Source organism: Tepidanaerobacter acetatoxydans Re1 (assembly GCF_000328765.2).
Lineage (GTDB): Bacteria > Bacillota > Thermosediminibacteria > Thermosediminibacterales > Tepidanaerobacteraceae > Tepidanaerobacter > Tepidanaerobacter acetatoxydans.
This window is the reverse complement of the sequence record NC_019954.2, coordinates 252,501-310,171: the sequence shown is the minus strand read 5'-3', so window position 1 is coordinate 310,171 and position 57,671 is coordinate 252,501. Positions and strand designations below refer to the sequence as shown.

At 38.9% G+C, this 57,671-nt stretch carries 49 protein-coding genes, 2 tRNA genes, 2 rRNA genes, 4 pseudogenes and 1 other annotated feature (1 of these 58 only partly in view); of the genes and pseudogenes, 21 read left to right on the top strand and 36 right to left on the bottom strand.

The window, feature by feature from the left end:
• Window positions 1-180: 180 nt before the first annotated feature.
• From TEPIRE1_RS01440 to TEPIRE1_RS01410, 7 genes are all read right to left on the bottom strand, one after another.
• Window positions 181-873: a DUF1638 domain-containing protein gene (locus TEPIRE1_RS01440; protein ID WP_013777415.1), complete on the bottom strand. Its 693-nt coding sequence runs from the start codon at window positions 871-873 to the stop codon at window positions 181-183.
• Between the two features lie 224 nt (window positions 874-1,097).
• Window positions 1,098-3,182: an S-layer homology domain-containing protein gene (locus TEPIRE1_RS01435; protein ID WP_013777414.1), complete on the bottom strand. Its 2,085-nt coding sequence runs from the start codon at window positions 3,180-3,182 to the stop codon at window positions 1,098-1,100.
• A 240-nt stretch (window positions 3,183-3,422) separates the two neighbouring features.
• Window positions 3,423-4,631, bottom strand: coding sequence for a TolC family protein (locus tag TEPIRE1_RS01430; protein ID WP_013777413.1), 1,209 nt, complete (start codon window positions 4,629-4,631; stop codon window positions 3,423-3,425).
• 194 nt (window positions 4,632-4,825) lie between these two features.
• The gene (locus tag TEPIRE1_RS01425; RefSeq protein ID WP_013777412.1) at window positions 4,826-7,981 is read right to left on the bottom strand and encodes an efflux RND transporter permease subunit; all 3,156 of its coding nucleotides are present in this window, start codon (window positions 7,979-7,981) and stop codon (window positions 4,826-4,828) included.
• Window positions 7,978-9,240: an efflux RND transporter periplasmic adaptor subunit gene (locus TEPIRE1_RS01420; protein WP_013777411.1), complete on the bottom strand. Its 1,263-nt coding sequence runs from the start codon at window positions 9,238-9,240 to the stop codon at window positions 7,978-7,980. Before TEPIRE1_RS01420 ends, TEPIRE1_RS01425 begins: the two co-directional genes overlap by 4 nt.
• 96 nt (window positions 9,241-9,336) lie before the next feature.
• Window positions 9,337-9,945 (bottom strand): TetR/AcrR family transcriptional regulator, encoded by a 609-nt coding sequence (locus tag TEPIRE1_RS01415; protein WP_013777410.1) that lies wholly within the window; start codon window positions 9,943-9,945, stop codon window positions 9,337-9,339.
• Between the two features lie 196 nt (window positions 9,946-10,141).
• Window positions 10,142-11,428, bottom strand: coding sequence for a VTT domain-containing protein (locus tag TEPIRE1_RS01410; protein ID WP_015294852.1), 1,287 nt, complete (start codon window positions 11,426-11,428; stop codon window positions 10,142-10,144).
• A gap of 389 nt (window positions 11,429-11,817) precedes the next feature.
• On the opposite strand from TEPIRE1_RS01410, the gene TEPIRE1_RS01405 reads away from it, so the two are divergent.
• Complete coding sequence (locus tag TEPIRE1_RS01405) at window positions 11,818-12,657, top strand: MerR family transcriptional regulator (protein ID WP_013777408.1); 840 nt, start codon at window positions 11,818-11,820, stop codon at window positions 12,655-12,657.
• A 136-nt stretch (window positions 12,658-12,793) separates the two neighbouring features.
• Window positions 12,794-13,834 (top strand): NAD(P)H-dependent amine dehydrogenase family protein, encoded by a 1,041-nt coding sequence (locus TEPIRE1_RS01400; protein ID WP_013777407.1) that lies wholly within the window; start codon window positions 12,794-12,796, stop codon window positions 13,832-13,834.
• Window positions 13,835-14,011: 177 nt separating this feature from the next.
• Here TEPIRE1_RS01400 and TEPIRE1_RS01395 read toward each other — a convergent pair whose 3' ends face one another.
• The 4 genes and pseudogenes from TEPIRE1_RS01395 to TEPIRE1_RS14025 form a co-directional block, all read right to left on the bottom strand.
• A complete protein-coding gene (locus TEPIRE1_RS01395) occupies window positions 14,012-14,530 on the bottom strand; it encodes a ferritin family protein (protein ID WP_231848305.1) in 519 nt (172 codons plus the stop codon).
• 70 nt (window positions 14,531-14,600) lie between these two features.
• Window positions 14,601-15,263 (bottom strand): rhomboid family intramembrane serine protease, encoded by a 663-nt coding sequence (locus tag TEPIRE1_RS01390; protein WP_013777405.1) that lies wholly within the window; start codon window positions 15,261-15,263, stop codon window positions 14,601-14,603.
• Window positions 15,264-15,909: 646 nt separating this feature from the next.
• A complete protein-coding gene (locus TEPIRE1_RS01385; RefSeq protein ID WP_013777404.1) occupies window positions 15,910-17,499 on the bottom strand; it encodes a DEAD/DEAH box helicase in 1,590 nt (529 codons plus the stop codon).
• A gap of 111 nt (window positions 17,500-17,610) precedes the next feature.
• A pseudogene (locus tag TEPIRE1_RS14025) lies at window positions 17,611-18,356 on the bottom strand (transposase); the annotation flags it as partial.
• Window positions 18,357-18,882: 526 nt separating this feature from the next.
• On the opposite strand from TEPIRE1_RS14025, the gene TEPIRE1_RS01375 reads away from it, so the two are divergent.
• From TEPIRE1_RS01375 to TEPIRE1_RS01345, 7 genes are all read left to right on the top strand, one after another.
• Window positions 18,883-19,839 (top strand): sugar-binding transcriptional regulator, encoded by a 957-nt coding sequence (locus TEPIRE1_RS01375; protein WP_013777403.1) that lies wholly within the window; start codon window positions 18,883-18,885, stop codon window positions 19,837-19,839.
• A gap of 26 nt (window positions 19,840-19,865) precedes the next feature.
• Window positions 19,866-20,270, top strand: a complete 405-nt coding sequence (locus TEPIRE1_RS01370) for a PTS sugar transporter subunit IIA (protein ID WP_013777402.1) — start codon at window positions 19,866-19,868, stop codon at window positions 20,268-20,270.
• Window positions 20,270-20,746: a PTS system mannose/fructose/N-acetylgalactosamine-transporter subunit IIB gene (locus TEPIRE1_RS01365; RefSeq protein WP_013777401.1), complete on the top strand. Its 477-nt coding sequence runs from the start codon at window positions 20,270-20,272 to the stop codon at window positions 20,744-20,746. Before TEPIRE1_RS01370 ends, TEPIRE1_RS01365 begins: the two co-directional genes overlap by 1 nt.
• Before the next feature lie 12 nt (window positions 20,747-20,758).
• Window positions 20,759-21,520: a PTS mannose/fructose/sorbose/N-acetylgalactosamine transporter subunit IIC gene (locus tag TEPIRE1_RS01360; RefSeq protein WP_013777400.1), complete on the top strand. Its 762-nt coding sequence runs from the start codon at window positions 20,759-20,761 to the stop codon at window positions 21,518-21,520.
• Complete coding sequence (locus tag TEPIRE1_RS01355; protein ID WP_013777399.1) at window positions 21,513-22,340, top strand: PTS system mannose/fructose/sorbose family transporter subunit IID; 828 nt, start codon at window positions 21,513-21,515, stop codon at window positions 22,338-22,340. Before TEPIRE1_RS01360 ends, TEPIRE1_RS01355 begins: the two co-directional genes overlap by 8 nt.
• 70 nt (window positions 22,341-22,410) lie before the next feature.
• On the top strand, window positions 22,411-23,460 hold the full coding sequence (locus TEPIRE1_RS01350; RefSeq protein ID WP_013777398.1) for a zinc-dependent alcohol dehydrogenase: 1,050 nt from the start codon (window positions 22,411-22,413) through the stop codon (window positions 23,458-23,460).
• An 11-nt stretch (window positions 23,461-23,471) separates the two neighbouring features.
• Window positions 23,472-24,305 (top strand): class II fructose-bisphosphate aldolase, encoded by an 834-nt coding sequence (locus TEPIRE1_RS01345; protein ID WP_013777397.1) that lies wholly within the window; start codon window positions 23,472-23,474, stop codon window positions 24,303-24,305.
• 161 nt (window positions 24,306-24,466) lie between these two features.
• Here the strand turns inward: TEPIRE1_RS01345 and TEPIRE1_RS01340 are convergent.
• The 4 genes and pseudogenes from TEPIRE1_RS01340 to TEPIRE1_RS01320 form a co-directional block, all read right to left on the bottom strand.
• A pseudogene (locus TEPIRE1_RS01340) lies at window positions 24,467-25,503 on the bottom strand (transposase); the annotation flags it as partial.
• Window positions 25,504-25,901: 398 nt separating this feature from the next.
• Complete coding sequence (locus TEPIRE1_RS01335) at window positions 25,902-26,993, bottom strand: HigA family addiction module antitoxin (RefSeq protein WP_013777396.1); 1,092 nt, start codon at window positions 26,991-26,993, stop codon at window positions 25,902-25,904.
• The gene (locus tag TEPIRE1_RS01330; protein WP_013777395.1) at window positions 26,962-27,309 is read right to left on the bottom strand and encodes a hypothetical protein; all 348 of its coding nucleotides are present in this window, start codon (window positions 27,307-27,309) and stop codon (window positions 26,962-26,964) included. Before TEPIRE1_RS01330 ends, TEPIRE1_RS01335 begins: the two co-directional genes overlap by 32 nt.
• Before the next feature lie 1,569 nt (window positions 27,310-28,878).
• Window positions 28,879-29,094: a type II toxin-antitoxin system Phd/YefM family antitoxin gene (locus TEPIRE1_RS01320; protein WP_013777394.1), complete on the bottom strand. Its 216-nt coding sequence runs from the start codon at window positions 29,092-29,094 to the stop codon at window positions 28,879-28,881.
• Window positions 29,095-29,333: 239 nt separating this feature from the next.
• Between TEPIRE1_RS01320 and TEPIRE1_RS13300 the strand changes: the two are divergent.
• Window positions 29,334-29,558, top strand: a pseudogene (locus TEPIRE1_RS13300) (transposase); the annotation flags it as partial.
• Between the two features lie 78 nt (window positions 29,559-29,636).
• Here the strand turns inward: TEPIRE1_RS13300 and TEPIRE1_RS01315 are convergent.
• Together TEPIRE1_RS01315 and TEPIRE1_RS01310 are read right to left on the bottom strand one after the other, a co-directional pair.
• Complete coding sequence (locus TEPIRE1_RS01315; RefSeq protein ID WP_013777393.1) at window positions 29,637-31,985, bottom strand: InlB B-repeat-containing protein; 2,349 nt, start codon at window positions 31,983-31,985, stop codon at window positions 29,637-29,639.
• Between the two features lie 347 nt (window positions 31,986-32,332).
• On the bottom strand, window positions 32,333-33,316 hold the full coding sequence (locus TEPIRE1_RS01310) for a helix-turn-helix transcriptional regulator (RefSeq protein ID WP_013777392.1): 984 nt from the start codon (window positions 33,314-33,316) through the stop codon (window positions 32,333-32,335).
• 186 nt (window positions 33,317-33,502) lie between these two features.
• On the opposite strand from TEPIRE1_RS01310, the gene TEPIRE1_RS01305 reads away from it, so the two are divergent.
• The 7 genes and pseudogenes from TEPIRE1_RS01305 (at window position 33,503) to TEPIRE1_RS01275 (ending at window position 39,757) form a co-directional block, all read left to right on the top strand.
• Window positions 33,503-33,796, top strand: coding sequence for an ArsR/SmtB family transcription factor (locus TEPIRE1_RS01305; protein ID WP_013777391.1), 294 nt, complete (start codon window positions 33,503-33,505; stop codon window positions 33,794-33,796).
• Between the two features lie 19 nt (window positions 33,797-33,815).
• Window positions 33,816-36,368, top strand: a complete 2,553-nt coding sequence (locus tag TEPIRE1_RS01300) for a DsrE/DsrF/DrsH-like family protein (protein ID WP_013777390.1) — start codon at window positions 33,816-33,818, stop codon at window positions 36,366-36,368.
• Window positions 36,369-36,518: 150 nt separating this feature from the next.
• Window positions 36,519-36,593: transfer RNA gene (locus TEPIRE1_RS01295), tRNA-Thr, on the top strand.
• 279 nt (window positions 36,594-36,872) lie between these two features.
• Window positions 36,873-37,106 carry a FeoA family protein gene (locus tag TEPIRE1_RS01290; protein WP_013777389.1) on the top strand — a complete coding sequence of 78 codons (234 nt, stop codon included), beginning with the start codon at window positions 36,873-36,875 and terminating at the stop codon, window positions 37,104-37,106.
• 4 nt (window positions 37,107-37,110) lie between these two features.
• Complete coding sequence (locus TEPIRE1_RS01285; RefSeq protein WP_013777388.1) at window positions 37,111-37,341, top strand: FeoA family protein; 231 nt, start codon at window positions 37,111-37,113, stop codon at window positions 37,339-37,341.
• Window positions 37,342-37,408: 67 nt separating this feature from the next.
• Window positions 37,409-39,423 (top strand): annotated as a pseudogene (gene feoB, locus TEPIRE1_RS14355) (ferrous iron transport protein B).
• Between the two features lie 70 nt (window positions 39,424-39,493).
• Entirely contained in the window at window positions 39,494-39,757 is a 264-nt protein-coding gene (locus TEPIRE1_RS01275; RefSeq protein ID WP_013777386.1) for a FeoC-like transcriptional regulator, read from the top strand.
• Between the two features lie 199 nt (window positions 39,758-39,956).
• On the opposite strand, the gene nagZ is transcribed toward TEPIRE1_RS01275, so the two are convergent.
• The 12 genes from nagZ to TEPIRE1_RS01220 form a co-directional block, all read right to left on the bottom strand.
• Entirely contained in the window at window positions 39,957-41,192 is a 1,236-nt protein-coding gene (nagZ, locus tag TEPIRE1_RS01270; protein ID WP_013777385.1) for a beta-N-acetylhexosaminidase, read from the bottom strand.
• A 48-nt stretch (window positions 41,193-41,240) separates the two neighbouring features.
• Window positions 41,241-41,666, bottom strand: coding sequence for a DUF4416 family protein (locus TEPIRE1_RS01265; RefSeq protein ID WP_015294838.1), 426 nt, complete (start codon window positions 41,664-41,666; stop codon window positions 41,241-41,243).
• Window positions 41,644-41,769: a hypothetical protein gene (locus tag TEPIRE1_RS14210; protein WP_015294837.1), complete on the bottom strand. Its 126-nt coding sequence runs from the start codon at window positions 41,767-41,769 to the stop codon at window positions 41,644-41,646. The genes TEPIRE1_RS01265 and TEPIRE1_RS14210 overlap by 23 nt, the downstream gene beginning before the upstream one ends.
• 260 nt (window positions 41,770-42,029) lie before the next feature.
• A complete protein-coding gene (locus tag TEPIRE1_RS01260) occupies window positions 42,030-42,551 on the bottom strand; it encodes an ECF transporter S component (RefSeq protein WP_013777384.1) in 522 nt (173 codons plus the stop codon).
• 62 nt (window positions 42,552-42,613) lie between these two features.
• Complete coding sequence (locus tag TEPIRE1_RS01255) at window positions 42,614-42,862, bottom strand: TM1266 family iron-only hydrogenase system putative regulator (RefSeq protein ID WP_013777383.1); 249 nt, start codon at window positions 42,860-42,862, stop codon at window positions 42,614-42,616.
• Between the two features lie 240 nt (window positions 42,863-43,102).
• The gene (locus TEPIRE1_RS01250; protein WP_013777382.1) at window positions 43,103-43,444 is read right to left on the bottom strand and encodes a NifB/NifX family molybdenum-iron cluster-binding protein; all 342 of its coding nucleotides are present in this window, start codon (window positions 43,442-43,444) and stop codon (window positions 43,103-43,105) included.
• A 172-nt stretch (window positions 43,445-43,616) separates the two neighbouring features.
• Window positions 43,617-44,414 carry an Mrp/NBP35 family ATP-binding protein gene (locus tag TEPIRE1_RS01245; protein WP_197537062.1) on the bottom strand — a complete coding sequence of 266 codons (798 nt, stop codon included), beginning with the start codon at window positions 44,412-44,414 and terminating at the stop codon, window positions 43,617-43,619.
• A gap of 45 nt (window positions 44,415-44,459) precedes the next feature.
• The gene (locus tag TEPIRE1_RS01240) at window positions 44,460-44,906 is read right to left on the bottom strand and encodes a DUF134 domain-containing protein (RefSeq protein WP_013777380.1); all 447 of its coding nucleotides are present in this window, start codon (window positions 44,904-44,906) and stop codon (window positions 44,460-44,462) included.
• 38 nt (window positions 44,907-44,944) lie between these two features.
• Entirely contained in the window at window positions 44,945-45,808 is an 864-nt protein-coding gene (locus TEPIRE1_RS01235; RefSeq protein WP_013777379.1) for an ATP-binding protein, read from the bottom strand.
• Complete coding sequence (locus TEPIRE1_RS01230) at window positions 45,805-46,650, bottom strand: ATP-binding protein (protein ID WP_013777378.1); 846 nt, start codon at window positions 46,648-46,650, stop codon at window positions 45,805-45,807. The genes TEPIRE1_RS01235 and TEPIRE1_RS01230 overlap by 4 nt, the downstream gene beginning before the upstream one ends.
• A 111-nt stretch (window positions 46,651-46,761) precedes the next feature.
• A complete protein-coding gene (locus tag TEPIRE1_RS01225; protein WP_013777377.1) occupies window positions 46,762-47,121 on the bottom strand; it encodes a NifB/NifX family molybdenum-iron cluster-binding protein in 360 nt (119 codons plus the stop codon).
• Between the two features lie 173 nt (window positions 47,122-47,294).
• Window positions 47,295-47,645, bottom strand: a complete 351-nt coding sequence (locus tag TEPIRE1_RS01220; RefSeq protein WP_013777376.1) for a DUF5320 domain-containing protein — start codon at window positions 47,643-47,645, stop codon at window positions 47,295-47,297.
• 669 nt (window positions 47,646-48,314) lie between these two features.
• Between TEPIRE1_RS01220 and TEPIRE1_RS01215 the strand changes: the two genes are divergently transcribed.
• Window positions 48,315-49,706, top strand: coding sequence for a hypothetical protein (locus TEPIRE1_RS01215; protein WP_013777375.1), 1,392 nt, complete (start codon window positions 48,315-48,317; stop codon window positions 49,704-49,706).
• 155 nt (window positions 49,707-49,861) lie between these two features.
• Here TEPIRE1_RS01215 and TEPIRE1_RS13790 read toward each other — a convergent pair whose 3' ends face one another.
• The gene (locus TEPIRE1_RS13790) at window positions 49,862-50,008 is read right to left on the bottom strand and encodes a hypothetical protein (RefSeq protein ID WP_013777374.1); all 147 of its coding nucleotides are present in this window, start codon (window positions 50,006-50,008) and stop codon (window positions 49,862-49,864) included.
• Window positions 50,009-50,125: 117 nt separating this feature from the next.
• Window positions 50,126-51,403, bottom strand: a complete 1,278-nt coding sequence (gene serS / locus TEPIRE1_RS01210; RefSeq protein WP_013777373.1) for a serine--tRNA ligase — start codon at window positions 51,401-51,403, stop codon at window positions 50,126-50,128.
• A gap of 79 nt (window positions 51,404-51,482) precedes the next feature.
• Window positions 51,483-51,676 (bottom strand) — a binding site (T-box leader).
• A 247-nt stretch (window positions 51,677-51,923) separates the two neighbouring features.
• On the opposite strand from serS, the gene TEPIRE1_RS01205 reads away from it, so the two are divergent.
• The 3 genes from TEPIRE1_RS01205 to TEPIRE1_RS01195 all read left to right on the top strand — a co-directional run bounded on the left by TEPIRE1_RS01205 (window position 51,924) and on the right by TEPIRE1_RS01195 (window position 53,705).
• Entirely contained in the window at window positions 51,924-52,412 is a 489-nt protein-coding gene (locus TEPIRE1_RS01205) for an ECF transporter S component (protein WP_013777372.1), read from the top strand.
• A gap of 15 nt (window positions 52,413-52,427) precedes the next feature.
• Window positions 52,428-53,432, top strand: a complete 1,005-nt coding sequence (locus TEPIRE1_RS01200; protein ID WP_041591468.1) for an AIR synthase family protein — start codon at window positions 52,428-52,430, stop codon at window positions 53,430-53,432.
• An 84-nt stretch (window positions 53,433-53,516) separates the two neighbouring features.
• Window positions 53,517-53,705, top strand: coding sequence for a hypothetical protein (locus tag TEPIRE1_RS01195; RefSeq protein ID WP_013777370.1), 189 nt, complete (start codon window positions 53,517-53,519; stop codon window positions 53,703-53,705).
• Between the two features lie 23 nt (window positions 53,706-53,728).
• Here TEPIRE1_RS01195 and TEPIRE1_RS01190 read toward each other — a convergent pair whose 3' ends face one another.
• The 5 genes from TEPIRE1_RS01190 to TEPIRE1_RS01170 form a co-directional block, all read right to left on the bottom strand.
• Window positions 53,729-54,187 (bottom strand): NUDIX domain-containing protein, encoded by a 459-nt coding sequence (locus tag TEPIRE1_RS01190; RefSeq protein WP_013777369.1) that lies wholly within the window; start codon window positions 54,185-54,187, stop codon window positions 53,729-53,731.
• A 119-nt stretch (window positions 54,188-54,306) separates the two neighbouring features.
• Window positions 54,307-54,774 carry a MarR family winged helix-turn-helix transcriptional regulator gene (locus TEPIRE1_RS01185; RefSeq protein WP_013777368.1) on the bottom strand — a complete coding sequence of 156 codons (468 nt, stop codon included), beginning with the start codon at window positions 54,772-54,774 and terminating at the stop codon, window positions 54,307-54,309.
• Window positions 54,775-55,017: 243 nt separating this feature from the next.
• Window positions 55,018-55,092, bottom strand: a tRNA-Asn gene (locus TEPIRE1_RS01180).
• Window positions 55,093-55,128: 36 nt separating this feature from the next.
• Window positions 55,129-55,241: ribosomal RNA gene (rrf, locus tag TEPIRE1_RS01175) — 5S ribosomal RNA — on the bottom strand.
• A gap of 44 nt (window positions 55,242-55,285) precedes the next feature.
• A 23S ribosomal RNA gene (locus tag TEPIRE1_RS01170) occupies window positions 55,286-57,671 on the bottom strand (it continues 579 nt past the right edge of the window).

Sequence of the window (57,671 nt, the reverse complement as noted above, 5' to 3'; positions counted from 1 at the left end):
ACTTGACGTAACGATAGTAACGAAATAATTGTATATACATATTTATACTATCAGTATATACAAGTTGCTATGTATTGTCAATATTTTTTTGAACATTAATTTATTTCTAATTGTTGTTGATTTGGCAACTGCTCAAAATATTTACCGGTTTGAAATAAAAAAACGTGATTGCAATCACGTTTAAATGATATTCCGTATTTTACTTGATGCATCAATCCCTATATATCCAAAATGGCCTATTTTCACTTTTTCTCCTTTCGGTATTAAACAAAAATCGTCGTCATGCGGACCTGTTAGAAGTTTCTTTAGGAACCAGATATCACCTTTATTAATTATAAGCTCTAAATGTGTAAAATCTGCTATTTCTATTGTTTGGTCTATGCACTGGTCTATTTCATAGCATCCCGTATCAATTAACATTAAATATTCATAGTTCTTAAGCATTACATCAAAGATTCGTTGAGCTTTCTTTTCACCATACTTTTCTAATGCCCTGTTATACTCAACCACCAAGCTTTTAGGAGACTCTATCCAGCCCTTGGTTAAAAAATAAGTCTTTTTTATGCGCTCAAACTTTTCCCCTTCCTTACTCAACATCATCGAAATGCAATCATCGGTTTTGGGAATAATCAAATCAGCAGTAGTAGCTTTTATTCCTACAAGTGCATTCCCGCAGCATCCAAAACCCAGTAATATAGTTTTTTTATCTTTTATTGAATCTATTTCCTGCTGAAGTTTTTCTCTAAGGCCATCCGGGTCATTATGATATCGTGAGTCTATCCAAATGACTTCTATATTTTCCCCTGTTTCTTTTATAGCAGCATTTAACTCATACCGTATGGTTTCGCATGCAATTATAACAGCATCATCCACAATCCCACCTCCGTCAATTTCATAATATATTGTATATACAACTTATTTATTACTATAGAATTTTAAAACATTTTTGTCAATAATAATCGCTTTTTTTTCATTTCCCCAAAATTTTTCAATTAGGCAGGAGGTAGTTGATTATTTCACCGGTTAGTTGCAGCCTACGCCGGAGCACATTACATAAAAAAGAGCGGAAATGTTCCGCTCTTTTATCACTAAGCAATCTAATCCACAGCTGCAATCTCAATAATCTTTCCGTCCTTTATTGACAGTTCCAACTGCATGCCCTTCTTGATACGGCTTAAACTCTTTAAGCCTTTAAGTTTCACATCTTTATCAATGACCAGAGTAAATTTCCCATCATCATTTTGTATGACCAGCTGACATTTTGAACCCACTTCTTTAGAAACTACTTTACCTGTGAGTTTACCATCCCTTGTATTTTTTATTTCTTTTTCCCATTCTTTTATTCTATTTGTACGGCTATAAGCTTTAATTTCGGCGGCAATATTATCTGCATCAGCATAAATTTCGGCATAGTCGCCTATTTCTATTTCAGAAAGTTTCGCTTTGTCCCCGTCAATAGTGATTTTTGTACTGTCATCTACATCAAAAACCACAAAATCCCGGTTTCGCAGCAGATAAAATTCTTCCACATCAATAATATAACCCCTCATAAAAATAGAGATTTCATCTGTAAGTTCTCCCTTAACTACTATTTTTTCTCCTATATAGTCTTTCAATCCCTTTACATTACCTTTTAACACAAATGTTCCTTGATTAGTTTCTAATTCATAGTGAGTACCTTCTACATCATTTTCTCTGAGTATTCCGATAAAGCCTTCATCTAAATCTTGTATATACGTTACCAAAGAAATGCTTTTTTTGCTTACTTCTACAACCAAACCATCGGCAGAAACTACAATTTTTTTAGGTTCTACAGGAGTCTTTGCTTTGATCTCTAAAGCCATTTTATCTTCTGCTTTTACTTCGGCATAATCTCCTTCTGTTAAGTTAAAAAATCCTGCTTTTTCACCATCAATTGTAATATTAGTGTTGCCATCGATGTAAAATGTTGTAATATATTTAGACTTTAAGGGATAGACATCCTCAACATCGATAAGCAAACCTCTCATGTAAATAGATTCATCATCACTAATTTCCCCGAATACAACAATCTTTTCATCTACATAATCTTCAAGTTCATCAATATCGCCCACGAGTACATAACGGTCTCGCTTGGTCTCCAGTTCATAATGTTTACCTTCAATACTGCTTAACTTCAATGTCCCTACAAAACCCTCTTTGTATTTTCCATAAGTAAACAAAGTTACTGATTTTTTCGAGGCATCTACATCAACAATCAGGCCTTCGGTCGTTGTAGTTACACTCTCTGCCTTTTCTATAACTTGAATAAATACTGCGTATTTATCAGCATCAAGCACCAGTTCAACCTTATCTTCGACTTTCAAATCTTTTAGACTTTTATATTTACCGTCTACGTACACCGGTGTATTCTTTAACAGATTATATGTCTTCGTACCAAAAGAATTTTGCAGGGTTATGGTAAGGTTATCAATGTCTATTTTCTTTATGGTTCCTACTAGCTCGCTCTTATCTTCCGATTCAAGAGAACCGTCAAGCCTATTGAGCATTACTGCCATCTCTGCCCTGGTAATAGGTTCATTTGGCTTGAATTTATTGTTGTCATCACCCTTCATCAGCTCTAAGTCAAGCATTACATATACATATCCTGTGACATCTTTTGGAATTGCTGCTGCATCTTTAAATGAAAGCTTTTCTCCCATATGCTCTTTTGCTTCATCCTCTAAATCTAATGCTCTTACTATGTATCGTGCAATTTCATACCGCTTTGCGGGAGCATTAGGATTAAAGTTCTTAAGCTCTTCAGGCTTAATTAGACCCTTTTTTACGGCCAAAGCCACATAATAATAAGCATCGTCCCACGGAAGCTTGATTTTTTTAATGTCATCATTTATTTTCGTATTCTTTGCTTCTTCCTCCCAGCCCATAACCCTAAGCGACATAATGATGGCTTCAAGATGAGTAACGTTGCTCTTTGGTTTAAACGCATCACCCGGATACCCTTTGATAACACCCCTTGCATACATCCTGTCTATGGCTAAGTTTGCCCACTCCAGTGTATCATCCACATCTTTAAATCTTGTTATCTTTTTCAACTGCCCCCGCGGAATATTCATTGACTTTGCATTAGCTGCAGGCACTGCAAAAGTCACAAGCATTATTGCAGCCAAAAGCAGTGCTGCAATTTTTGAATATGTTTTCATCAATACTCTCCTCCTCCAATATAATCATAATTCTAAATTATGATTTTGTCTTATCTAACACATAATATCGAAAAGATGAGGAGAATTATGAGGGTATTGTGATATTGTAACCGTTTTGTAATATTAATGACATAATTAATTGCAATAGAAAAACTTGTTTTAGCTAGCAAGTTTGCTAACCAAAACAAGTTTTTTAAATAGCTTTGTCAACAGTAGCTTTATATCTCGGCTCCCTCAAAACTAGGAAGTTAAATCACCAGAAACACTAAAATATATAGCATTTTCCAGTTTTAGTCGTGCAAGGTTATAGTTATATATGGCACTTAATCTCTGTAATTGGACCTGCTTTAAGCCTTCTTCGGCCGCAGCTACATCCACACTTCGGACAAGCCCTGCTTCATAGCTGAGTTTTGCAAGCCGCAGGCTTTCCTCAGCCATCTCTAATGCCTTATCCATAACCGGAATATTTGTCTTCGCATCCTCAAAGTCAAGCCATATCCCCCTGACTTGGGCCTCAACAGCGCTTTTTGTGTCTTGCAGCTGAAGCCTGGCTTCCTCCATAGCATATTCTTTTTCTTTATAAATGAAAGTATTTGACGGATAAGCTTTGCTGCTAAGTTCAAAATCAAGTTTGGCTATCTCAAAAGCACCTTCAGCGCTCATAATGTCAATTCGATTTTTTTCAGCTGCTTCAAGCAGTTCATCTAAAGTTTTATCAAAATCATCTGGCTTGTCTTTAAAAGAATCTGTAAGCTCAATGGCACGGTCTAAAGGCAATCCTATAAGTTTTTTTAGATTCACATAAGCTTTTTCCTCTTCAGACTCAGCTTTTAATAAATCTGCCTCAGCCTTGGATAGCTGCACCTGAGCATCTAAAACTTCATTTTTTGTTATTGTGCCTGCTTTAAATTTTGCCTCGGCAATTCCTAGCATGTCCTGATATCTACTTACCGCCGCTTTGGCTATGGAAGTATTTTCTTCAGCTAAAAGAACTCCGTAGTAGGCGGCTTCTATGCCAAAGTTAATACCTTTGATAGTGACATCTATTCCGAGCTTCGCCATATTAACCGCAAATTCAGCCTGTTTTCCCAAAATATCCATAGTACTACTAGTTTCAAAACCTGAAAGGCTTTCCATTTCTATACGCAACATTTCATTTAACTTAGATTTTTCTTCTGCAGGCATTCCTTCCCACAAATCAACAGCATCTCTTACTTTTTTATCCTGATATCTATACTCCTTCCTTGCCAATTCAGCCTTTTCCAAGCCCAATTTTGACAGTTTTACCTGTTGGTTGTTTTCTTCGGCGATTTTTACAGCGTCTTCCAGCGATAATTTTAAAATCTCATCTTCGCTTTCATTGTTTTCTTGTGCAAAAGCAAAGCTTGCGGTTATTAATATTAATATGAGCAGCAAAGTTACACTCTTGTTCAACCAAACTTTTGGCATTACAAATCCTCCTTTTGATTCTCGAATTTATACGCATCAGTAAAGATTCGAACCTGCGCCATTTATTCGCAGCGATGCTTCTTACTAATTTACAAGACATAATTATATGTAGCTGGGCTTTGTCGCAAAAATCCATAAATATTGAATTATAATTCGGGGTCAACATCTTAAAAGTTTACCCCGAATTGTCTTACTTAAGCCTCAGCTGATTTTCTTTTATTTCTCCAATTCTTTCTATACCGTGCTACGATATCTCCCCAATCTTCAAAAATCGTATAAACTACAGGTATAACTACCAAAGTTAGGATGGTAGAAACAGTCAATCCACCGATTATGCTCGTGGCCATGGGAGCTGCAAGTTCTGCTCCTTCACCTAAGCCCAATGCAAGCGGAACCAAGCCGAGAATAGTAGTCAATGTGGTCATGAGTATCGGCCTGAGTCTTGACGGTCCTGCCTTAATTATAGCTTCATTTCTTGGAATTCCTCTTTCTCTAAGCTGGTTTATAAAGTCTATCAAGACTATTGCATTGTTGACCACTATGCCTGCCAGAATGATTACTCCCATAAGTGATGTCATATTTATGGTGCGCCTCGTTAATAATAAGGCAAAGACAACACCGATAATAGCCAGCGGTACGGTAAACATTATAATAAACGGCTGTTTTAGAGACTCAAACTGAGAAGCCATAACCATATATACTAATACAACAGCAAGCAAGAAAACCAATGCTAAATCACTAAAGGACTCTGCCATTTGTTGCTGTTCACCGCCCATTTCTGTGCTATAACCTTCCGGTAACTGAAGTTCATTTAACTTCTGCTGTATCTCGCGGTTTACCGTGCCTGTATCTCTACCTAAAACATCACCGGTTATCGTTACCTCGCGCGTTTGATTTTCACGGGCTATGGTTACGGGACCTATACCTTTACTTACTTCCGCTACATCCCCCAATGTTATAAAAGCTCCTGAAGTATTAGGAATAAGAAGATTCTTTACCTTATATATGTCATCAATCAATCCTTCATCGGCTTTTATCACCACATCTATTTCATCACCGCCAATCTTGTATTTTGTGGCGGTACTGCCCGATATGGTGGAATTTACTATCTGTGCTACTTGTGCACTTGACAAGCCGTACATAGTAGCCTTATCTCGATCAATTTTAATGACAAGTTCAGGTTTACCATCTTCTAAACTGCTTTCGACTTCTCTGGTACCGGGGACTGCCTTAACAATTTCTGTAACTTTCTTCGAGACTTCAGTTAGCTGCTCTAAATCATCACCCTTTACCTTTATTGAAATGGGAGTTAATAAATTTCCCGCTGAAAAGCCCATACCGCTTAGTGCTTGCACGTTAATTTCGGCACCGGCCATATCTGCTGTCAGATTTCTTATATTTTCCGCTATTTCCTCTGAAGTGCGACTGCGCTCCGACAGTGGAACAAGTTTAATTGAAATGCCGGCCTCACTGCTTTCGGAAAAAGCACCTCCAATAGACATCGCCGTAGTTGATCCGGTAGTTTCAAGTATCCCATCTATTTCTGGAATTTGCTCGAGTTTTTCTATTACCTGAGTAACAAATTTGTCAGTTTGTTCTAAGTTAGTACCGTAAGGCAACTTAATTGAAATGCTTATAGAACCTGCGTCAGAACGCGGAAAAAACTCCATCCCTACCAGGGGAACCAAAGCAATGCTTATTATAAACAATGCTACTGATGAAACAACGATAATTTTTCTGTGACACAATGCCCATTTAAGAAAACCGGAATATTTTACTTCTGTTTTTTCATAAAAGGTTTTAAAGCTGTTAAGGAGTGAAGCTAAAAATGTTTTTTTCTTTCCGCTTCCTTCTTCTTTCGATAACCCGCTATCCGTTATTTGAACCATTAATTTAGACGATAAAAGAGGAACCACAGTCAAGGCTACCAAGAGCGAAGACAGAAGGGAAAAAGTAACTGTAAGTGCCAATTCGTTAAACAGTTGAGCTGTTATCCCTTGAACAAATACAATTGGTAAGAATACTGCTACAGTTGTAAGAGTAGATGCGGTTATCGCAAGTGCTACCTCATTTGTTCCGGATATAGCTGCAGCAACCGGTTCCTCCCCTGCTTGACGGTGTGAAAAAATATTATCTAAAACCACGATGGAATTGTCCACCAGCATACCGACACCTAATGCCAATCCTCCAAGGCTCAGCATGTTCAAGGTAAAATTATTAAAATAAATCAATATAAATGTTGCTATGATTGACACAGGTATAGAAATGCCGATAATCAGCGTACTGCGCAAATGTTGAAGGAACAGGTATATTACAATTACCGCAATAATACCTCCCATTACCGCATTGCTTTTCACATTATCAATAGACATTTCTATATAATCCGATTGATCAAGAATCGCATCATATCCTATATCTACAGGAATCTCCGACTGAAGTTTTGTCATTTCGGCCTTTACCTTTTTAGCTACTTGAACGGTATTATAACCACTTTGTTTTTGCACGCTCAAGGATATACAGGGTTTATCGTTATAGCGGGTTATTGTTGATATATCTTTATGAGTATCTTCCACTTTAGCAATATTCTTTAGTAAAACACTGCCGCCTTGCGGCAGTGGAATAGGTAAATTTTCAATTTCCTCCACATCTTTAAACTCGGCTTCGGTCCTTAGGGTATATCTCTTTTTCCCTTGATTTACATTGCCGCCGGGAAGATTAATATTCTCTGCCTGCAGCTTGCTTGCTATCTGACTCATGCTCAAACCGTATGATGCTAATCGGTCAGGGTCAACTTCTATGGTTATTTGTCTTTCAAGACCCCCTAATATGTCAACAGAAGCCACCCCTTCAATGCGTAGAAGCCTGTCTGAGATAGTATCTTCTGCTATATTTTTTAACTGGACAATATTATCGCCGCCATAAAGAGCAATTTGCATCATCGGCATCATTGTCGGATCAAATTTAACAACCATGGGAGCTTGAGATCCTGACGGCAAAAAGCCTTTTATTAAATCAACCTTTTCACGCATATCTTGAGCAGCTACATCCATATTGGTTCCCCAGTTAAATTCCACCATAACCATCGAGCTGCCTTCACTGCTGCGCGAAATAATATTTTTAACATTACTCAAGGTAGCAAGTGTCTGTTCAACTGGCTTTGTTATCATGCTTTCAACTTCTTGAGAAGATGCACCGCTGTACTGAGTTATAACCACGCCCACAGGTAATGAAAAGTCTGGGAGCAAATCTATCCCAAGCCTTGAAAAGGATATAATACCTAAAACCAAAACAATTGCTATAATCATCAGCATGGTTATAGGTCTTTTTATGGAAAATTTGGCTAGGTTCATTTTGTATCACCCCGGCCCTCTACCTTAACTTTAATACCATCAGTTACAAATTCTTGGCCTTCCACTATTATTTCTTTGCCGGATGCCAATCCTTTTGTCACAACTACCTTTCCCATAGATGCCGGCCCGATTTCAATTTCATTAGCTTTGGCTTTACCATCTTCCACAGTATATACTACCGAAGTTCCGTCATATGATACCACAGCATCTTCCGGCACTGTCACAACATTAGAATGTAATGCTACCATCAGCTTAACTCTTGCAAACATCCCGGATTTTAAAAGATTTTTTTCATTTTGTACCAATACTTTTACCGGATATACCTGTGTCCTTGAATCCTTAAAAGGACTTACGCTGATAACTTCTCCCTTTAAAACGGAATCACCTGCCGCATCTACCGTAACTTCCGCTTCCTGCCCAACTTTCAAACCACTTACACGGTCTTCGGTAACATTAATTTGTATCTCAACACTATTCAAGTTCCCAACAGTTGCCACAGGATAGCCGGCACTTACCAGCTGACCTACAGTAGCACTGATAGCTCCCACCACACCGTCAATGGGCGATGTAATAAGGCAGTTGTCTAAAGCCGTCTTTGCCGCAGTAAGCGCAGCTTCTGCCTGCTTCACTTGGGCTTGTGCCATAGACAAACTTTCCGGAGCGGTTTTTTCTTTAGTCAAGTCAAGCTGTGTTTTTGCCGATTCATACTGCTCCTTCGCTATACTATATTGAAGCTCGGCACCTTCAAACTGTTGTTTTGTAATGGCTTCTTGCTCAAAAAGCGCTTTCATCCGCTCATAGTTTTCCTTAGCATTATTAAAATTTGCTTCGGCTTGATTTACTGCCGATTCCAATTGGGCAATCTGCTGGGGCAGCTGGCCATTTTCCAAGCTGCTAAGTTGTGCCATTGCAGCCTCATAAGCTGCTTGGGCTTGGTTTACCTGTGATACCACATCTTTTTGTTCAAGCCTTATTATGACCTGTCCGGCTTTTACCGTTTCACCCTCTTTTACAAGAATCTGCTCCACCTTACCACCCATTTTAGGTGAAAGGCTAACTTCATCAACAGCAGTTATTTCCCCTGGAAAAGATTGATATTCCGGTAAGTCTTCCATCTCTGAAAGTGCCACTTTTACCGGCACGACCTTTTCTTGTTCTACCTCAGTTGTAGCAGTTTTTGAACCACAACCGGAAAGTATTAGACAAAATATTAAAGCAAAAATTATTACATATGGTAATCCATTATTTTTCATCTTCATGATACACTCCTTTTTTCTGCTAATTTGTACCGACCGGTCAGTATTATTGAAGGCATAGTTTCAATACATAAATCTATGCCCCGGACGTTTTTGAATTCATGCTTCAACAACAAGTCCTTTTGCAACAATATCCACTAAAAACTCTATCATTTCTTCAAAAATACCATCATCAAAATCCTTTTTATGTAGTATAGGATAATACATAGATTGCAATACTGCTACAATCACTTCAGGCCTGTAGTTGTCAATAATGGCTCCCTCCCGCTGCCATTTTTCAATCAGCGGCAAAAAGTCACGCACAAACCGTTTGTTATATTCTTTCATTTTTTCCGGAGGAATTTTTCTTACTAAAAGATCCACTTCCTCCTCCAAAAACATTTGCTTAATTATTGGATTCGTATTTACGACATTTAAAACTTTTTTAAAAAAGGCTTTAAAATTCTTCCTGGTCAAACGCCCAAAACTCTTCTCCTGCTTTAAAAACTTCTCTTTAATAGCCTCTCCTTCGCTATCCATAACTTCTAAGTAGAGATCCTCTTTAGAATCAAAAAAGGTATAAAATGAACCTTGAGCAATACCCACTGCTTTCGTCAGGTCTTCTATACTCGTCTTTTTAAGCCCATATGTACCAAAAAGCTCTCGCCCGGCATTGATTAGCTCACTTCTAATAATCTCCTTCTCCCTGTCGGTAAACCCCCTCGCCATTACTTCACCCCTATATTATGAACTTATGAATATATACGGTATATATTCACCTTATTTTATCTTCATACTACATCTTTGTCAACATGGAAATCGGTTTAAGTTCCGTTAAAAAACATATTGATTGTAACTATTGATTAATATTATGACAAGCAAAAATACGCCTGAGGTCTTAAGCCTACGGCTAAGGCTAATACCTTTACTCGTAATATTCCAGAGCTTTGGTAGCTACGATACATACGGCAAGCCACAGTCCGCCCAGCAAAAATCCCGCCAACACGTCGCTTGGATAGCTTATACCGGCGTAAATCCTGCTAATGCTTACTATAGACATAAGGCAAATCCAAATACTTATAATGATAATTCTTTTAGCCCTGTCTTTCTTTCTTAAAAGTAAAAACGTTATATACCCAAGCAGTGCGGTAAATAGCACGATAAAGCCGCTGGGGAAGCTATAAGAAAAGAAATCCTTTGCATTTACTTCTGCCAGTATCCTCGGCCTTTTGTAAAATGATTTGAAGCCGTATTGCAGAAGAAAGCTGCCCAAAAATGTAACCAAAGTCATAGCAGGGTAAATATTTTTTTTGTAAAGAGTCTTAATATAAATCAAGCATAAAATTATCGCAATCATAAAAATTACAGGCTGCTGCATCTTATCAAGGATATATGCAATATTTGCTAATAAGCCTGAATTTATTCTACTTATAAAGTGCATTATACCTTTATCAAACCATTCCATCTCTTTTTCAAAAACCTCAGTTGCCAATTTAAAGAATAATATGCCGAAGATAGCTGCAGTGCTAAAACCTGCCGCCAAATATATTCCGAATTCACCATAATGAGCTAAAAAATCTTTTAGTTTTTGTTTTATTAAATACGATACGGTTTCTTCTTCCAATTTAAAGTTGATTTTAATACCGCTTTTTTTCATTAGAAAGTATATAAAGGCAGCAGCAGCCAGCAGCGCAAAGGAACCCGGACCTAAAAGCCTGTTTACGTAGATCATGGCATCTTCACCCATACTCAAGACTACTATTCCTTCTAGAAAGAACCTGGCACTTCTGCTAAGAATTGTTGCGATAAAGAATGTGGCAAAATTCATATGAAATACACCGGAAGCAATGGTAAATACTTTATAAGGGATGGGAGTAAACCCCGCCACTGCCACAGCCCAGCCGCCATAGCGAGAAAACATGGCTTCAATCTTTTTTAAATTTTTTTCCTTGACAAACCGAGACAGAATAGGCCTTCCTGCCTTTTTCCCAAGAAGATATCCAAAAATTCCGCCGAGGGTAGACGCCGCAGAAGTTATAAGTGCATAATATAAAGCTCTGCCCGGCGAAAAAAGAGCTAATGGCAGCAGCACTACATCAGGTGGTATAGGGAAAAAAGATGCTTCTGCAAAAGCTAAAATAAAAAGTCCCCATGCACCGTTTTGAATAAAAAAGTCCTTTGTACCTTCAATAAAATATAGAATACCTTCCATATCTGTCACCACTTTTTAAAGCTTTCCTGTAAAAGTTTATATAAACCAAAATAAAAATTGATTCTAATGCAGAAACCTTCTTTATCTACATTCGCTCATTATTACAAATAATAATAGCATGCAGATACTGCCAGGTCAAAACCGGCTTTTTACTTAGAATCAAAATTATATACCAAAAAGATAATATCATATTAAATAGTCCTTAACAACAAAGAGAGTTTACTATAGAGCAAAAAACATTAATTATCTATCTTGATACCGAAAATTACTTAAGCGAAAATGCGGCACTTTCCCATTCAGCTCAACATCTAACTTAAAACGTCGTTTTTGAGAATACTTTCTACAGAAAAGTTTTTATTATATAATAATCTATAAAAGGGGGTAGCAAAATGGATATGCTGACAATAGGCAAAATGGCAAAACTGAATAATATTTCTGAGCAAGCCCTGCGTTTATATGACAAGATGGGCCTTTTAAAGCCTGATTACGTGGATAAACAAACCGGGTACAGATACTATAATATAAAACAGTGCGCAAGACTTGATATGATTTCATATATGAAAGAGCTTGGAATGAGCTTAAAGCAAATAAAAGAACATCTTGACCGCCAAGATGTTGATGTGATACATGAAGTGTTGAAGCGTCAAAAAATTTTAATAGACGAAAACATTAAAAAATTAAAGCAAAAGCAGAAGGCAATCGTGCGTTCCATCGAAAACTACAGTCGCTACGCTGCCTCTCCTAGAGAAGGTGTGGTATCCATAGAACAACTGCCTCAACGAAAAATTTACTGTTATAGCTGCAGCATAAATATTTACGAACATGAACTGGATGCTTATGAATACATGCTAAGAGAGCTCAAGAGCCATATACTGCTACATGATTTGCCTATGATATATTTTTGCAATGTAGGTTCTATAATCCGTAAAGACGTCTTAGAAGAAGGAAAACTTGCATCAAATGAGATTTTGCTGTTTATCGATGACGATTTTGAAGCCAGTAATGGCGTAGAGGTAATTCCCGCAGGAACCTTCGCATGTATTTATTTTGACAGTTTTAGTTTTTACAAGGAAAAGAAATATGCGGGTATACTTCTTGAACATATCAAACAAAATAACTACAGAATAGTTGGCGATTATATATGTGAAGTAGTGGCTGAACTGCCCATTTTCAAGCAAAACGAGAGAAATATGTTTATAAGATTGCAGATTCCTATAGAATTTCGCTAAACTTTACCTCTGTATTTTATCCTATTTATTAAAAAGTTGAAAATCCTCACGAAATTTGATTGAACCCCTTGACTCTATACTTAGTATAAGGTTTATAATTAAAATAAACACGATATTATGAAAGGGGAATGTTCAAATGATGGAAAAAGTAAGGGTAATTCAATATGGCTGTGGTAAAATGGGTAAGGTCTTCTTGCGCTACCTCTATGAAAAAGGGGCGGAAATCGTAGGAGCAATTGATATGAATCCTGCCATAGTAGGTAAAGATGTAGGAGAGGTGGCGGGGCTCGGCTGCAAACTTAACGTGCCGGTTCGCTCCGATGCTGAAAAGGTCTTTGCCGAATGTGATGCCCATGTATGCATAATTGCAACCAGAAGTCTTGTTTCGGAAGTATACGAACCCTTCGAATTGGCAGCTCGCTATGGTGTCAACGCTATCAGCACTTGTGAAGAAGCTTTTTATCCCTGGAACACTTCTCCCGCCCTCATCAACAAATTAGACAGACTTGCCAAGGATAACAACTGCACTCTCACCGGTTCCGGCTACCAGGATGTATTTTGGGGAAATCTTATAACAACCCTTGCCGGAGCTACTCATAATATAACAAAGATTGAAGGTTCCTCCAGCTACAATGTTGAAGAATATGGCATTGCATTAGCCGAAGTACATGGTGCCGGACTTAGCCCGGAAGAATTTGAAGAAAAAATTGCAAAAAATGACTCCCTGCCATCTTACATGTGGAACGCCAATCAGTGGCTTTGTTCACAGCTGGGCTGGAGTATAAAATCCATGGAGCAAAAGTTAGTACCCTTATTCCACGATAAGGACATCTATTCTGAAACTTTGGGAAAGACTATAAAAGCCGGCTATGCTTTAGGAATGTCTGCAGTAGTTACCACAGTCACTAATCAAGGACCCATCCTTGAGACCCAATGCATTGGTAAGGTGTATCCAGAAGGCGAGGTTGACACTAATCTTTGGACAATCTATGGTGAACCAAATACTACACTCAAAATAGAGCAGCCTGCTACAGTTGAGCTGACATGTGCCACCATTGTCAACCGAATTCCGCAGCTCATTATGGCTCCTCCAGGCTTTTACACTACGGAAAAAATGCCTCCCGCCAAATATCTGGCATATCCCATGAACCTTTATATTGATGATTGCTGCTGGTAACTGAATCAAAAACTAATTAGATTTATTTTGCTATGCGCTTAAAAAAGATCAGGACTTTGGAAAGGCTATCCGGTATATAGGTTAAAAGTATAAAGCTTAAAGCCGAAATTTAAAAAAGAGGGCGCTGCCCTCTTTTTTACGTTAGAATAGCTTAGTAGTTGTTCACTACCGCTCATTTTAAGTATTCATCCAATTCCAGACCTTACTCTCTTCTTCAGCATACCAATCTTCAGTTCCTGTGAGAAAACGATAAACATTGTCCAAAGAAGTTAAATGCTCTTTTTCTTCTTCCATAAGTAGATGAAAAAACTCTTTTTCACGCTTATCTTTGGATTTTTCTGTAAATTCTTTATACATATTATATCCTTTTTTCTCCATTTCCATAGCCAGCTTGTACCCTTCAATATTATCCAGCGGAATATTCTTTTTCTCTTTATCTAGTTCATAGAATATCTTTTTAACTTCAGGTTCCAGCGAATATTTTTGTCTGGCAGTCGGCTCTACATTGCTGCCCTCTTGCATATTCTTGTATATTTCTTTAATTCTTTCAGCATGATCTTTTTCTTGTATCGCCAATGACTCAAAAAGTCTTTTGGCAAGAGGCTGATTTATTTCTTCGGAGATTTTTGTATAAAATTGATAGCCGTTTTCTTCAAACTTCAAAGCAGTTTTTAAGAAATCTTCCACAATATTCATCTCCTTATTTATTAATAGTTATCATTATATTTATTGATATTCTACACTCTTCGCCTATTTCCTCTATTTTTTATCTATATTTTTTATTATATACAAATTTTTTATATAGGACGGCCCCTGCAATAAATCCAAAGATATGAGCCCACCAGGCCACACCGCCTATTGTCCTGCCATAAATTCCTGACATAATGCCTGAGTTAAGCTGAGTCAGGAACCATATAAACAAAAAAATCTGAGCGTGCACACGTATTATAAACGGGAAAAACGGAATCAATGTTATGATTCTGGAATGCGGAAACATTAGAAAATAAGCTCCCATAACGCCTGCGATAGCCCCAGATGCACCTACTGTCGGTACATTTAAAAACGGATTAAAAATAAAATGGGCAAAGCCGGCTATAAGACCTGTTAAAATATAAAAAATAGAGAATCTAATCGGCCCCATCCTGTCTTCAACATTATCGCCAAACAGCCACAATGACCACATATTACTGACAAGGTGTGAAAAATTCCCGTGCAAAAACATGCTTGTAAACAATGGAATATAACTTTTTGGATCGCTCAGGCCTTCAAGTAATCTTGACGGTATAAAAGAATATGCAAGAATCATGTTTAATGCTTGTTCACTCGGCAATGTTATCTGATTAAAGAATATTATGATGTTTACAATAATTATAGATAAAGTTGCTATGGGTATTCTTCGGCTAGCCGCAGTATCTCTTAGCGGAATCATATCATCAGCCTGCTTTCCTTTGACTTTTTATTAAACACTTGCTCTCAGACAGCATTATCCTATTAATATAATGCTTGTTATGCTATCTTTCTTTTTAGTTTATATCAACGGTTCCTTTATATTTACTTGTGCCAGTGTTAAAACGCATCGCATATGGTGGATATTTATGATATGTAAAATTGTAGTACTAATTTATTATATACTATACTGAATTGTAAAGCTAACTTTTTCTTTTTAGAATTTCTAAATTTAGATTCTACCGTAGAAAGTTAATTTTAGCCCAGAAATATCAATATATTGTTTTAGATTTAATAAAAACGCTATACGTTGACCATCATTGGAGAAAACTGGTTTTTTACATTAAAATCAAATAATTTTAGTGCAAAAAATTCCTTTTCCCTTAATTCATAATCAGTACATAGCATACCTTATTATAGTCAAGAGCACTGCATTGACATTTCTAGGTCGAAATTAACTTCATGCATTAGAATCAATTTGTAAGTTTATGTGTTTAGATAACAGCAAAAAACACCAACCTCTATTTCGATTGGTGCTTTGGAAACCTCTAAAAAATTTCGGTTATTGCTTCCACTGCTTACTTGATAAAAAGTAGTTCAAAAAAGGGAAATCCTTTTTTTGAAATCACTTATTTCTTATTAGCTGGTTCTATATTTATTTTTTTACCCTTAATTTGATTATTCTTCATAGTATTGAGGACATCTACTGCATATTCTGCAGGTACCTCAACAAAGGTAAATTTATCATAGATATCAATACTGCCTATGAGTTTTCCCGGCATACCGGTTTCTCCGGCAATGGCCCCCACTATATCCTTTGCTCTTATCTTTTGATTTCTACCGATATTTATAAAGAGTCTAGCCATCCCCGAATCTCCTCCGGTGCTTTCTATATCCAATTCTGAGCTCTCAGGCTGTTCTTGTTCACCGTCCTTGCCAAGTACTATTTTTAGCAAGGCAGCAGCGAGATCCAAGGATGTATATTCCTCCTCCATAAGCCTTTCAATCCATTGATTATACTTGCCAAGGCCTCCATCGTCCACTACCTGCTTTACTTTCTCAAGAAGCAGATTTATTCGAGTTTCTTCTACATCAAGAAGCGACGGTATCTCTCGGCGAAGTATCTTGGTATTGGCATATCTTTGTATATCCTTTAATTTGTAAATATCTCTTCCTATTACAAAGGTAAAAGCTTTCCCGGACCTTCCTGCTCGGCCTGTCCGGCCTATTCTATGCACATAGTATTCATCGTTTTGCGGCACATCAAAGTTAACTACAACATCTACATCATCTACATCCAGCCCTCTGGCTGCAACATCTGTAGCTACCAGGATATCGATTGTACCATTTTTGAATTTGGTCATAACCCTGTCCCGTTGAGACTGTGACATGTCGCCGTGTAATCCGTCAGCAGAATATCCTCTGGCCTGCAGCTGCTCCATCAGCTCATCAACACGTTTCTTGGTGTTGCAAAACACTAGAGCTAAATTCGGATTATAAAAGTCAATTAGGCGTGATAAGGCTTCAACCTTATCTCTTTCCTTAACCTCAAAGTAGTACTGTTCAACGCTGGGAACCGTAAGCTCTTTATGCACTACTTTTATAAGTTGGGGATTATTCAGGTATCTTTCGGCAAGTTCTAAAATAGGTTTAGGTATAGTTGCGGAAAACATTAAAGTTTGTCTTGCCTTTGGGGTATCTTCCAGAATTTTTTCAATATCTTCCCTAAAACCCATGTCCAGCATTTCATCCGCTTCATCCAAAACTACTATCTTTGTATTTTGCAGTTTCAGCGTATGCCTTCTCATATGGTCCATAACTCTGCCGGGGGTTCCTATGATAATCTGAACACCCCTTTTTAAAGCGTGGATTTGCCTTTCTATTGGCTGACCACCATAAACAGGCAAAATCTTCATTCCTTCTTTATATTTAGAAAGGGCTTTTAGCTCTTCGGCCACCTGAATGGCCAGTTCCCTGGTTGGACAAAGGATAATCGCCTGCTGATTTTTGTCATCAGTGTCTATCATATCCAATATCGGCAACCCGAAAGCTGCAGTTTTACCTGTGCCGGTCTGAGCTTGGCCTATGACATCTCTTCCTTCGTAAATATAGGGAATTGCTTGGGACTGAATTGGTGTGGCTTCCTCAAAACCCATATCATTTATGGCTCTGAGCAGTTCCTTGGATAAATTTAGTTCTTCAAATTTCATTTGTGACATTAACATTTCCTCTCAATTTTTCTATACTGATTCTGCATGAAAAAATATCCTGCACACAGTCAGTATTTGCATTATATCAGTATATCATACATTATACAACTATTTTTTTTAAATAAACTCACCACTTTTTTTGCAGCATTTATCGTGTATGGGGCATGCCTTACACTGATTTATTTCAAAGTAGTATTTGTTGTAGGTTTCTTTTTTATCTTTCTTAGATTTAAAATGCCTCTTTTTTTCTGTTATGTTGCCCTGGCTGCACTGCCACTGGTCACAGTCTTTGTTATATGTAAATTCACTTTCATCGATTCTATAGACTGATTCGCTTACAGGTATATAGGCTTTTGCATTTATTTCTTTTATATCATCTAATATGGGTTTTATAAAATACGCTTTATCTGCATAAACTTCATCAATTCTTATGCCGGCTTTTTTTGTTTGTTCAAGCATTTCTTTTGTGTGGTTTCCATCGGTATATGCTCCGTTTGCTGTTCTTACGCAAGTGATGATGCGTTCATCTGTTGTCATGGCAAATTCGGTTTTATAGCCGACTCTTGCATCTTCGTCTATTAGTGAACGCACGCCTTTTTGATTGATAAACTTAGGATCGTCTAATATTTCCTTAGCTTTGTTTATGGCTTCCTTGGTCTTTTGCTTGTTTGCGGATATGTTTTCGCTTACTTTATCTATTACAGTTTCTATAAGTATTCTTTCATTTCTGCCTTAGCCTCTTTATGATCTTCAATTTCCTTGTAGGCCGGTGCTTCAGGCATATCTTCTAAGGTTTTTCCTGTTTCCTCTGTATATGTTTTAATGATCTTTTTTCCTAAATGTTTCATTAACCGTTCAGGGGTTTTTGTACCTTAAGGCTAGATATTCCAAGGCTTTTAATCATTTTTTTTGTGTTTAGTTTTAGAATTCGATTTTTTTTTATGGGGACTTTTTTCAGTGGTTTCGGACGGTTCGGCAACAGTGAAAAAGAAGTAAGCGGAATAAACGGGGACGGTTCCGTGCATCACGAGGCACACAGCATATAGCAGGTGCGAATCCTGCATGGTGAGGACTAACCATCCGCCATTACCTAGTCTTGGAGCCGATGGGCAACCTAAGGTTTAAATGAGTGATATTTAGCAGATAAGACTTGTGCTTGCTACAGCAGAGCCAGAATAAAGCAGAAAACCGGTCCTTTATGCAAGGACAGGTTTTTTTATTTTCAGCGAAATGTTCAAGCCTGAAATCTCAATGTAAGGACTTTTAAAACATTAAGAACTTTTGTACATCTTATTCTAAAATGGTTGACTTGATATTAACGATGATGTACTATTTATATAGAGAACAAATGTTAAGCACATATGTACATAAGCTAAAAGGAGTTGCGGTAATATGCTGGACAAGACAGATTATACAATGCTTTATCGTGTTGCTAAATACTATTACAAGGATAATCTATCACAAAGTGAAATAGCACAGATAGAACATGTATCGCGCCCTCATATTTCAAGATTACTCGATAAAGCTCGTGAATTTGGAATAGTTCAAATAAAAGTCGTTCCACCTGATGAATTACAGGTTTCGAAAATTGGAAAGACGCTACAGAAAGAGCTTGGGTTAAATAAGGTGATCATGGCTCCAATACCGGCAGCAATCAGCCAAGATAGTAAAAAGCTTTCTATAAGTATAGCTACCATTGCTGCCAGAAATCTTCCTGACATGATTAAAGATTGCAGCAAAGTGGGAATAGGATGGGGCTTTACAATGTATCAGACTTCACTACAGCTTGCCTATTGTGACAGCTGTAAAAATGTAACATTCATTCCCTTGATAGGCCTCTCAGGTGTAGACAATCCATATCTTCAGATCAATGCAATCTTAGATCGCTTTGCAGAAAAATTTGATGCAGATAGTTTCTATACCAATATTCCCGCAGTCAGAGAAAACGATAGTGAATTACCTCAGATTGAAAAAGAACGCTATGCTCAACTTCAACAATATTGGAATAAACTTGATGCTGCCATTATAGGGTTAGGAGTTCCTCCAAATGTTGGTAAATTCCTTATAAGTGAGGTGTCTAGTGAATATAAGGAAATGATGGCTAATAGCAATACAATTGGAGATATATTATGTCAGTTCTTTTACCCAGATGGCTCAGTAATTGATTTTAAATCACATTATGAACAATTCTCTTTTCCAATTCACAAACTCAGAGATATTAAAAAAGTAATATGTTTGGCAGGAGGGCCCGCTAAGGTGGACGGAATTATTACAGCAGCCCGGAACGGCTTTTATAACATACTTGTAACTGACAGCATAACAGCAAATCTGATTTTGAAACGGTTATAGAATTTATATAGGGGGGATGTGATTTGATGGTAGAAATTATAATGGTTTCTCATGGAGATTATGCCAAGTCTATGTTAGAAAGTGCTCAAATGATTGTAGGGGAGCAGGACCATGTTCATACATTTGGCTTACATTTAGGTGACGATGTAGATGAGCTGCGGGAACAACTAACAGAGGCTATCGAAAAGGCACAGAGAAACGGTGAGCTTCTGGTTCTAACGGATATGTTTTCTGGAAGCCCGTTTAACATTACATATTCATTGATGCAGTATTATTCGTTTCGCCACATTACAGGTGTAAATTTGCCATTATTATTGGAAATATTGACATCCCGAGAATCTGTCGGTGTGGATGAGTTATGTAAAATGATTTTAGATAAGGGAAAAGAAACGATAATTGATGTAAATAAATTTTTAGAGGAGATGAATTAGTGAGAAATATTGTTTTAGTCAGAATAGATGATCGTCTTATTCATGGGCAAGTAGTAACTTCTTGGGTAAAGCAGACAAATGCAAATCGAATTATTATTGTTGATGACACACTCACAAAAGATGTATTTATGAAAAGATTGCTTAAAGCCGCTGCACCATCGGGAATTTCCGTTAATATATTTACCACTGAAGATGCCGTGCAGTTCTTAAAACAAGATCCAGATGCCGGAGAAAATATCATTATTCTTGCAAAAGTTCCTGAAGTCATAGAAGCGTTAATCGACGGCGGAGTTGTATTGAACAAAGTTATTCTTGGCGGAATGGGTGCAAAGAAAGGGAGGAGTAGGTTTAATAAAAACGTATCCGCCAGTTCAGAGGAGGTGGAATGCATAAGGCGTATACTTGAAAAAGGCGTACCGATGTATTACCAGATGGTTCCTAGTGAGAAAGCGGTTGATGTAAAAAAAATAATATAGGGGAGGGCAATCATGAGTGTTCTTCAGTCTTTTTTAGTAGCACTTGTCTATTACTTAGCAAATAGCCCATGGCCTTTTGGAGGTATGGGAAACTATGCAATACTATATCGCCCTTTAGTTAACGGATTTGTTGTTGGACTGATTTTAGGTGACCCTGTAAAAGGTACGATAATCGGTGCAACTATTAACCTCATGTATATTGGATTTATCAGTGCAGGCGGTTCAATGCCAAGTGATATGTCACTTGCAGGTATATTGGGTACGGCTCTGGCCATTACAGGGGGTATGGATGTAAATACAGCTGTAGCAATTGCAGTACCTTTAGGATTGCTTGGCTCTATTGTTTGGGTTGGCCGTATGACAATCAACACCGCATTTGTTCCTTTGGCCGAAAAATATGCGGACGAAGGTAAACCGGAAAAGGTCTGGATAGTGAACGTCTTGCTACCCCAAGCACTGCTATTTGTCATGACCTTTATACCGTGCTTTTTAGCGGTTTATTTTGGCGGTACATATATACAGGATGCAATTAATGCTTTAGGCGGAGAAACCCTCAGAATTCTGAGCATTATTGGCGGTATGTTGCCGGCAGTCGGAATTGGAATGATCTTGCTGACTATTTTCAAAGGTGAAGCAAAAGTTTTCTTTTTCCTGGGATTTCTATTGGCTGCCTACTTTAAAGTTGCTATATTACCGTTATGCCTAATCTCTCTTTGTGTAACTATTATTTATATGCAACTTAAAGAAAAAGGAGGTGCTACCAATAATGGATAATGAAGAACAATATTTGTTAAAAAAGAAGGACTTAAGAACAGCGTGGCTTAATTGGATGTACTATTTCCAATCGTGCTACAATTATGAGCGCATGCAGGGCATTGGTTTCCTACATTCAATGTCACCGATCATAAAGCGGCTTTACGATAATGACCCTGAAGAAAGAAAAAATGCAATGCGGCGTCATACACAATTCTTTAATACGGAAAATGCCTTAGGTTCGGCAGTTATAGGCCTTACGGCAGCCATGGAAGAGCAAAAGAAGAAGGGTGCAGAATTGGATGATGAAGCATTTACTGCCATTAAAACCGGATTGATGGGGCCATTAGCCGGTGTCGGAGACCCACTGTGGCAGGGTGTTGTTATACCACTGCTGTTAGTTTTCTTTACAGGCCTTGCCATAGAAGGTAACGTTATTGCACCTATTTTTTACTCAGGCATTTTCTTTGCATTGTATTATGGTGTTGGATATTGGTTGCTGAATCTTGGATACTACAAAGGCAGTGAAACTATATTAGATTTGATGGAAAGCGGAGTCATCAATAAAGTTATTACTGGGGCTGGAATTCTTGGCAATGCAGTCATTGGCGGACTTGTGGCAAATTACGTTTCGGTAAGTACCGCTATTCGGTTTGAGCAGGCTGAAGGCCAGATTTTTGATTTACAAACCTCACTGTTTGACCAAATAATGCCTGGCATGCTGCCACTGGCATTAACGATGTCATGCTACTTTTTGCTAAAAAAAGGAGTTTCCTCAGTGAAAGTTATTCTTATTATTGCAGCAGTAGGTGTTATTGGCGGGTTGACAGGTATTTTGTAACATTTGACAAATGTGGTGCTGAAAACTCAGCACCACATATAGAATATAATTTACTTGAAAGGACATAAAAATGAGTGAAAAAATGAAAGCAGTTGCGATTGTTGAAAAGAAAAAAGTTGAGCTTATCAATCTAACTAAGCCAATGCCTAAATCAAATCAGGTTCTCATCAAAATCAAGGCTTGTGCTTTATGCACGCATGAGCAAAGAGTATACTTAGGTATTTCAAAAATGCCGTTGCCATTTATAGGGGGACATGAAATCGCAGGTAAAATCGTACAAATCGGCAGGGATGTTGATACCCAAAAATACAAGATTGGTTCAAAGGTTGCTGTAAGAATCTTATATAAATGCGGGTCATGCTATTATTGCCGCCATGGCAAAGAAAATCTCTGTGTTGAAACAAATACACTTTTAGTGAATGAACAGGGGATATCGGGCATTGGAGGTTTAAGCGAGTATGTTGTTGTAGATACCTCGCAAATATGGGTATTGCCTGATGACATTTCATTAGAGAAAGCCACATTAGCTGAGCCTGTGGCTTGCGTGGTAAACAGCTTTGAAAAGGGAAATCCGGGATTAGGTGATGATGTGGTCATCATCGGTGGCGGTATCATGGGTATGCTGCATTTGCTTTGTGCAAAGCTGCGGGGTACTCGTGTCATAATGCTGGAACCCGTCCAAGAGCGCAGAAAATTAGCACACGAATTAGGCTGCGATATTACAATAGACCCTATGCATACAGACCCGATACGAGCGGTAAGAAATCTGACTGATGGAAGAGGGGCTGAAGTTGTGTTTAATACAACACCGATTTCAGCAGTGGCTGAGCAGGCAGTGCAATTAACAGGAAGTATGGGGCGGTGTATTATGTTTAGCTCCCAACATCCGGATAAACCTATCAATATAAGTCCAAATTGGCTTCACTATTCGGAAACAGTTATCACAGGAGCTGTAAGTCCCAGTGTGCGTTCTTTTGATGCTTCTGTTAATTTATTGACAAAAAATCTTATCAATCCGGAAAAGCTCATATCAGGAGTATTTGATTATACAGAGGCTGGCAAAGCATTTGAAGAAGCTATTAAGCCTGATACGTTCCGTATTATTGTCAAATTTGATTAAGGGGGATAAAAATGTTAGTAAGAATAACAGAAATGTTAAAGTATGCCAAAAAAGAAGGTTATGCAGTACCAGCCTTAGCTGCAGTTGATGAATTGACGAGCCGAGCCGCCATAGAAGCTGCCGAACGGATGAAGTCCCCTGTAATTCTCCTTTGCATGGAAAACGGCAACAAAGATTTGTGTTATTTTGGGAAGATGATTAATGACTTTGCCATTAGAGCCCAAATTCCGGTAGCATTGGTTTATGATCATACTACGAGTTTTGAATCTGCTATCAAAGGTATCAGAGCTGGCTTTAATTGCATCATGGTAGACCGTTCACAGATTCCTTATAAAGAAAATGTTGCTCAGGTTAAAGAACTTGTCAGAATTGCTCATGCTGCAAATGTAGAGGTTGAGAGTGAATTAGGGCATGTTGGCATGGAGGGTAGTGATGCACAAGACAGTGAATGTGCTCTTACTGTACCTGATGAGGCATTAAAATTTGTTGAGGAAACCGATGTGGACTGTTTAGCAGTTGCTATAGGAACATCTCATGGTGTATATAAAGGTAAACCTAAATTGCGCTTTGATTTATTGGAAAAAATAGCACAGAAAGTCACAGTTCCTTTAGTGCTTCATGGAGGCTCAGGCACCGGAGACGAAAATCTTGCTAAAACGTGTAGAAAGGGTATCTGCAAAGTCAATATAGTAAATGATTTATATCGAAGTGCATATAATGCATTGATATCAGATGGAATGGAAGGCAACAGAATATATAATCTGTTTCCGGTATTATCCAAAGGCTATATAGAAACAGCGATGCATTTTATGAAAGTTTTAGGGAGTGCGGGGAAAGCCATTTAACAATATCAATAGACAAATAAAGTAAAATTGCTATTAGCCTGGGATGATAAATTTAGAATTTCTCCAGGCTCTTTATTTGCCAAAAAATAAATGAATAAATTTGGACGGTTCCGAGACCACTGAAAAACTAGCCTTTTTTATCCTGGTTTCATCAAAAAATATCAAAAACCAAAACTTGCTTTGGAAAATATGGGTTTTTTTAAAAAACAAAATAAAAAAGAGGATACTATTGCTGCTATCCTCTTTATATTTACCGCTATTGCGGCTAGTTTCGATTGTATAGACACGCTTAACAGACCGTATCCCCTTGCTCGATACAGTCCGTGAAATCGTTTAAGTTCGGCATTTTTGCCTTCAATAGAAGCCCTCTTTTTGTATTTTTCCTTAAACTCCTGGGTTTTTTGGTACTGCGATATTTCATAAAACTCTGGTGTGTTTAAACCTACATTAAGAATTTTACGCGAGCTTTTTTTGCAGCATTTATCGTGTATGGGGCATGCCTTGCACTGATTTATTTCAAAGTAGTATTTGTTGTAGGTTTCTTTTTTATCTTTCTTAGATTTAAAATGCCTCTTTTTTTCTGTTATGTTGCCCTGGCTGCACTGCCACTGGTCACAGTCTTTGTTATATGTAAATTCACTTTCATCGATTCTATAGACTGATTCGCTTACAGGTATATAGGCTTTTGCATTTATTTCTTTTATATCATCTAATATGGGTTTTCTAAAATACGCTTTATCTGCATAAACTTCATCAATTCTTATGCCGGCTTTTTTTGTTTGTTCAAGCATTTCTTTTGTGTGGTTTCCATCGGTATATGCTCCGTTTGCTGTTCTTACGCAAGTGATGATGCGTTCATCTGTTGTCATGGCAAATTCGGTTTTATAGCCGACTCTTGCATCTTCGTCTATTAGTGAACGCACGCCTTTTTGATTGATAAACTTAGGATCGTCTAATATTTCCTTAGCTTTGTTTATGGCTTCCTTGGTCTTTTGCTTGTTTGCGGATATGTTTTCGCTTACTTTATCTATTACAGTTTCTATAAGTATTCTTTCATTTCTGCCTTAGCCTCTTTATGATCTTCAATTTCTTTGTAGGCCGGTGCTTCAGGCATATCTTCTAAGGTTTTTCCTGTTTCTTCTGTATATGTTTTAATGATCTTTTTTCCTAAATGTTTCATTAACCGTTCAGGGGTTTTTGTACCTTAAGGCTAGATATTCCAAGGCTTTTAATCATTTTTTTGTGTTTAGTTTTAGAATTCGATTTTTTTTTATGGGGACTTTTTCAGTGGTCTCGAACCGTCCCCTTGTGTTACTTTCCCCTGTGTTACTGTTACTGTGTTACAAATTCGTATTTTTGCGAGGGGCATAGAAAATTTAATTGCATTTTCCGTGGCAAGTGCAGACCAAAAATATTGAACCATTTTTTCAGTGCCTAAGCTATTCATTCTTGCTATTGTAAGGTTTACACCACTTCTTATTTCAAAAGGTACATTTGGCGAATTCAAAAATTGGGTCAAACACTTTTTCGTGAAGATATTGCATTAATCCTTGTTCTTTTGTCACCTTTCCCTCCCCCTAATTCTGTCAAAGTTGTTTAACCTTCCTCCATTACATATTTTACCTTTTCCCCCCGGTATTGATAGTACCTAACGTGCCCATCTTTTTGTAACCTACCGATTAAAACATAGGTTGGGATATTCTGTTCAACTGAAAACCTTTTAATAGAAGGCAGCGAAAAATCTCCTTTTTCTATAAAAGCACTATATCCTTCCGCTTCAATCAAAATGTTCTCGGCAAATTTATTAGCCCTATCCTCTGCCTCATTTTTTATAAATTCATAGTCAATCAATTTATCTTCGATATCCCCGTGAATGATATGCCCGATTTCGTGAAAAAACGTGAACCAGAAAATATCAGCAAACTTACGTCTTGTAGTCATGAGCAGACTTAAGGTGCCATCACTGTTCTTTTTAATCACACCTTGCACGGGAGCACCTCGAAAATGCTTGACAATGGAAAACCTGATTCCGCATTCAGCCAAATAGGATTTTAGCCGGGGTTGAATCTTAACCACATCTTCAAACATTAACTCTTTTATTGGAGGAATTTTCTCTTTTAGTTTGCTAACATCCAACTTCTGCTCAATTTGCTGATTATCTGTTATCAAGTCACACATTCTAAGCCATGTAAACAAAACATACGGATCCACCTTGGTTTCCGTTGCCAGACGGTAAGCCCCAGCTTGTGAAAGCTCCGGTATCCGTATCAAGCTACTGACATTTAAGAACTTCCTCAGCTGAATGACAAGCATCGGCCCCTGTAATTTTTGTTCCAATAGCCCTATTTGTTTAAGGTGTTTTATAATACCATTTAAGTGCTTAAGAATCCGAAACTCCTCATCTGAAATCTTATTAACATCCTCAAAATCAGCCAACTCTTTATCATAGTTGCCCTGTAAATTAATCCAAAAACTAGCATCAATATCTAAGGCATATTCCAGTTTTTTGGCATAACTAACCGAGATGTCTTTTTGGCAATTAACCACACTACTAACATGTGATTCTGTTACGCCAGTTCTTAAAGCCAATTCTTTCTGACTCATCCCCCGATCCTCAAGAATTTCTTTTAAAGTCTCGCCGGGATGAATAATAAATTCACGGGATAAGCCACTCATGTTTTTGGCCATGATAATCCATCACCCCCTTTATGATTACTGAATCGCATTTTTTTAAAGAAGCGGGGTCTAAATTTTCCGCATCTGGTTCGACAACAAGTCTAACATTACCGGTAATACTAATCCAATAACACCCTTTTAAATTACCATATAGTGGGTGGGGTTTCCCAAGACCTGTGCTAAGATAAATGCTAAAATTAACTGCCGCCTTTAATTGATCGTGTCGCTTTTTAGTAGTCCTAGTTAAATCTTTCCCTATTTTCCTATTCATTAAATTAAAATCGTTGAAGTGTTTTTCCACTGATGGGTTTTCATATTCTAATTTCACACCTCACATCCCACCTATCTTAATCTTTTGGTTAACTTAACCGATTGGTTAATTATATTGTAGCCTAGTTGCGATTTTTTTTCAAGGGAATTTCAAAATAAATTATAAAATCAACAGCCCCCGTTCATCATAGACCGACTTATCGCTTACCCATTCAAAATTCATGAGGTGGTGTCAAAAGTGCTAATGACCTAAAAACTTTATCAACTCGCTTTCGCGAGTATTTAAGCCTTTACCTTCCCTTAATCCTGTCTACTAATTTTTTTGCTTTAAGTGCCAATGCTATGCCCATTATTGAAAAAAGAAAGTATCTTGATTATAGACAGTTATTAGGTAAGTATCGAACGTGGTAAGCCTTAAAGTCTGTTAATAGATAGAAGGAGTAAGTATCTTCCAACACCTTATATCATATGCCCTATTTGTAACGCTCCCTATGAGTATATCTATGATAACGCCGGCGGTAGGGGGCAGCTTAGCTGTAAGGTGTGTAAATCTACTTTCTATCCTGATAAGGCTTATTTGGAAAAGCTTACGCTTAAATGCCCGCATTGTAGTAAAGCTCTTTGCAAAAAGCGTGATCGTAAGCAGTTCTTTGTTTATACATGTGTTAATAGGTGCTGCCCTTTTTATGTCCGTAATCTAACTTCTATATCAAAGGATGAGAAGACCGATTTTGATAAGAATCCTTATAAATACAAGCTGCATTATTACTATAGGGTATTTGATATTAAATTGGAGTCTCTTAAGGCGGACACTTGTATTCCTTTTGCTGTTGATCTTTCTCGTATTAGAAATGCGGGGTATGTGCTGGGCTTTGTTCTTACTTATCATATTAATTATGGCCTTAGTACCTGTTAGACGGCTTCTATCCTTTAGGATATACATAATATAAAGTTTCTCACCAGACTGCTTCTAATTATGCTGTTTCTGCCGCTAGGGCGATTAAGCCTTTTGTTGATGATTATCCTTATGAGCTTTCTAGTTCTGTAGCGGTTTGTGGTGATAAAACTTATATTAAGATTTTAGGTAAAAAGCACTATGTGTTTTTTATGATGGATGCTGTCAAGAAAATTATTACTTCCTATCCCATTTTTTAAATAGGGATGGTGTTGCAGCCATTAAGGCTATTTATTCTACTTTGTCTAAGTTCAAGAAACTACCTGAGGACCTGACTCTTGTTTTTGATGGTAATCCTATTTATGTTTTAGCTCAGCACTTTTTTGCGCAGCATGGTATTTATTTTGATGTTAAGCAGGTTATTGGTTTAACTATATGCCGTCCAAATGGTTAAGGTTGCTTAGGCTTTCTTATGGTCATTTGGAGAATCTGCAAAGGTCGGCATAAGTAATGGGTTATCGGTTTGTATAGTTGAATATGGCTTCTGTTGGCTTCTTCTGTTATGCCTTTTTTGGTACTTTTATGTGCTTAGGAAGGAAACATTTGCTATTTGATCTCATTCCAGCACATTTTTTATTTGTCTGTTTGGTTTTCAGGGTTCAAGTTATGTTTTTTGCTTCATGAGCTTGAATTATCATTTTTTCATTATTTGTTTGACGCTTGACGCTACCCCTATAATTTTGCAAACCTTCTAATTCCCGCCTTCAAGAGCCTTTCATATCGATCGTTGGACATCAATATAGCAACAGGCTTCCCGTTTTTTAATACAAAAGCAATCTTTTCATCTTCTGACAATCTAGTGATTAACTTCGAAGATTGTCCCTGCAAAAAATCCGACATATTATAAAATTCCATAGGCTGTGTTTGCACTCTATCTTCAATCTCCATATCAGCACCTGCTTTTTCTTTTCATTTTATCATATTAACATATATATTAATAAAACCTTATTTCCTACCTGTAATGTAATTACTTTATTTGCAGCCTTGATTACACCTTCGCATAAAAAACGCCCCGTGAGAGAGCGCTTAATTGCTTGCTTTCCCACGGGGCGTGTTAGGTTCTTTACTGCAACGGCTTAGAAGGTCGACTTACAACACAACAGTACAACACAACAGAACCGTCCCCCTGTGTTACCTCCAAAAAGAGGGCTTCTATTGAAGGCAAAAATGCCGAACTTAAACGATTTCACGGGCTGTATCGAGCAAGGGGATACGGTCTGTTAAGCGTGTCTATACAATCGAAACTAGCCGCAATAGCGGTAAATATAAAGAGGATAGCAGCAATAGTATCCTCTTTTTTATTTTGTTTTTTAAAAAAACCCATATTTTCCAAAGCAAATTTTGGTTTTTGATATTTTTTGATGAAACCGGGATAAAAAAGGCTAGTTTTTCAGTGGTCTCGAACCGTCCCCCTGTGTTTAATTCTGTGTTTACTCCACTGTTTCTTCTTCAAAGTTCGCTACCAAGGTTGTGTTTGCGGCTGGCATGGTGTAATCAAATGTCGCGTCTGTGCTAACTTCTACACCTTCTACTGTCCAGTTTACAAACTCATAACCTGCGTTCGCTGTTGCTGTCACTGGTACTTCTGCACCTTCTTCATAGTCGCCTGCTCCAGTTACTTCTCCACCTGCTACCGGATTGGCTTCTACGGTCAAGGTGTACTCCACTGTTTCTTCTTCAAAGTTCGCTACCAAGGTTGTGTTTGCGGCTGGCATGGTGTAATCAAATGTCGCGTCTGTGCTAACTTCTACACCTTCTACTGTCCAGTTTACAAACTCATAACCTGCGTTCGCTGTTGCTGTCACTGGTACTTCTGCACCTTCTTCATAGTCGCCTGCTCCAGTTACTTCTCCACCTGCTACCGGATTGGCTTCTACGGTCAAGGTGTACTCCACTGTTTCTTCTTCAAAGTTCGCTACCAAGGTTGTGTTTGCAGCTGGCATGGTGTAATCAAATGTCGCGTCTGTGCTAACTTCTACACCTTCTACTGTCCAGTTTACAAACTCATAACCTGCGTTCGCTGTTGCTGTCACTGGTACTTCTGCACCTTCTTCATAGTCGCCTGCTCCAGTTACTTCTCCACCTGCTACCGGATTGGCTTCTACGGTCAAGGTGTACTCCACTGGCACTTCACCAGCAACCACTGTCACTTCACACTCAGCGGTCTTACCTCCATCATCAGTAGTAACCGTAATAGTTGCCCGGCCTTCGCTCACAGCGTTAACTGTAGCATTTAGGCCATTGCCTGCAACAGTGGCAACACCATTATTACTGGATTTCCAAGTCACTTTTTTGTTAGTGGCATTATTAGGATGTATAGTAGCAGTAATAGTTGTCTTTTGGTAGACTGACTCATAAACCGCAAGAGTCACTGATGACTTGTCTAAAGAAACTGATTGCACTTTTATTATTTCCGGTTTATCGCTGCCGCCTCCGCTTCCGCCACCTCCGCCGCTTTTAGACGAGGTCTTGTCTTCTTTGACTTCTTTGCCGGCAATCTCGGTGGTAACGCCTTTAGCAAGTTCCACCTTCTTCGGCTCAGTTTCCAGTTTTGCACCATCTGCATTGATTTTGGCCTTTTCTATAGTGCCTTTTCCGGTGATAGTAGCAGCTGCCTCCAAGGTTAGGTCTTTTACGGTTGCTCCATCGGCAAGATTTATATCTGATTTACTATTTGCTTTCAGATTGTTGATGGTTGTACCTTTCAAGACTTCTATCTTTGCTTTGGCTTCTACGATAACATTTTCGAAGGCCCCATCTAGGATAATATCTTCTCCGGATTTGAGTACGGTTACAGATACAATCCCATTACCTTCGATATGAGCGCCGGATTCCAGTTTCAGTTCACCGACTTTTGTATTGCCCGAAGCAACTATTCTGACCTTCCCGCCAACTTTAATTACTATTATTTCCTCACCTGTAAAGTTTACAAGATGGATGCTGTCTTTTCCGCCCCCGCGGACTGTGGTTATCCCCTTAACTGTGACATTGTCTAAGGTAGCATCTCCTTCACCGATACCTTCATTTAAATACAAGTTGCCTTCTATAATCATATTTCTCAAGGTTACCCCTGGGACATTAACGGCAACGTCTTGAGATATAGTTTCGATACCTTCTTCAGGCCCATAAGCACCTGACACATCGTAGGATATCTGAAGTGTTGCTAATACTTTATCCAGTATTGTAACGGTTTCGGCCCTGGTGATGTGTCTTTCTGCCTTAAAGCTGCCGTCGGGGTATCCTCCCATGTAGCCTTTAGCTGCTAATGCAGCGATATACGGCCTGCTCCAGTTAGGGATGGCATCTTTATCGGTAAATTCAGTAGCATCGCCTTGGATTTCTAGATTCAAGGCCTTGCAGAGGGCTACCGCTGCTTCTTGACGGCTTATTTCCCTGTTTGGCTTTACGGTACCGTCTTGGTAGCCGGATATATATCCTGCCTTCACCGCTTTGGCTATTTCTTCATAGAACCAATCTGTAGATGTAACATCAGAAAATCCTATAGTGGCTTTTTCGCTAAAGCCAAGGACTTTATTCACCAATGTCATAAATTCTGCCCTGGTTATGCTCTTATCCGGTTTAAAGGTCCCGTCAGTGTATCCGCTTACAAGACCTTTTTGAACCCATTGGGTTATTTTATCTTTAGCCCAATGATCACTGATGTCAGTTAATCCAGCAGCAGCCTTGGCACTTGTTGCCACTGCCGGAAAGATAAGCCCTATTACGAATGTAAAAACGAGAATTAAACTTACCCAGTATCTTATTCTTTTACTCGCCAAACTAAACTCCCCTTTCAACGATAAACGATATTTAATAAATATCACATGCAGCAGGGTCTTTTTTTGATGACTTGAATTTTCGACCTCCTTTCAAAGTTAGTAAATATGAACCATGTAAAGCTAATCCCCCCTTTTTTTTGATATAAAATTGATTCTGGTATATTGGTTTATATTAGCCCTCTATTCTCATTGCTGTTAGTTCTGATTATGCATATTTCCAAATATATTTTACTATACATAATATTCTATACTCTTATAGTAATCTCCTTCTTTTCTGCTAATTTCTAAATTTGTATTATTTTCAATTAAAATATAAGATATCCCATTTTAAAAGTATTGTATTTTGATTAATATCGACTTAATGTTTCATTTAAATATTCTTTATACTTCTGAGCCACTTCTTTAGGATTTATTATTTTTACTTTATCACAGAACTGGAAAACCCATGAGAAAAAGGTAGGACTAACTATTACTTCAGCCCTCATTATAAAGCTGCTTTCGTCGGCTTTTCCCAAATATACATTCTGGCCGAAACGGTCAATTACTACATTGACTAAAGAGTTGTCAAACTGCATTTCTACAGTTTTCTCCTCCCCGCCAAACATATAAAAAACTTTCTTTGAGTACTCAGCTATATTAAATTTCTCATTATTCGGCAGGACTATTCTGGGCTGTTCGATAATTTCGATATCGCTCATTTTATCAACTCGGTAATGTGTAAAGTCCTGGTACTTTTCAGAGAAGGTTATTAGATAGTAGTTTTCATTGTCCCATGACAGAGCATAAGGGCTGGTTATATATTTTTTGCCATTCTTGCGGAATTTCTTTTCTTTATCTATGGTGTACTCAAAATACCGAAATGAAATTTGCTTGTCCTGAGCAATTGCCAGATAAATCCTATCCACATTGTAGTAGATGTTTTCGTTTACTGTTTTTACTCTATCTGCTACATACACTTGACGTTGAAGCAGTTTTGCCCTGTGTCTGCTTGTAAAGCTTGAAATCTTCTTTATAAGTTCTTCGCTTTTTTTATAAGTAATAAATTTTGAACATTGGACAGCATCTACAAGTAGCTTTAATTCAGGCAATTCGAAAATTCTACTTGCTATAAAATATTCTGTGGTCCTAGCCCTTCTGGAAACTACATCAACACCAAAAAAACGTAATGTGTCAATGTCATCGTAAATGGACTTTCTTTCGGAAGGAATACCATATCTATCTAGCTCAGCTATAATATCTTTTAGCGTCATGGCATTTTCCTCATCAGTGTTTTCCCATAGTATCTTCAAAAGGTAAAGTATCTTTAATTTTTGATTTGAACGCCTTGCCACGCCTTGCCCCCCCTAACCCCTGTACTAAATAACGCAAAATTCCTATATTACTATAATATCACAATAGTTGACCTATAAAACGGATTATGATAGAATTATTTTTTCCGGTTATTTTAATGATTAGATTGACAAGTATATTAGAATATTATAATATATAAATATACTAATTTGTGAGGGAGTGCACAAATGGATATTGATATGGATAGATTTGCAAAAATTGCAGAGGTTTTAAAGGCGCTGTCGCATCCTGTAAGACTTTGTATTGTCCATGGATTGATAGAAAAAGGCAGCTGTAATGTTTCATATATGGAAAAGTGCCTAGATGTGTCCCAATCCGGCATTTCTCAGCATCTTTCAAAGCTTAAATCTGCCGGAATTGTAAAAAAAGAACGATCCGGCAATGAAGTTTATTACAAAATAGCCAATGATGATATTAAGAAACTAATTGTATCTATCTTCGATAACTGTGTTTTAAAATAATTTAAGGGAGGTAATTGCTTTGAGAAAAATATTGATAGTAGGCGGCGTTGCTGGCGGTGCTACTGCTGCTGCAAGACTTAGGAGGTTAAGCGAAGAAGATAAAATAATAATTTTCGAGCGTGGTGAATATATCTCCTTTGCTAACTGCGGGCTTCCCTACTATATTGGCGGCGTTATTTCGGATAGGAATAAACTTTTAGTGCAGACAATAGAAGGAATGTCCAAACGCTTCAATCTTGATATACGCAATTTTAGTGAAGTCATTAGTATTGACAGGGAAAATAAAACTGTGAAAGTGCGAAATGTGAAAACCGGAGAAACCTATATGGAAAGCTACGACATATTAATTTTATCTCCTGGTGCAAAGCCGCTGAGGCCCAACATTGACGGCATAGATGATGCTGCGAATTTGTTTGTACTTAGAAACATCCCCGATGCAGATGATATTAAAAAATTTATAGAGGAAAACAAGCCAGATCGTGCAGTAGTTATCGGCGGTGGTTTTATCGGTATTGAAATGGCTGAAAATCTGACAGAACAAGGCATAAAGGTTACTTTAGTTGAAAAACTCAACCAGGTTTTGGCGCCCCTAGATTTTGAAATGGCACAGCTTGTCCATCGAGAGCTTAATGCAAATGGTGTTGACCTGATTTTGGAAGATGGTGTGGCCGGTTTTAGGGATAAAGGAAAAAAAATTATTCTTGAAAGTAGCAAGGAAATTGATACAGACATGATTATATTGTCAATAGGTGTTGTTCCGGAGCTTCCCTGCTTGGAATATGCTCCTATGGATTTTGCTTCAAGGGGAACTGTTCCTGAAAACCCTCTGGCCAAGTCCTGCGGCCTTGCTTTGGGAAAGAAAGGACATATATTAACTACAAAACAGCTTCAAACCATAGATGCTCAAACCGGTCAAGTCATCGAAGATATATACGCTATAGGCGATGTGGCTCAAATAACAGACTACGTTACTGGAAATGAAACAGCAGTACCTCTGGCAGGCCCTGCCAATCGTCAGGGACGCCTTGCCGCAGACCATATAAACGGTCTGGATGCAGCTTATCCCGGTGCACTGGCAAGTTCAGTCCTTAAAGTATTTAACCTGACAGTAGCTTCAACTGGAAATAATGAGCGCCAGTTAAAAGCCAAAGGATTAAAATACAAAGCTGTACATGCCCACCCTGCAAACCATGCTACTTATTACCCTGGCTCATCTCTAATCGCCATGAAACTTTTATTTGACCCAGATAGCGGCAAAATATATGGAGCACAGGCTGTTGGCAGAGAAGGCACTGAAAAGCGAATAGATGTAATTGCTACCACCATAAAACTCGGCGGCACAATCCGCGATTTAGCAGGCCTTGAACTTTGTTATGCCCCTCCTTATTCATCGGCCAAAGACCCTGTAAATATTTTAGGCTATATTGCCTGTAATGTAGCAGATGGCGTGTATGATGTGGTTCACTGGAATGAAATTGATGATATCGTAAAAAATGGCGGCTATCTTCTAGACGTAAGGACGCCCCTTGAATTTGATGCAGGACATATAGAAGGCGCTGTAAATATTGAACTTGATGAGCTGAGAAACAGGATTGATGAAATTACGATATCCAAAGATATCCCGATTTACGTTAACTGCCAGGTAGGCTTGAGGGCATATATTGCAATTAGGATATTAAAAGCCAACGGATTTAAAAATGTGTATAATCTTTCCGGCGGTTACTTAACCTATAAGGGGGCAAAATATGTCATAAAAAATGCCGGGAATATCGGACCGTATAAATCTTTTGAGGAAAAACGACCAGATAGTATCTTGACTGATATATCGAAATCACCACAAATTGTAAAGGAAATCGATGCTACGGGACTGCAATGCCCCGGCCCGCTTCTTGCCGTATATAACGCCATAAAAGCGGCCCAAGATGGTGAGCAAATCAAGGTTATTGCTACCGATTACGGTTTTGCGGCAGATATTGAAAACTGGTGCAGTACAAACGGACATAAACTTATTTCACTGACTCACGATAATGGTAAATATATTGCTCAGATACAAAAGGGCAATAAAGACAACCGCTGCCCTTTATCAGCCCCGACAAGCACCCAGGAAAATGCAACAATTGTACTATTCAGCGGTAACCTTGATAAGGCTCTTGCTGCTATGATTATTGCTCAAGGGGCGGCAATGCAGGGTAAGAATGTAACAGTATTTTCTACATTTTGGGGCCTTAATGCACTGAGAAAAGATAAGCCTGTTAAGGTTAAAAAGAACTTCATTGAAAAAATGTTCGGTTTCATGATGCCTCGTGGTGCAGAAAAGATGCCGCTTTCAAACATGAATATGCTGGGTATGGGACCTATTATGATTAAAAATATCATGAAAAGCAAAAATGTCGATGATATCAACACAATGATAAAATCCGCGATGGATTTAGGCGTAAAATTTGTCGCATGCACAATGAGCATGGACCTTATGGGCATAAAACAAGAAGAGCTCATTGACGGCGTCAAGCTCGGCGGTGTGGCCACATATATATCAAGAAACGAAAATGCAGGTATAACATTGTTTATTTAACAAATTCGGATTTGCTTTATTTTCGGCCTTCAAGATAATTGCCAAATGATGACAGCCATACGCCCTTGACTTTGCCTTCAGTTGGTCAAGGGCACTTGTTTTTGCAAGTTGTTGACTTACAGGATTAAACATTGTAAAATAGAAAAGCAGGCTGATGTGGCTCAGTGGTAGAGCAGCGCACTCGTAATGCGCAGGTCGCCGGTTCAAATCCGGCCATCAGCTCCATGTGAAACCAAAAGCTTTCGGGATAGCCGAAAGCTTTTTTGTTAATTGTTTCCCAAAATATATTTACAGTAAAACTATTTATATTCAGAAGCATATTTTTGTAAGAAAGAATCACTTTTAAGGTAAAAGTTAAAGAAATAGCGGTTAATTCTTCATTATCTTTAGGTAAATTTCCTATCATCCAGCTTATTGACATTTTTTGTGTTGGGTGATATTCTGTACTTGAAAATGATTTTCGTTATCTTTTAATTAAGTAATAATACTCAAGGGGGTATCCTAATGACTACAAGTCTAGACAATATTCCTATAGGTCAAACAGTAAAGGTTAAAGGTATTTCAGACGGAAGTATCAAGAGAAGGTTGATGGATATGGGGATAGTTCCCGGTTTGGAAATATCGGTAGAAGGCAAGGCGCCTCTGGGGGACCCTATTGAAATTTTGGTAAGGGGGTATAAACTTACACTTAGAAAGAATGAAGCACAAAGCATTTTGGTGGAAAAGGAGGTCGAGTAATTTTATGGCTCAGCCTTTGGTGTTTTTTTCTGAAGGAACCCGTGGTAGGATTTATGATATCTGTGGCGGCCGAGAAGTTTCTAAGCGTCTTTTTGAAATGGGATTAAATAAGGGGCAGGAGATCGAAGTTGTCAAAAATGATGCCGGACCTGTAGTGGTCGGTTTAAATGGCAGCAGAATCGCAGTTGGTAGAGGTATGGCCTTTAAGATATTATTAGATACAATTGATAATTGATTAAGCTTTAGTTTTTATTTTTTTAAAATTCGTTGAGAATCATTCTCAATTATTAGGAGGGATTTATATGTTTACTGTAGCATTGGCTGGCAATCCCAATTGCGGCAAGACCACCATCTTTAATGCTCTCACCGGAGCCAATCAGCATGTTGGAAATTGGCCCGGGGTTACTGTAGAAAAGAAAGAGGGAATGTTGCGATTTGGCGGCAATCAATATAATATTGTAGACTTGCCCGGCACATATAGCTTAGGAGCTTATTCGGAAGATGAGATAGTGGCTAGGGATTTTATATTAAAAGATAAGCCGGATTTGGTTGTAAGTGTAGTTGATGCAACAAATATCGAAAGAAACCTATATCTTACTGTTCAGCTTTTGGAGATGGGTGCTAATGTCGTAATGGCTCTTAACATGATGGATGAGGCCCAAGAAAGGGAAATTAAGATTGATGTAGATTCCCTTCAAAGACAGTTAGGTGTACCTATTGTCCCTATGATTGCATCACGACAAAAAGGTATTGATGATTTGAAGTTAAAAATATCGGAAGCTGTAAAGAAAAATGCGGCAGAGCCCGTAAAAATTACGTACGGCCGCAAGATTGATGAAGCGGTTGCATCTTTAGCACAAATAATAAAACAAAGTGCAGGTATCAATGATTACCCTGCTGACTGGGTGGCATTAAAGCTTCTTGAAAATGATGAATATATACTGGACTATGTAAGTAAACAAGCACCGCATATTTCAGATAAGGCTGCCGCTTATATAAATGATTTAACAAAGTCTTTAGGGGTCGAGCCTGAAATGGCAATTGTTGACAAGAGGTATGAATTTATTAAAGATGTTGTTAGCGGCAGCATAATAAAGCCAAAACAGCAAATCAAGACAACATCCGACAAAATAGATAAGGTATTAACACATAAATGGTTTGGACTGCCTATATTTGCTTTGATAATATTTAGCATTTATCAGCTGACTTTCATCATTGGCGGAGATGTCTTAGGCGGTAGTGTAGCATTTTTATTGGAAACCTTGGGCGAAAATACAGCGGCATGGCTTGAAGGCATCAATGCTCCAGATATGTTGGTATCTTTTGTAGCTGATGGTATCTTTGGTGGAATTGGTGCGGTTCTGGAATTTGTTCCTCTAATTATGGTGCTATACATTTTTCTTGGAATACTTGAGGACAGCGGTTACATGGCAAGAGCCGCTTACGTAATGGACAGGATAATGAGGGCATTAGGCTTCATGGTAAAACCTTTATATCAATGCTGATTGGTGTAGGTTGTAATGTTCCGGGAATTATGTCTACAAGAACTCTTGACAGTAGAAAAGATAGGATGATAGCAATACTTATTAATCCCTTTATATCCTGCGGTGCTAGGTTGCCTATATATTTGGTGTTTATTGCAGCATTTTTCCCCAATCATGGAGGTACAGTATTATTTATCCTTTATGCTACAGGATTTATCGTCGCTATATTGATGGGAAAACTTTTCAGTAAAACGCTGTTTAAAGGTGAGACTTCATATTTTATTATGGAGCTTCCGCCGTATCGTATGCCTACGGTAAAAGGTGTGTTGATACACATGTGGGATAAAGTCGGAGGATTTTTAAAGCGTGCTGGGACAGTTATATTTGCCGTAGTTACGATGCTTTGGGTATTATCTATATTGCCTTATGGTGTAGAGCCTTACAGTCAGGCTAGCATTTTAGGTAGAATCGGTTCCTTTATATCTCCCATTTTCAAGCCGGCAGGATTTGGCACATGGCAGGCGTCTGTGGGGCTTTTTGCAGGAATTGTTGCAAAAGAAGCGGTGGTCGCAACACTCGGTATGGTATATGCAGGCGTAGAAGAAGGCGCCGAGCTGGTAGCATCCATTCAGCGGGCCTTTACTCCCTTAAGTGCTTTTTCCTTTATGATTATGACATTGCTTTATACACCCTGTGCAGCTGTTATAGGTACCGTAAGAAGAGAAACAAATTCGTGGAAGTGGACATTGTTTACGGTAGTTTATACATTTTTAGTAGGCTGGCTTGGAGCAGTTCTAGTGTTTCAAATCGGCATACTTTTGGGATTTAGCTAAAACTAGAATATGAATTTGATATGACGGTCAGTCAAAATCAACTGAAATAGTAAAGAATTGGGTGGTGAAAATGCTGCTAGAAGCCTTAAAGCAAATCAGTAAAATGCAGCTTTATTCTCTTTCGCAGCTTGCAAACGAGCTTAAAATAGATAGGAGTATGGCCTCTCATATAATAGAGCAACTTAAGGTAATGGGTTATATTAAAGAAGAAGTATTGAATACAGCTTGTAATGGTAAGTGCAGACAATGTGCAGGCTGCCCGGTAGCAAACGGTGCTACCCCGATAAAGACATTAACTATTACTGCAAAAGGAAGTCGAGCTTTAAATCTTTGAAACTCTGTAATAATAAGTTGTTGCTTAACTTTATTTATATAAATTAAAGCCATACATATAAGACAGTTTCGTTACTGTATCAATGCATGGCTTTAATTTTATCTGAGGCTTTACGCATTGGTGTTATTGCATAACCTCTTCATTATCTATTACTATCTGCCCTTCAAATACATAAGCATTGTTCATTTTCATTACATTCTTAAAGAAACTTAAGGGCACAAAAGTCCTTTCCTAAAATATCTCTGATTTTTTCATTTATCTTTTCTACATCCACTGACTCTATCTTCTCATCGTTTAAATTGTATTTTTGTTTTAACTTTAATATCCTGTATATATGCATATCAAGCTCATCTTCGGTAATAATCCCGTCTACCGCCGCCTGTTTTAATGCCTCCAAGACTTTTACCTGCTTTTCATGATCATGACACACAAGGATAATATCCGCTCCTGCCATTATTGATTTCACTGCTGCATCACCTATATCGAAATTTTCCGTTATTGCCCCCATCGTCATATCATCAGTAATTACAACTTTGTCAAATTTCATTTCGGATCTTAAAATATCGGTTATTATACTTTTTGAAAGCGTAGCGGGGTTTTCTTCATCAATCTCAGGTAGTAATATGTGCGCCACCATCACCATATCCGCACCGTTTTCTACGGCACTGGCAAAAGGCACAAGTTCAAAACTTTTAAGCCTTTCTAAATCACAATTTACAACAGGCAGTCCTATATGAGAATCTGTCGATGTATCTCCATGGCCGGGAAAGTGTTTGACTGCTGAGATTACATTGGTTTGGATTCCCTTCATAGTGGCAGTACCTAGTTTACTGACTGTTTGCTCATTAGAGCTAAAAGACCTATCGCCTATGACAGGATTTGCCGGATTGCTGTCTATATCTAAAACCGGTGCAAAATTCATATTAAAGCCCAGCGATTTTAGTTCTTCACCTATGACGTTTCCGATTTTAAAGCAAAGCTCCTCATTGTTTATTCTGCCAATAAGTCTGCTTGCAGGCAGTTTTATAAATTCCTCCGGCATCCGGGTGACCCTTCCGCCTTCCTCATCAACGGCAATGAAAAGTGGAATTGCATTTTCTTTATTTGCTTCCTTTAATGAGTTTATAAGAGTCAATGTCTGATAGGCATCCCTTATATTTCGTTCAAAAAATATGAATCCTCCAACTTTGTATTTCTCTATCATTTCCTGAGAATATTGGTCTTTTTCATATCCTTCAAGACCTACCATGACCATCTGGCCCACTTTCTCATCTATTGTCATCTGTGCAATCTGTTCTTTTAACGGATCAACAATATCAGCATCTTGGTCAATGATGTGATCTTGGTCTTTTACTGCTTGGTTATTATAGCTTTCGCAGCCATATACTACTACTATTGACAATACTATTATGATAAGTAATAACTTATAATTCATATCGGCCACCTTGTTTTTAGAAGTTGAAAAGAATTCGTATAACTATTATTAACAAATGCGAAGCTTCTTGCTGTGGAGCTTGCGAATATCCTCGAAGATTCTGCGGTACTCTATGCTAGCATAATCCGGGTAAGTCCATTGCCATGGTTTAAAATTGCCATCTACAAAACGCAGTGTAACCTCTCCATAGATTCCCCCGCCCAAGTATAAGCGGTGGCTGTGATCTTTAGTGCTGGCTAATACTAGCTTTGCTAGGCTAATATAACCTATATCAATGTTTACTCGGCGTTTGCCATCTATTGACCAGTCTTGTTCAAGCAAATTCGACCACTGCTTAAGATCGGAAAGCTCACCTGGGTCAATCAACTTGGCAAAAGCAAAAATCTGGCGCTTCAGCCCATCTCCCATTTCATCAGTATAATAGTCTGTATGATTAAACGGCAGCACTGCACTAGCATAAATACACGGGTCCAAGTTGCTTGGTCAAAGCCTCTTTTACCGGTTCAAATAGTTCCTTATCTGATGTAAAGACACTGGCTACCGGTGTTACTGGCTCCGGAGTTCTTATTTTTCCCATAATACATCCCCTCTTTTCAACTGCCAAGCGGTCCGCTATATCCAAGCAAATTATATAAAAGCCGGTAACAAGTTTTAAATTACCTATTAAGATGGTTACGGGCAGATGCCCGGACGTCGTACTAAGCCAGCAGTTATTTACTATAAGAGCCTATTCTATTATAGCCTATATTGTAATCAACAGCGAACCTAGCCACATAAAAAAAGGAGGAACTTATCGTCCTTCCTTAATCTAATTTATCTTTGTATTTTATTTATCTATCAGCTGTTTTGCTTAATAGCTGCATCTAAAATTTTTTCTACTATAAATGCAACCACACCGCCTAGTAATGCAGTATACAGCTGGGGTATCTGCATAGCCTTTGCTACGGGAGGTGGTACACTTACAATAAATCTAACTGCGGATGAGAGCACTAAAAACTTAACTATTGCACCTATAATAAGACCGATAGCAGTACCCGCATAGCCCTTACCTAATTTAGAGCGAGCTGCCACATATACAATCACTAATACAGCATTCCCCAGCATAATAAACGGAATCATAGGTGCCAGCGGCGGTGCTAAAATGCCTCTGACAAAGGCAATAAGCGGTGTTAGCATGCCGATGATTACCGCTCCAATTATACCCACATATGTTCCGGAAATAAGCAGCATGGCATTTACGGCAGGACCGGTTACCATCTGAGGAAAACCCAGCATTTGAAAAGCCAGTGTTATAGCCAAAAGTATGGCAGTTCTAGTAAGCCATCTAATACTAAAAGGTTTAAGAGCATCTTTATCCATATACACAAAACCCCCTTATTTAAATTTTGATTTCACTATAGAAGGCAATTTTCGGTTAAATGTCAGGCCTTTTTAGTCATTGCGGACTTTACAGAAACAGCCTTGATTTTACCAAGTTTTCCTGTCATGGCACTAATTTCATCTGAAGTGCCATCCACAATAAGTGATATCACTGAAACACCTTTTTCCCTATAAGGAATCCCCATTCTACCTACAATAATTTGCGCATACTCATGCAGTATGGAGTTGACTGCATTAGCACTTTCTAAATCCTCAACAACAATACCTACAACACCAATTCTTTTGTCCATAACTTACCTCCACCTTTATAAAAATAAAACCCTCGACAAAAAGTCGAAGGTATTTTTGCATTTAGTATATAAACATGCTTTTACTCGGTCCTTCACCTTTTTGCTCAGACATTCCTTGCAATCAGGAAGTTATGGACTTTTTCATCTTCTGTATCGGAAGCCGCCGAAACATCAGATGTTAATTTTATTCTAACACTTTCCAGGAACAGCTGTCAATGAATAATTTGGAACCGTCCCTAATTATTCATGGTGGTCACAATAGCTTTCGTTGCTGATAAGGTTTCCTTCTAGATAATCCTGTATTACTTCATCAACTATACCTGCAGCACCGGTTATGGTTTGTATGTTATTTTGGTCAAAGAGCTGCTTGGCTTTTAATCCCATGCCTCCGGCAATTATACAGTTAATACCTTGTTTTGCTAAAAATCTCGGTAAAAATCCGGGTTGATGGCCCGGGTTAGTAATACACTCTTTTGAGTTTACCCTTTTTTCGCTTTCATTTACATCATATATGGTAAATTCTTCACAATGCCCGAAATGGGCGGAAACTTGACCTTTATCCGTAGGTATGGCTATTTTCATAAGTAATCAATTCCTCCTCTTTCTATATTTTGGCAATCTACTTTATCATTCTTCTTTTCCCTTAGCATCTCTTATATACATATGATAAGCACTGAAGAATGACATCGGATTTACCCTCTTATGACTCTCGGAATGAATATTTACGTGCAACGTGAATAATTTGGAACCGCCACTAAAAACGGGAGTCTGTGAAAATTGTGCTTTCATACTCTTCTATTCGACCTTCATCACAAAACTTGGCTAACTTATAGTCAATAGGCAGTGAACCTAGATAAGGGACATTTGCTTCTTTTGCTCCCTCTTCGCCCCGGCTCTTGCCGAATACCTCTATTTTTTCTTTACACTTGGGACAAACCATATAACTATAGTTTTCAATGAGGCCGATTACTCTAATATCCATCATATTTGCCATTTTAACAGCTTTCTTGACTACCATGCCCACTAATTCCTGTGGTGATGAAACGACGATAAGGCCGTCCACGGGCAGTGACTGCATTACGGTTAGAGGCGCATCACTTGTTCCAGGCGGCAGATCCACCAACAGGTAGTCCAAATCGCCCCACACTACATCATTCCAAAACTGCTGTATGGCGTTGCCTATCAAAGGTCCTCGCCAAATAACCGGATCATCCTCGTTTTCCAGCAGAAGATTTAAAGACATAATACGGATACCTGTTGAGCTTTCTGCCGGCATAAGCCCAAATTCCAGATTTTCAGGTCTTTTGTTTATACCGAACATGCGAGGAATACTTGGGCCTGTTATGTCCGCATCCATTATGCCCACACTGTAACCCTGTTTTTTGAGGCTTACTGCTAAAAGACCTGTCACTGTTGATTTGCCTACGCCACCTTTTCCGCTCATAACAGCTATTACTTTTTTTATGCGGTTTAATCCCGCTGCTGATGCTTCTTGAGGCTCTTTTTTGATTGTTTGTTCTTTATTGCTTTCATTGCCTTCCTGTTGTTTCACCAAATACACCCTTTCATTCTGAGAAAAATATTTGAAATTCTTGCTTTAATCCGGTATATCTTGCCGGTTATGCCCATGGCATCGACCTCTCTGCATCCTTTTGGGCGCCCAGTTAGTGCTGTGGCAATTAGGGCATTCCTTGCTGGTTTCGTCCTGTGGTTGACTCCATTCATTTCCGCAATCCCAGCATTTTAAAGGCCTGACAAATTGATATGTTCCGCCTTCGATTCGAATGGCTTTACCTTTAACAAGTGCTTCGGCAACTTTTGTGCGAGCTGAATTTATAATTCGGATAAAAGTCGGCCGGGAGATATTCATTCTTTCGGCACAGGGTTCCTGTTCAAGGCCCTCTAGGTCTTTTAACCTTAATGCTTCAAGCTCTTCTACCGTTAAAACCACTTCATCCAACTGTCGTAAAGGCACTCCGGCAGGCTTAAAATATGTTATATCAGGTATAAACTCCACATGACGCCATTTAGGTGGTCTTGCCACGCTCACACTCCTCTCACTCTAATTCTAAAGGTATTTTACTACTGTAATGAACATATGTCAATAAGCCTTTTCGCTATATCTGCCAACGCCTTAGCTGCGGGACCTCGAGAAAATTCTACCAATGGAGTTTCCTTAGCAATAGATTTTACTACGTCCTCATCAAATGGAATTTTACCTATAACTTCAATACCTATATTATTACAGTATTTTTCGATTTCAAAACTCTTTCTAAGGGAAAGGTCATATTTATTAATAATGACTTTTACTTTTACCTTGAAATTCTTTGAAAGCCTGATTACTCTGTCAAGATCATGTTTGCCCGAAACTGTAGGTTCCGTTATAACTAAAGCCGTATCAGCTCCTGATAAAGTCGAGATAACCGGGCATCCTATTCCTGGAGGCCCATCGGTTATTATATGGTCATATCCTTTTCTTTCGGCAATTTCTTTAGCAGCTTTTCTGACAGCAGTCACCAACTTCCCTGAGTTTTCTTCAGCAATACCCAGTTTTGCAAAAATCATCGGCCCATATCGGGTATCTGAAATATACCAATGGCCTGAAAGGTTATCAATTAAGTCTATGGCCTTTTCAGGACAAATGTTATAGCACACTTGGCAGCCTTCACAAAAATGCTCGTTCACTTTGTAATTAGTTATAGCATCAAAACGGCAAACCTCTACACATTTCCCACATCTGGTACATTTTGTAAGATTAATACGGGCCTTCTTGCTCACCCAAAATTCAAAAGTTTGCTTTATCTCGGGTTTTAAAATCAGATATAAATCAGCCGCATCCACATCGCAATCGGTTAAAACCGATTTTTTTAAAAGAGCTGCCAGTGAAGCTGTAACAATGGTTTTCCCTGTTCCGCCTTTTCCGCTGATTATCACCAATTCCTTCATGCCTTCACCTGTCTTTCTATGGCATCCCACAAGTTTTTGAATTCTTCTCTGAGCTCAGGAAATTCTTCTGTAAGTAATTTCCCTTCGGCATAGCATGCAGCATATCGCCGGTCAAAGGGTATCTTCATTAAAACTGGGACATCTTCCTTTGAAAAATAGTTTTCCATATCGGGATATTCCATCCCCACCCGATTTATAATAACACCGAATGGGATTTCAAGTTCCCGGACAACCTTCAGAGCAAGTTTAAGGTCACTTAATCCAAAAGGCGTCGGTTCTGTGACCAATATACAATAATCTGCTCCTGATACTGCATTTATCATAGGACAGGATGTGCCTGGCGGTGCATCAATTATAACGGCAGTATTGTTTTTGATATGTGCCTTTACCTTCTTAATTACCGGTGGAGCTAAAACCGCTCCAACTTCCAATATCCCATATATAAAGCTCATGCCGAAGGCATGGCCGCTCTTTACACTCCCAATTTTTCGGTCAGTTTCTGCAATAGCTCCGACAGGACAAAGCAGCACGCAGCCGCCACAGCCGTGACAGAGTTCTTCAAAGACTAAAAGCTTTACTTTAATATCTGCCAGTGCATTAAAGGCACATTTTTGAACACATATACCACAATGAGTGCACTTATCGTAGTCTATAGTAGGAACGGCAAGCATAACATCCTCACTGTGGCTTATCTCATGATCAATGAACAAATGCACATTAGGCTCTTCCGTATCGCAATCCAAAAGCTGCACAGATAGTGTATCTTTTAAAGAAGCAGCCAGATTCGTTGCTATCGTTGTTTTTCCGGTGCCCCCCTTACCGCTTGCAACCGCAACAATCATAATCTCACCACCATTAAATAATTAGTAAATAATTAAGTACGGTTCCTTTTATTTATATGTCATCGAAATATTTAGGGTTTTCCGTTTTGATAATATATAAATTTTTTAGTTCTATTTATTATGCTGTCCTGTAGTGCTGCCGGAAATCTTCTCAAGTTTACCTTCTGAAAAATTTGCTAGAGCTTGTCTTACAGTCATGGAATTTGCAGTAAATACATCTATGCCTGATTCTTTTAGGACTTTTATAGCATTTGGCCCTATGTTTCCGGTTATTATGGCTTGAATACCTTTTTCCACTATAAACTGAGCTGCCTGGACACCTGTGCCGTGAGCACTGCTTAATCCCTCGTTCTCAGATACCTCAAATTCATCAGAATCAGTATCAACAATAATAAAATAACTTGAACGCCCAAACCTTTCATCAATCATAGAATCCAAATCTTTGCCAACAGAAGTTACAGCTACTTTCAAGGTTATTCCTCCTCCTTAAATCAAGTAGTATTTTTCAATACTTCTGATTACTTTTTATTATAATTAATAGCTCATTTTCAGTAAAATAATATGCTTAGACCAGATCTTGCAAAAAGAATCGTTGGGTGGTATAAGGCCACCCAACAAATATAATTTGTCCGATTTCAATCTTGCTAATCATCAGTGGGATTTTCTTTTTCTGTCGCTTTTAATTGATTTAGCCTGTCCTCTATGGCTTTAAGTTCTTGTTTTAAGAAGTTTGCCTCCCGTAAAAGAGCCTCGGCTTCGCTTTCTTGACTATACTTTGCGTTATAAGCCGGAGCAAATTTAAAAGGGTTGGCTTCCCTTGCCCAAAAAGGCAGACCTGTTGCATAAAACTGATGCCTATAGCCTCTACCTCTACCCGCGAATCCTCTTCCAATTGGATTGAGGAAACCAGGCACTGAAAAGCCAGCACAAAATCCTCTGCTGCGGCCGGTCATAGGACCGTATCCGGCAGGACCAGTTCCATCTCCTCTAGGCATAAATTCACCTCCTTTAAAATTTTATAGACATATGTTCATTACTTTTGATTTTATATTATCATTATTATGGACATATGTCAAGTAATGATAATATAACATATATTTATTCTAGTAAAATGTTACCTATAAGAGATGGGATGTTTTGCTTGACAAAACAATGAATTACTAAGCTGAAAATCATCGGCCAAACCATTGATACCGTTATTAGTTTTGCCGCCTCTATATAATGCATAAGACCTCTAAAGCCATGCATTAATTTTATGACAAAATCGTCTTATATGCTTATGTATATGGCTTTTATTATTACAAATCTATCATCAGTTTTCATAACAGCACCCTAAAAATGCTCTTTTATATGTATCAATATTTAAAAATAACTCATTATAAAGAATAGATTTTGCCATATAGCTCATAATATTTAGCAGAAGGTTTTTACCGCATATTGGCGAAGATTAATTTTTTGATATGATTATTATTATCATTGAAAACATTTTCTTTTTTTTAATACTTCTGTTTTATAAGGAGGATTTTTATTTTTTCTGTCGAATTAGTATAGAAATAGCTAGTCACTCATCATTGATGAGGAGGTGGTAATTTTTTTAGCTGTAAGTAGTTTTTCCATTATTTTTTCACGTAACGCAAATTCTTAAAAGAACTGGAGGATTTAACGTGACTCTTGCTCATTGGATTTATGCTTTGGGTACCATTGCTGTTGTAGCAGCTATGTTATTTCGTCGCAATGTTCTCATCCCATGTATTGTTTCTACTTTTTTGATTGCACTTATCTACAAGGGGAGTTTGGCGGGAGCTGTTACAGCGGTTTTTAGTGCTCAAATAGCAGCTCTGGTCGAGTTAGGAAGTATCTTCTTAATTATTGGTTTGATGTTCGCAATGCTAAAATCCATTAGTGTAACCGGAGCTGATGAAATGCTGGTAGCTCCTATGAAAAAGCTGATGGTTTCACCTGCGGTAAGTTATATTGTTCTTGTTGTTACAACCTATGCTATATCTCTCTTTTTCTGGCCAACCCCAGCCGTGCCCTTAATCGGCGCTTTATTGGTACCAGCTGCTATTGAAGTGGGTCTACCACCCATGGCAGGAGCAGTAGCTATGGCTTTAGCAGGACAGGGTATGGCCCTTTCCGGTGATATGGTTATTCAGGGTGCACCTGGTCTTTCGGCTAAAGCTGCCGGTATCCCAGTTTCAATTGTGACAGGTTATGGTGCTATTCTTTCCCTTGTCACAGGTATAGTTGCTATTGTAATGGCTTATTATATGATGAGAGATGAAATAGCGCTGTTCCAAAAGGAAGGCAAACGAGAAACAGCTGCCGTAAATGAAGCAAGACCGGAAATGAAAATGAAAGGCGAGGAGCATCGTGGCGAGGCTTATGCTCCCTTTCTGATGTGGCTAACTGTTATTGCATTAATAGGTGTCATATATGCCATGTTTCGCTTCGATATAAAAGGTGGTGACGCTTCAGCACTTCTCGGTGGCACTGCTGTTTTAATTATGACTATAGCAACTATTCTCGTAGAAGGTGTAAAGAGTCTTGATGTTATAGCTGATTATTTAACCGATGGATTGGTTTTTGCATTTAAAGTAATGGGTCAAATTTTACCTATAGCAGGATTTTTCTTTCTTGGAAATCCTGAAGTCGTCGCTAGTATTTTAGGAGAAGGAGCTCCCGGATTTCTTTTTGATATCGGACAAATGATTGCTCAGTCCATTCCTCCTGAAGGCTTTCTTTCCGCCTTTGGTATGCTGATTCTAGGCATTATCGGTGGTTTGGACGGCTCTGGTTTTTCCGGTTTGCCCATGTCGGGAACCTTGGCAGGTGCAATGGCCGGTGGAAATGTCAAGGTAGCGGCAGCTCTGGCTGCTATAGGCCAAATGGGCAATATCTGGTCTGGCGGCGGAACTATTATAGCATGGAGTTCCCTTATAGCTGTAGCAGGTATTGTAGGTGTACCTGTGATGGATTTAGCAAGAAAGAATCTTATACCGGTTATTACCGGTCTGATAGTATCCACAATTGTAGCCGTTTTGTTTTTGATGTAATAAAAAGCGGGGTTCATCATCCCCGCTTTTTTTATTTCACCTCAAGTAAGCTATAAATTTGCAGTCATTACTATAATAAGTTAAGTTGTATAATATCAGCCGGAATTAACCGTTATAAGGAAAGGACAGCCGTTATCTTTTTATTGTAACTAAAATCAGGTCTTAACCCAAGTAAATTCTTTTATATATTCCGCATAGATTTCTGCTTCATCTTTTATATTTTTTATATTCATATTCTTTTCCTTAAAGAGGTTTTTATAAAAATTTTCTCTGTCTTTATCAAATTGCAAAGACTTATCCATGCAAATCACCCCTTTGTATTTAAAGACAAAACTTATATTATCATATTCAAAAAGCGGCTCAAATTCTACAATTGAGCCGCTTAAAATTCTTTACCAACGCTGTGAGTGCAATAAGAGTCATATCTCTATTTTATTTGTTCTTCCCATGTATTCACGCAAAACTTCAGGAATTATTACAGAGCCGTCAGATTGCTGATAGTTTTCAAGTATGGCTGCCGTAGTCCTTCCTATTGCAAGACCCGAACCATTTAATGTGTGCACATAAACGGGTTTTGCTCCCTTTTCCGGTCGGTACTGGATTCGTGCACGCCGAGCCTGAAAATCTTTAAAGTTACTGCAGGAGGATATTTCTACATAGCGATTATAGCTTGGCATCCAAACTTCTATGTCGTAGGTTTTTGCGGAGGAAAATCCTAAATCTCCCGTGCTTAAAACTACTACGCGATAAGGCAGGCCTAAAAGTTTGAGAACCTCTTCAGCATCGGCTGTCAGCTTCTCCAGTTCTTGCATTGAGCTTTGCGCATCTGTAAACTTTACCAGTTCCACTTTATTAAATTGGTGCTGCCTTATAAGGCCTCGAGTATCTCTTCCCGCCGAACCCGCTTCGGCTCTAAAACATCCGCTGTAAGCAACATAGTAGATAGGCAAATCATCCTTCGACAGGATTTCATCTCTGTGCAAATTAGTCACAGGCACTTCGGCAGTAGGTATTAAGAAATAATCATTATTGTTAGCAAGCTTAAAAGCGTCCTCCTCGAATTTTGGCAATTGGCCGGTACCGGTCATGCTGTCACGATTTACTATGAATGGCGGGAATATTTCCTTGTAATTATGCTTTTGTGTATGCAAGTCAAGCATAAAATTAATTAGTGCTCTTTCAAGCCTAGCACCCGCTCCCTTGTAAACAGTAAACCTTGAGCCGGTAATTTTCCTTGCACGCTCAAAGTCTAAAATATCCAAATCTTCACCGATGTCCCAATGAGGTTTAGGCTCAAAATCAAATTTAGTCGGCTCACCCCATCTTCTAACTTCGACATTATCCGCATCACTTTCTCCTATAGGCACTGAATCATCCGGTATATTTGGTATTGTCAGCAGAATTTCTTCAAGACTATTTTCTACCTCATTTATCTTCTCATCCATTTCTTTAATCTGCTGGGATACCTCTTTCATGCGAGCGATGAGCTCATCAGCAGGCTCTTTGGCTTTCTTTTTACGTGCAATTTCTTCCGATTCTGAGTTTCTCAGGTTCTTTAACTTTTCCACTTCAAACAGAAGATTTCGGCGTTCTTCATCAAGTTTCAAAAATCTGTCCAGGTCCGCTTCAGTTCTTCGATTCTGAAGCGACCTCCTAACTATATCCGGATTTTGTCTTACAAACTTTACATCAAGCATATTTTTACCTCCTATGCTACAAGTTTTTACTATATATCATTTCTAATCCAAATAGAAAATATTAAAGTCCTCTCACCCCTAAAGGGGCGAGAGGACTCGCGTTGCCACCCTTATATATTACTCAATTCATCTAACGGAATCATATAAAATCCCGGCATCTTTTTAAAGATGCAGCTTCGGGGTGGAATTAGGCAAAGTCTTTTACCGGCTTTCACCATCCGCCGGCTCTCTAAAAAAAGAACCAAGCTTACTTTTCCCCATCATAGCTACTAGCTTTCTCTGTTGTCTTTTTATTATATCGGACAATGCCGAGAAAATCAATAGCTAATGCTATTTTTAAGGCGGTGGTTGCAGTAAATCCAGGTTATAAGGTTTAGATTCGTAATGTGATTCGTTAAACGTGATGGTTGGTTTCTATTTAGTTGCAGCAAGACATCAAAATATTTGTCAAAGGCTTTTTATTTCTGATATAATACCATTAGAATTTTAGCAGATATCAGCGTGGGGAGGATAAGTTTTTATGGATGATAAAATTAAAAAACTTGCATTTATGGGCCTTTTTTCCGGATTATTAGTCATAGCTACTGTAGTATTGCGTTTCCCAGTTCCTACATTTAATCTTTATTTCAATTTAGGTGAAGCTGTAATTTATTTAACCGCACTGCTTTACGGTCCGGGCCCGGGCGCTGTTATAGGAGGAGTAGGGTCGGCACTTTCCGATATCATCGGAGGGTATCCTGTATGGGCACCTATTACTTTTATTATTAAGGGCCTTGAAGGATATATAGTGGGGGCTCTCTCTAAAAGGAATAAATATGTTGCTGTTGCACTCGGTGGTTTGACAATGATGGCAGGTTATGCATTGGCAGCCGGTATTCTCTATGGGATGGCCGCTGTGCCGGTAGAACTCGCCGGGGACTTTGTACAGGTATCCGCAGGAGCCGCTATTTCCTTGTTTTTGCATAACAGGCTTAAGGATATTACTTTTAATGATGAAGATAAATTCTGAGGTGATTAGTCAATGTTGAAAGCAGGAAAAGTCCCGCCGGAGCTTTTAAAATCAAGTGTTTATCCTTATGTAGGTAAACTAAGAAAAGAAGTATTGGTCCACTCAGGTTTTGGAGAAGACTGCAGTATTATAGATTTTGGTGATTCAGTAGCTGTCCTTTCCACCGATCCAATAACCGGTGCAGATATTCACAGCAGTCATCTTGCAGTGTACGTATCATGTAATGATGTTGCGGCCTGTGGTGCAGAACCTATTGGAATTCTTGTTACATTACTTTTGCCGATAGGTTCTAATGAGTCGCTTTTGAAAGAATTGATGAAAGAAATAAATGAAGCTGCCAATAAAGTTGGCATAGAAATTCTTGGCGGACACAGTGAAATTACTTCGGCAGTATCAAAATCTATTATTTCTACTACCGCCATCGGTATTACCGGCAAGGATAAATTTGTAACGTCTTCAGGTGCCAAACCCGGTGATGCCATAATAGTAACAAAAACCCTTGGTCTTGAGGGGTCTGCTATTCTTGCTTCAGATTTTGAAGAATTTCTCATTAAAAAGCTTCCAAGGGAAACCATAGAAAAAGCTAAGAATTTCATAGAAAAAATAAGCGTTGTTGATGATGGTATCATTGCTTCTAAAGTTGGTGTTTCAGCTATGCATGATATCACAGAAGGCGGATTGTTGGGGGCATGTTATGAAGTAGCCGAGGCATCGGGGGTAGGCGTAGAAATATATCAGGATTTACTTCCAATTTTGCCTGAAACTCAAGATATTTGTAAAGCTTTTGGTATAAATCCATTAGGCCTTATTTCTAGCGGGTCTATGTTCATATGCACGCCTTTTGCCGATGAAGTTATTGCCGCTTTAAATGAAAGTAAAATTGATGCCGCTGTAATAGGCAAGGTTACTTCTCAAGAACAGGGAAAATTTATTGTTTCCTCAGGCAAAAAATGTCCAATTGTGCCTTTTGAAAGAGATGAATTGTACAACGCTATCGAAAAAGTTCATAATCAATTATGAGCTAATTATTTTTTTATACTGCTTGTATAAAACTTCCTAGGGATGGTTAAAATATTTATATAACCTTCTCTAGGAGGAAAGCTTATGGTGGAAATAGATATCTTGGCTGAACTTTCAGATATGAAAATAATAGACTATAGAAATACTTTAACTATAGTGAGCCTTATTGAGGTCTTGACTGAAAAGGGAATAATATGTAGTAATGATGTAGCTCTTAAAGCTCAGACCTTGGATGCTATTTCAGAAGAGCAAATTAAAATTCATACAATTTAAAAAAAGCAGCTAAGCTGCTTTTTTTAAACTATCACTTCGTCTTTTTCATCTTCATTTTTCTCTTTTTCTTTGCAATACTCCAAGTACCGCTTATACGATGTTCTTACAAGAGATTTATCCTGGCTATAAGTTATCATATCCAGGGCCTCTTCAATTGGATAGAAGCCTCCATCTGAAAAATTAAGTTCTACATTTGGATTACAATTCTCAGATAAGGCTTCCATTAAAAACCATGTAATTTGATTGCATACCGGTCTTTGTCTTGTAACAGAATAAAATTCATAGCAGGTCTCTCCTACACATGAAACAATGCGAGCGTTTACGCCTGCCTCCAACTTTACTCGCTCTATCGCCACTTCCTGAGCAAGTCTGCCTGGTCTGATAACTCCTTTTGGTAACACCCATTCACCTTTTTCATTTTTTAATATCAGGACCTTGTCTTTAAAAAAAACTACACCACCAGAGCAAATTCTTGTAAGCATTTATTAGCCTCCTTATACCCACTTTGTATTTTTTATATTTATTCTCATCACATGCTTGCTATAAAATTTCTGTTATAAAATTTCGACATCACCTATAGAAAATCCTGCTTGTTTCTGTCTCATAATAAAAAATTGCAATTTTCTTCAACTATGGATTTAATATCGTCTATAGCCGCTTGCAGGCGTTTTTTTTCTTCACTATTTAATCTTTCCAAATTTTTCTCTATTAAATCTAAAAAATCTTCCCTGTATTGTTTTAAAATCTGACTTCCGGCCGGGGTAATTTTAACCATTACAACTCGCCTATCCTCAGGTAAGAAACACCTCTCAACCAAATTCTTGTCTACCAATCGGTCTATCATTACAGTAAGGCTACCATAAGATGTATGGACTATTTCACCTAAATCCGACATTTTATATGGACCATTTTTTTCTAAAATACATAAAACTCTATATTGCTTCTGAGTTATGTCTAGGTTATCAGCTTTAACTAGCTGTTGTCTATGTATATATTTCATCCAGCGAGTTATGGAACGCAAAAGTGTATCAAGGCTTTCCGCCAGTTTACGGTCATTATCATTGGTCATGGCAACCACCTTCTTCAATCGGTTTTAAGCTATGCTATAGTTGAGCTGAAAAAGTATATTAAGAAAGATAATATGCTGCTACTATTCTAAGTATAACATCTTCTTCTCTTAGTATATCCGAGTCATTGGTAAAATTGACACTGTATCTTGGGATACTTTTTTATGTATACCTTTTTAATATTTCTTTTAATATATTTATTTTAAGCATAAACTATTTGATTATCAAAATATCGAGTATAAATATGGCTCCTCGAGTAGGATTCGAACCTACGACCCTTCGGTTAACAGCCGAATGCTCTACCGCTGAGCTATCGAGGAACGGTTAGGTGTAAATATGTTAAAATATATATAAATTCTCGGCAGCGACCTACTCTCCCAGGCATTTGCCTAGTACCATCGGCGCTGGAGGGCTTAACCTATGTGTTCGGGATGGAAACTGGTGTTTCCCCTCCGCTATGGCCACCGAGAATTTTTATGCGTTTTTGCACCTTCAAAATTACACAGTGAGGTTTTGGTCAAGCCCTCGACTTATTAGTATCAGTCGGCTTAAAGCTTTACAACTCTTACACCTCTGACCTATCTACCGGGTAGTCTTCCCGGAGTCTTACTCCCTTTTTGGGATGGGATACCTTATCTTAAGGTGGGCTTCGCACTTAGATGCTTTCAGCGCTTATCCCTGCCGGACTTGGCTACTCAGCTATGCCGTTGGCACGACAACTGATACACCATCGGTCCGTCCACCCCGGTCCTCTCGTACTAGGGGCAGCTCCCTTCAAGTATCCTACGCCCACGACGGATAGGGACCGAACTGTCTCACGACGTTCTGAACCCAGCTCGCGTGCCGCTTTAATGGGCGAACAGCCCAACCCTTGGAACCTACTTCAGCTCCAGGATGCGACGAGCCGACATCGAGGTGCCAAACCTCCCCGTCGATGTGGACTCTTGGGGGAGATCAGCCTGTTATCCCCAGGGTAGCTTTTATCCGTTGAGCGACGGCCCTTCCATTCAGTGCCGCCGGATCACTAAGCCCGTCTTTCGACTCTGCTCGACTTGTTGGTCTCGCAGTTAGGCTACCTTATGCCTTTGCACTCAATGCACGATTCCCAACCGTGCTGAGGTAACCTTTGGGCGCCTCCGTTACTTTTTGGGAGGCGACCGCCCCAGTCAAACTGTCCACCTGACAATGTCCCACAGCCGGATTACGGCTTGTGGTTAGAACTTCAGTATCAAAAGGGTGGTATCCCAAGGGTGGCTCCCCAGATCCTGACGAACCTGGTTCTGTGCCTCCCACCTATCCTGTACATTTGATACCGAAATCCAATATCAGGTTGCAGTAAAGCTCCATGGGGTCTTTCCGTCCTGTCGCGGGTAATGAGTATCTTCACTCATATTACAATTTCGCCGGGTCTCTTGTTAAGACAGCGCCCAAGTCGTTACGCCATTCGTGCGGGTCGGAACTTACCCGACAAGGAATTTCGCTACCTTAGGACCGTTATAGTTACGGCCGCCGTTCACTGGGGCTTCGGTTCACACCTTCGCTTGCGCTAAGTGTTCCCCTTAACCTTCCAGCACCGGGCAGGCGTCAGCCCCTATACGTCGGATTTCTCCTTAGCAGAGACCTGTGTTTTTGCTAAACAGTCGCTTGGGCCTATTCACTGCGACCTTTTCATCTTAAGTTGTGCTTAAGATTACTCAGGTACCCCTTCTCCCTAAGTTACGGGGTTAGTTTGCCGAGTTCCTTAACAAGAGTTTTCCCCGCTCGCCTTAGGATTCTCTCCTCGCCTACCTGTGTCGGTTTGCAGTACGGGCACCTTTAGCCTTGCTAGAGGCTTTTCTTGGCAGTATGGGTTCGGCCGCTTCGTTACTTTATTTTCACTCCCCATCACACTTCAGCCATGACCCGGCGGTTTTGCCTACCGGGTTTGCCTTTGTGTTTGGACACGCTCTACCAACCGCGTGCTCAGCTTACCCTCCTGCGTCACCCCTTCGCTCATACGGCTTTAGGTGGCACTGGAATTTCAACCAGTTGTCCATCGCCTACGCATGTAATGCCTCGGCTTAGGCCCCGGCTTACCCTGAGCGGACGAGCCTTCCTCAGGAAACCTTAGGCTTTCGGCGGACAGGATTCTCACCTGCCTCTCGCTACTTATACCGGCATTCTCACTTCCTATAAGTCCACATAGCTTTTCAGCTATGCTTCTACCTCATAGGAACGCTCCCCTACCCCTTGCAGCTTGCGCTGCAAAGCCGCAGCTTCGGTGTGAACCTTGAGCCCCGTTACATTTTCGGCGCAGTACCACTCGACCAGTGAGCTATTACGCACTCTTTGAATGTATGGCTGCTTCTAAGCCAACATCCTGGTTGTCTTCGCAATGCAACATCCTTTCCCACTTAGGTTCACTTGGGGACCTTAGCTGACGGTCTGGGCTGTTTCCCTCTCGACTATGGAGCTTATCCCCCACAGTCTGACTCCTAACTAGCGCTCCTCGGCATTCGGAGTTTGATAGGGTTCGGTAACCTTTTCGGCCCCTAGCCCATTCAGTGCTCTACCTCCGAGGGCGTTCGGTTAAGGCTAGCCCTAAAGCTATTTCGGGGAGAACCAGCTATCTCCGTGTTCGATTGGCTTTTCACCCCTACCCACAGCTCATCCCATGACTTTTCAACGTCAACACGGTTCGGGCCTCCACGAGAGGTTAGTCTCGCTTCACCCTGTCCATGGGTAGATCACACGGTTTCGGGTCTACCGCATTAAACTTTATGCCCTGTTAAGACTCGCTTTCGCTTCGGCTGCGGAGCTTTACTCCTTAACCTCGCTTAATACGGTAACTCGCCGGTCCGTTCTACAAAAAGTACGAGGTCGCTTGCGCTCCCTCCGCTTGTAGACACACGGTTTCAGG

What these genes read in the sequence shown, in the direction of transcription:
- TEPIRE1_RS01435 (WP_013777414.1), bottom strand. Translation starts at nt 3,182, where the DNA reads ATGAAAACATATTCAAAAATTGCAGCACTGCTTTTGGCTGCAATAATG.
- TEPIRE1_RS01430 (WP_013777413.1), bottom strand. Translation starts at nt 4,631, where the DNA reads ATGCCAAAAGTTTGGTTGAACAAGAGTGTAACTTTGCTGCTCATATTA.
- TEPIRE1_RS01425 (WP_013777412.1), bottom strand. Translation starts at nt 7,981, where the DNA reads ATGAACCTAGCCAAATTTTCCATAAAAAGACCTATAACCATGCTGATG.
- TEPIRE1_RS01420 (WP_013777411.1), bottom strand. Translation starts at nt 9,240, where the DNA reads ATGAAGATGAAAAATAATGGATTACCATATGTAATAATTTTTGCTTTA.
- TEPIRE1_RS01415 (WP_013777410.1), bottom strand. Translation starts at nt 9,945, where the DNA reads ATGGCGAGGGGGTTTACCGACAGGGAGAAGGAGATTATTAGAAGTGAG.
- TEPIRE1_RS01410 (WP_015294852.1), bottom strand. Translation starts at nt 11,428, where the DNA reads ATGGAAGGTATTCTATATTTTATTGAAGGTACAAAGGACTTTTTTATT.
- TEPIRE1_RS01405 (WP_013777408.1), top strand. Translation starts at nt 11,818, where the DNA reads ATGGATATGCTGACAATAGGCAAAATGGCAAAACTGAATAATATTTCT.
- TEPIRE1_RS01400 (WP_013777407.1), top strand. Translation starts at nt 12,794, where the DNA reads ATGATGGAAAAAGTAAGGGTAATTCAATATGGCTGTGGTAAAATGGGT.
- TEPIRE1_RS01395 (WP_231848305.1), bottom strand. Translation starts at nt 14,530, where the DNA reads ATGAATATTGTGGAAGATTTCTTAAAAACTGCTTTGAAGTTTGAAGAA.
- TEPIRE1_RS01390 (WP_013777405.1), bottom strand. Translation starts at nt 15,263, where the DNA reads ATGATTCCGCTAAGAGATACTGCGGCTAGCCGAAGAATACCCATAGCA.
- TEPIRE1_RS01385 (WP_013777404.1), bottom strand. Translation starts at nt 17,499, where the DNA reads ATGTCACAAATGAAATTTGAAGAACTAAATTTATCCAAGGAACTGCTC.
- TEPIRE1_RS01375 (WP_013777403.1), top strand. Translation starts at nt 18,883, where the DNA reads ATGCTGGACAAGACAGATTATACAATGCTTTATCGTGTTGCTAAATAC.
- TEPIRE1_RS01370 (WP_013777402.1), top strand. Translation starts at nt 19,866, where the DNA reads ATGGTAGAAATTATAATGGTTTCTCATGGAGATTATGCCAAGTCTATG.
- TEPIRE1_RS01360 (WP_013777400.1), top strand. Translation starts at nt 20,759, where the DNA reads ATGAGTGTTCTTCAGTCTTTTTTAGTAGCACTTGTCTATTACTTAGCA.
- TEPIRE1_RS01355 (WP_013777399.1), top strand. Translation starts at nt 21,513, where the DNA reads ATGGATAATGAAGAACAATATTTGTTAAAAAAGAAGGACTTAAGAACA.
- TEPIRE1_RS01350 (WP_013777398.1), top strand. Translation starts at nt 22,411, where the DNA reads ATGAGTGAAAAAATGAAAGCAGTTGCGATTGTTGAAAAGAAAAAAGTT.
- TEPIRE1_RS01345 (WP_013777397.1), top strand. Translation starts at nt 23,472, where the DNA reads ATGTTAGTAAGAATAACAGAAATGTTAAAGTATGCCAAAAAAGAAGGT.
- TEPIRE1_RS01335 (WP_013777396.1), bottom strand. Translation starts at nt 26,993, where the DNA reads ATGGCCAAAAACATGAGTGGCTTATCCCGTGAATTTATTATTCATCCC.
- TEPIRE1_RS01320 (WP_013777394.1), bottom strand. Translation starts at nt 29,094, where the DNA reads ATGGAGATTGAAGATAGAGTGCAAACACAGCCTATGGAATTTTATAAT.
- TEPIRE1_RS01305 (WP_013777391.1), top strand. Translation starts at nt 33,503, where the DNA reads ATGGATATTGATATGGATAGATTTGCAAAAATTGCAGAGGTTTTAAAG.
- TEPIRE1_RS01290 (WP_013777389.1), top strand. Translation starts at nt 36,873, where the DNA reads ATGACTACAAGTCTAGACAATATTCCTATAGGTCAAACAGTAAAGGTT.
- TEPIRE1_RS01285 (WP_013777388.1), top strand. Translation starts at nt 37,111, where the DNA reads ATGGCTCAGCCTTTGGTGTTTTTTTCTGAAGGAACCCGTGGTAGGATT.
- TEPIRE1_RS01275 (WP_013777386.1), top strand. Translation starts at nt 39,494, where the DNA reads ATGCTGCTAGAAGCCTTAAAGCAAATCAGTAAAATGCAGCTTTATTCT.
- nagZ (WP_013777385.1), bottom strand. Translation starts at nt 41,192, where the DNA reads ATGAATTATAAGTTATTACTTATCATAATAGTATTGTCAATAGTAGTA.
- TEPIRE1_RS14210 (WP_015294837.1), bottom strand. Translation starts at nt 41,769, where the DNA reads ATGGGAAAAATAAGAACTCCGGAGCCAGTAACACCGGTAGCCAGTGTC.
- TEPIRE1_RS01260 (WP_013777384.1), bottom strand. Translation starts at nt 42,551, where the DNA reads ATGGATAAAGATGCTCTTAAACCTTTTAGTATTAGATGGCTTACTAGA.
- TEPIRE1_RS01255 (WP_013777383.1), bottom strand. Translation starts at nt 42,862, where the DNA reads ATGGACAAAAGAATTGGTGTTGTAGGTATTGTTGTTGAGGATTTAGAA.
- TEPIRE1_RS01250 (WP_013777382.1), bottom strand. Translation starts at nt 43,444, where the DNA reads ATGAAAATAGCCATACCTACGGATAAAGGTCAAGTTTCCGCCCATTTC.
- TEPIRE1_RS01235 (WP_013777379.1), bottom strand. Translation starts at nt 45,808, where the DNA reads ATGAAGGAATTGGTGATAATCAGCGGAAAAGGCGGAACAGGGAAAACC.
- TEPIRE1_RS01230 (WP_013777378.1), bottom strand. Translation starts at nt 46,650, where the DNA reads ATGATTGTTGCGGTTGCAAGCGGTAAGGGGGGCACCGGAAAAACAACG.
- TEPIRE1_RS01220 (WP_013777376.1), bottom strand. Translation starts at nt 47,645, where the DNA reads ATGCCTAGAGGAGATGGAACTGGTCCTGCCGGATACGGTCCTATGACC.
- TEPIRE1_RS13790 (WP_013777374.1), bottom strand. Translation starts at nt 50,008, where the DNA reads ATGGATAAGTCTTTGCAATTTGATAAAGACAGAGAAAATTTTTATAAA.
- serS (WP_013777373.1), bottom strand. Translation starts at nt 51,403, where the DNA reads ATGCTTGATGTAAAGTTTGTAAGACAAAATCCGGATATAGTTAGGAGG.
- TEPIRE1_RS01205 (WP_013777372.1), top strand. Translation starts at nt 51,924, where the DNA reads ATGGATGATAAAATTAAAAAACTTGCATTTATGGGCCTTTTTTCCGGA.
- TEPIRE1_RS01195 (WP_013777370.1), top strand. Translation starts at nt 53,517, where the DNA reads ATGGTGGAAATAGATATCTTGGCTGAACTTTCAGATATGAAAATAATA.
- TEPIRE1_RS01190 (WP_013777369.1), bottom strand. Translation starts at nt 54,187, where the DNA reads ATGCTTACAAGAATTTGCTCTGGTGGTGTAGTTTTTTTTAAAGACAAG.
- TEPIRE1_RS01185 (WP_013777368.1), bottom strand. Translation starts at nt 54,774, where the DNA reads ATGACCAATGATAATGACCGTAAACTGGCGGAAAGCCTTGATACACTT.